Source organism: Streptomyces sp. NPDC001980, assembly GCF_040296885.1.
Lineage (GTDB): Bacteria > Actinomycetota > Actinomycetes > Streptomycetales > Streptomycetaceae > Streptomyces.
On record NZ_JBEOYD010000028.1, the window covers coordinates 1 to 55510 of the forward strand.

The window sequence follows — 55510 nt, forward strand, 5'->3', positions numbered from 1 at the left end:
GAGTAACCGCTGCGGTACACCAGGCCCTTGACGGCGGAGTTGTCGGAGGGCTTGAGCGTCGCCGTCGTGCCGTCGGCGATCAGGCTCTTGGTGACCGTGCCGAAGTCGCCGTTCAGGACGGCGTTGCTGCTGTCGCTGATGGCCTTCGGGTAGCCGGAACCGATGTCGAGGGAGTCGATGGAGAACCCGAACGGGTCGGTGGAGTCCACGCTGTTGTTGGTCATCAGGTCGTTGAGGATCTCGACCGCGTCGTAGCCGTCGCTGTTGCGGTCGGCGCCGGTGTGGTCGGAGATCATGAACAGCCCGCCACCGGCCTTCACGAAGTTCATGATCGCCGTCTTCTCGGCGGTGGTGAACTTGGTGTTGGGCTCGGGCAGCACCAGCGCGTCGAACTTCGACAGGTCGGTCGTCGACGAACCCCCGTACGTGAGGGCGCTCGTCGCGGTCTTCAGGCTGTAGTCACCGGTCTTCTGCAGGGCGATGCCCCACGAGGACAGCGCGCCGGTCCAGTCCTTGTCGGAGGACGGGGAGGAGTCCTGGGAGAGCGGATCGGGCTTGCTGGTGGAGATGATCCAGTCCGCGTTGCCGGCCTCCTCGGCGTGGCCGTCGTCGAACAGGACGCGGTAGGTGGTGGCCGCGTGGGCGGGGGTCGCGGCACCGGTGGCCTGGACGGCGGCAGCGGCGGTGAGCAGGCCGAGCACGGCCAGGGCCGTGGTGAGTTTGCGGCGCGGGATGGCGAAGCCGGGCATCTGTCATTCCTCCATCGGTGGGGGGTGCGAGAGGGATGGCGGTGCGGGTGGTGCGTCACGAGTCGTTCTGCGCGTCGTTCTGCGCGCGTAGAGAGAAATGCGGTTCTGTGGGGCCGAACGTGTTCTGCGCGCGTAGAGTCCGAAGTTGATCGTTCACCTACGGACAGCTGGACGGTACCGGCGGGGCGCGGTGCGCCGACAGGGGCCCGGCGACTTCACATGATTTTCTTACCTGTACATGACAATCCCCTCCCTGTCGGTGGTGGCCGCGGTGGCTCGAAACCGCTGGTCTAGGCTGTCGCCGGACATCGCATCGCACGGGGGGGCACGAACATGGCAGACACGCGCCGGCAACTGCGCTCGGGCACGGTCGTCCTCGGTGGCATGGGCCTGCTGGCCGCCGCCCTGACCGCCTGCTCCTCCGACCCCGACAAGCGCTGCGTCGACCGTGACAGCTACACCGCGGCCAAGGGCTACCAGGTCGTCTCCGACAAGAACTGCTCCTCCACCAAGTCCGCCGTCGACGCGGGCTACTACTACGGCGGCAAGAAGAAGGGCGGCTGGGTCAGCGGCGGTTCCTTCACCAAGCCGCGCAGCGGTTCGGGCGGCTCCTCCGGCAGTGGCCACAGCGTCAAGCGGGGCGGCTTCGGCAGCGGCCACGGCAGCTCCGGCGGCTGACCGCGCCGTGGAACGCCGTACGGCCGAACCCCGCCCCGACTGGCAGCGGACCGTCGAGGAACAGGGGTTGATCTACCCCCTCACCCGCCACCCCGACGGCACCCTGCGCCCGTACTGGGACGAGAGCGCCTACTACGCCTTCACCCTCGACGAGGTGGAGACGCTGGAGGAGGCCGTCGAGGAGCTGCACGTGATGTGCCTGGCGGCGGCGGACCGCATCGTCACGGAGAACCGTTTCGCCGACCTCGGGATCACCGACCCGCGCGTCGTGGCGGCCGTCACCGAGTCCTGGCACCGCCGCGCCGAACTCCCCTCCCTCTACGGCCGCTTCGACCTCCGCTACGACGGCACGGGCCCGGCGAAGCTCCTGGAGTACAACGCCGACACCCCCACCTCCCTGGTGGAGGCCGCGTCGGCGCAGTGGTTCTGGATGGAGGACCGCTTCCCGGGCGCCGACCAGTGGAACAGCCTCCACGAACGCCTGGTCGCCGCCTGGCGGAAACAGGCCCCCCTCCTCCCGCCCGGCGCCCCGCTGCACTTCGCCCACTCCAGTGCCGACGAACTCGGCGAGGACCTCATGACGGTCGCCTACCTCAAGGAGACGGCGGAACAGGCGGGCCTCGCCACCGACTGGATCTCCATGGAGGAGATCGGCTGGGACACCCTCACCGGCCGCTTCGTCGACAACCGGCTCCGGTTCATCCGGGCCTGCTTCAAGCTCTACCCGTGGGAGTGGCTCACCACCGACGCCTTCGCCGGTCACGTCCTCGACACCCTGGACAACGGCGGCGGCACCGGCACGACCATGTGGGTGGAGCCGGCCTGGAAGATGCTGCTCAGCAACAAGGCCCTGCTGGCGATCCTCTGGGAGCTGTACCCCGGCCACCCGAACCTCCTCCCGGCCTACGTCGACGGACCGAGAGAGCTCGCGACCGGCCGCGGATACGTCAGCAAGCCGCTGCTGGGCCGGGAGGGCGCGGGTGTCCTCGTCCACGCCCCGGGCGCCGAACCCGTCGCACGCGAAGAGCCCTGCTGCTACCAGGAGCTGGCCCCACTGCCCGACTTCGACGGCAACCACGTGGTGCTGGGCGCCTGGGTGGTGGGCGAGGAGGCGGCGGGCCTGGGCATCCGCGAGTCACAGGGCTTGGTGACGGACGACTACGCCCGCTTCTTGCCGCATGTGATCCTGCCGGCCTAGGGGCGCTGGGGGTACCCCCGGCCGAAGGCTGGGGGAGGAACTGCGCGACCAACCCCCACCGGCCCGCAGCCGACTACGCACCGGTCCGCCCCCCTACGCGCTCAGCACCCCCCACAACTGCTCCACCCCCCACTCCAGATCCTCCTCCGCCACCACCAGGGGCGGAGCCACCCGCACCGTCACCCCGTGCGTCTCCTTCACCAGCACCCCCCGCTCCATCAGCCGCTCCGCCACCGCCCGCCCCGACCCCACCCCCGGATCCACGTCCACCCCCGCCCACAGCCCCCGCCCCCGTACGGCCGTCACCCGTCCGCTCCCGGTCATCTCCGCCAGGCGCCGGTGCAGCAGTTCCCCCAGCTCGGCGGCCCGCTCCTGGAACTCCCCGGTCCGCAGCATCGCGATCACCTCAAGAGCCACCGCGCAGGCCAGCGGATTGCCCCCGAAGGTCGACCCGTGCTCCCCGGGCCGGAACACCCCGAGCACCTCGGCGTTCGCCACCACCGCCGACACCGGCAGCACCCCGCCGCCCAGCGCCTTCCCGAGGACGTACACATCCGGTACGACCCCCTCGTGCTCGCACGCGAACGTGCGCCCGGTCCGCCCCAGCCCCGACTGGATCTCGTCCGCGACGAACAGCACTCCCCGTTCCCGGGTCAGCTCCCGCACCCCGGCCAGATAGCCCTCCGGCGGCACGACGACCCCCGACTCGCCCTGGATCGGCTCCAGCAGCACCGCGACCGTGTTCTCGGTCACCGCGCCCCGCATCGCGGTCAGGTCGCCGTACGGCACGATCTCGAACCCCGGGGTGTACGGCCCGTAGTCCGCCCGTGCCTCCGGATCCGTGGAGAAGCTGATCACGGTCGTCGTACGGCCGTGGAAGTTCCCGCCCGCCACCACGACCTTCGCCATCTCGGCCGGCACGCCCTTGACCCGGTAACCCCACTTCCGGGCGGTCTTCACCGCCGTCTCCACGGCCTCCACGCCCGTGTTCATCGGCAGCACCATCTCCATCCCGCACAGCTCGGCCAGCTGGGTGCAGAACGCGGCGAACCGGTCGTGGTGGAACGCCCTCGACGTCAGCGTCACCCGCTCCAGTTGGGCCTTCGCCGCCGCGACCAGGCGCGGATGGCCGTGCCCGAAGTTCAGCGCCGAGTATCCGGCCAGGAAGTCCAGGTACCGGCGCCCCTCGACGTCCGTCATCCAGGCCCCGTCGGCCGTCGCGATCACCACCGGCAGCGGGTCGTAGTTGTGCGCGCTGTGCGCGTCGGCGGCGGCGACGAGGGCTTCCGTAGTGGTCACGGCGACTCCAGGGAACGCGGCGGGATTGCCCCCTTTCCTACCCTCTGCCCCTGCCCGACTGGTGGACGCCACGGCCCTCGGGCCCGGCGTGCCCGGTAATGTGATCCGCGGGCCGTGACTGGCGCGCTGGGATGGGACCGACCATCGGGGAGCGGCCCGCGTCGTGACCGAGTGCCGTGCGCCTGGGCCGAACCGTGAATGCCGAACGCCATGTCCGGAGGTCCCGAATGTCCGACAAGTCCGCGCCCCTGTCCACCGAGTCCACCGCGTACCGCGCAGCCCTCGATGTGATCCGCGGGATCGAGCCGCGGGTCGCCGACGCCATCGGCCAGGAGCTCGCCGACCAGCGCGAGATGCTCAAGCTGATCGCCTCCGAGAACTACGCCTCCCCGGCCACCCTGCTCGCGATGGGCAACTGGTTCAGCGACAAGTACGCCGAGGGCACTGTCGGCCGCCGCTTCTACGCCGGCTGCCGCAACGTCGACACGGTCGAGGCGCTCGCCGCCGAGCACGCCCGCGAGCTGTTCGGCGCGCGGCACGCCTACGTCCAGCCGCACTCCGGCATCGACGCCAACCTGGTCGCCTTCTGGGCCGTCCTCGCCGACCGCGTCGAGGTCCCCTTCCTCCAGAAGACCGGCGCCCGCCAGGTCAACGACCTCTCCGAGGCCGACTGGGCCGAGCTGCGCCAGGCCTTCGGCAACCAGCGGATGCTCGGCATGTCCCTGGACGCCGGCGGCCACCTCACCCACGGCTTCCGCCCGAACATCTCCGGCAAGATGTTCGACCAGCGCTCCTACGGCACCGACCCGGCCACCGGCCTGATCGACTACGACGCGCTGCGCGCCCAGGCCCGCGACTTCAAGCCGCTGATCATCGTCGCCGGCTACTCCGCGTACCCCCGGCTGGTGAACTTCCGGATCATGCGGGAGATCGCCGACGAGGTCGGCGCGACCCTCATGGTCGACATGGCCCACTTCGCCGGCCTGGTCGCCGGCAAGGTCCTGACCGGCGACTTCGACCCGGTCCCGCACGCCCAGATCGTGACCACGACCACCCACAAGTCGCTGCGCGGCCCGCGCGGCGGCATGGTCCTGTGCGACGACTCCCTCAAGGACCAGGTCGACCGAGGCTGCCCGATGGTCCTCGGCGGCCCGCTCCCGCACGTCATGGCCGCCAAGGCCGTCGCCCTCGCCGAGGCCCGGCAGCCCTCCTTCCAGGACTACGCCCAGCGCATCGTCGACAACTCGCGCGCGCTGGCCAAGGGCCTGATGCGCCGGGGCGCCACCCTGGTCACCGGCGGCACCGACAACCACCTCAACCTGATCGACGTCGAGACGTCGTACGGCCTCACCGGCCGCCAGGCCGAGTCGGCCCTCCTCGACTCCGGCATCGTCACCAACCGCAACGCGATCCCCGCCGACCCGAACGGTGCCTGGTACACCTCCGGCATCCGCATCGGCACCCCGGCGCTCACCACCCGTGGCCTCGGTACGGCCGAGATGGACGAGGTCGCGGGCCTGATCGACCGCGTCCTGACGGCGACCGAGCCGGGCACGACGAAGTCGGGCGCGCCGAGCAAGGCCTCCCACGTCCTGGACGAGAAGGTGTCGACGGAGATCGCCCAGCGCGCGACGGACCTGGTCGCGGGCTTCCCGCTGTACCCGGAGATCGACCTCGGCTGATCGACACCGGTCAGGGGCAGCGCCCCTGAAAGGGGCGCTGGGGGTACCCCCGGCCGAAGGCTGGGGGAGGAACTGCGCGACCAGCCCCCACGGTCCGCAGTTCCCCACGCACCGAATCCACCCGAGCTCTCTGAGAGAATGGTGAACATGGCCTCAGATCGACCTCGCGTGCTCTCCGGCATCCAGCCCACCGCCGGCTCGTTCCACCTGGGCAACTACCTCGGCGCCGTCCGCCAGTGGGTAGCCCTCCAGGAGACCCACGACGCCTTCTACATGGTCGTCGACCTGCACGCGATCACGGTCCCGCAGGACCCCGCCGACCTGCGCGCCAACACCCGGCTCGCCACCGCCCAGCTGCTCGCGGCCGGCCTGGACCCGGACCGCTGCACCCTCTTCGTGCAGAGCCACGTCCCCGAGCACGCCCAGCTCGCCTGGGTCATGAACTGCCTCACCGGCTTCGGCGAGGCCAGCCGGATGACCCAGTTCAAGGACAAGGCGGCCAAGCAGGGCACGGACCGCGCGAGCGTCGGCCTGTTCACCTACCCCATCCTCCAGGTCGCCGACATCCTGCTCTACCAGGCCCACGAGGTCCCCGTCGGCGAGGACCAGCGCCAGCACGTCGAGCTCACCCGCGACCTCGCCGAGCGCTTCAACGGCCGGTTCGGCGAGACCTTCACCATCCCGAAGCCGTACATCCTCAAGGAGACGGCGAAGATCTACGACCTCCAGGACCCGTCGATCAAGATGAGCAAGTCGGCGTCCACGCCGAAGGGCCTCATCAACCTCCTCGACGACCCGAAGGCGACCGCGAAGAAGGTCAAGAGCGCGGTCACCGACACGGACACCGTGATCCGCTACGACGCCGAGCACAAGCCGGGCGTCTCCAACCTGCTCACCATCTACTCCACCCTCACCGGCAAGTCGATCGCCGATCTTGAGCAGGAGTACGAGGGCAAGATGTACGGCGCGCTCAAGACGGACCTCGCCGACATCATGGTCGACTTCGTCACCCCGTTCCGGGAGCGCACCCAGCAGTACCTGGACGACTCGGAGACCCTCGACTCGATCCTCGCCAAGGGCGCGGAGAAGGCCCGCGCGGTCGCCGCCGAGACCCTGGCCCAGGCCTACGACAGGGTCGGTTTCCTGCCCGCCAAGCACTGAGCGAGACGAAGCGCTGCACATCACTTCGGCCACGGCTGCCCGGGAGGCGGCCGTGGCCGTACAGTCGATAGCCGGACGCCCGGGTACGAACCCGACATGCGTCCGCCCACCACGACCGACGGGAGATGACGTGGGGACCGTAACGATCGGCGTGTCGATCGCGGTCCCGGAGCCTCACGGCAGCCTGCTCCAGGAGCGGCGCGCGGGCTTCGGCGACGCCGCGGCCCACGGCATCCCCACCCACGTCACGCTGTTGCCTCCGGCGGAGATCGCCGAGGGGGAGCTGGCCGCGGTTAAGGCACACCTCAGCGAGGTCGCCGCGGCGGGGCGGCCCTTCCCGATGCGGCTCTGCGGTACGGGTACGTTCCGGCCGCTGTCGCCGGTGGTCTATGTCAGGGTCGTCCAGGGGGCTGAGGACTGTGCCTGGCTCCAGGCACGGGTGCGGGACGAGTCGGGGCCGCTCGCCAGGGAACTGCAGTTCCCGTACCACCCGCATGTGACCGTCGCCCACGGGATCGACGAGGCCGCCATGGACCGGGCGTTCGCCGAACTTGCGGACTACGAGGCCGAGTGGCCTTGTACGGGGTTCGCGTTGTACGAGCAGGGGGCGGACGGGGTGTGGCGGAAGCTGCATGAGTACGCCTTCGGGGGCTCTGTCGTGCCTCCTCAGGTGGGGCATGTGGAGCGGGGGACCATCGCAAGTCGGTAGCCTGCGGGCCGGTGGGGGCTGGTCGCGCAGTTCCTCCCCCAGCCTTCGGCCGGGGGTACCCCCAGCGCCCCTGAAGGGGCGCGTCCCAGTGGCCGGCATTAAATCGGCAACCTCCGGAAGACTGAACGCGGCGCGTGCCGCAGCGCCGACATCACCACCCTCAGAGCCCCCGGCACCCACACCACCTCCGAGCGCCTGCGCAGGCCGATCTCGATCGCCGTGGCCACCGCCTCCGGGGTCGTGGCGAGCGGTGCTTCCTCCAGGCCCCTCGTCATCTTCGTCCGGACGAACCCCGGCCGTACGACCATCACGTGCACGCCCGTCCCGTGCAGCGCGTCGCCGAGGCCCTGGGCGAAGGCGTCCAGGCCCGCCTTGCTGGAGCCGTAGATGAAGTTGGAGCGGCGGGCGCGTTCACCGGCGACCGAGGAGAGGACGACCAGGGAGCCGTGGCCCTGGGACTGCAGGGCCCGTGCGGCGACCAGGCCCGCCGAGACGGCGCCCGTGTAGTTGGTCTGGGCGACGCGTACGGCGTTCACCGGTTCGCGTTCGTCGGTCGCCTGGTCGCCGAGGATGCCGAAGGCGAGCAGGACCAGGTCGACGTCGCCGTTGGCGAAGACCTTGCCGAGGGCCGTCTCGTGGGACTCGGGGTCGAGCGCGTCGAAGGGGACGGTGTGGACGTCGGGGCCGAGGGCGCGCAGCTGTCCGGCGGCCTGTTCGAGGGCGGGGGAGGGGCGGCCCGCCAGCCAGACCGTGCGGGTGCGGCGGGCGATCAGCCGGCGCGCGGTGGCCAGCGCGATCTCCGACGTACCGCCGAGGACGAGCAGGGACTGGGGCATTCCGAAGGCGTCCTTCACTGCAACTCCTGGGGCTAGAGGAGGACTAGAGACCGAGACGGCGGGACAGGTCGGACACGAAGACCCCGCGTGGGTCCAGCTCCGCGCGCAGGGCGCGGAAGTCGGCGAGCCGCGGGTACATCGCGGCGAGCAGGTCGGGACGGAGCCGGGCGTCCTTGGCGAGATAGACGCGGCCGCCGGCGCCCGCGACCTCCTCGTCCAGTTCGTCGAGGAACGTGCCGAGGCCGGGCAGCCCGGCGGGGAGGTCGAGGGCGAGGGTCCAGCCGGGCACCGGGAAGGAGAGCCAACCGGGGTCGGCCTCGCCGAAGCGCTTGAGGACGGCCAGGAAGGACGGGCAGCGGCGCTCGGAGATGCGGGCGACGATCCGGCGCAGGGCGGCCTCCTGGCCGTGTCCGACGACGAACTGGTACTGGACGAAGCCGGCCCGGCCGTAGACGCGGTTCCAGTGCGGGACGCCGTCCAGGGGGTGGAAGAACGCGGAGATGGGCTGGAGTTGGCCGACCCGGGCGCGGGGGGCCTTGCGGTACCAGAGTTCGTTGAAGAGGCCGACGGTGGTGCGGCCCAGGAGGCCGTCGGGGACGTAGGCGGGGGCGGGTGGCAGCTCGCGGGGGCGGAAGGCCAGCGGGGCGCGCCCGGCGCGGGTGTTCCCGGCGAGTGCCTCCCTGGGCGCGTGGTCGCCGCGGGTGAGCACCGCGCGCCCGGTCGCCGCCCCGCGCGCGAGCAGGTCGATCCAGGCGACCGAGTAGCGGTAGCGGTGGTCGGTCCCGGTCAGGCGGGCCATCAGGTCGTCGAGGTCGGCGGCGCGTTCGGTGTCGACGGACATGTACGACGTCTCGACGGGGAGGAGGCGGACGGTCGCCGTGAGGATCACTCCGGTCAGACCCATGCCGCCGGCCGTCGCGTCGAACAGCGGCGTGCCGCGGCTCACCGTGCGGACCTGGCCGTCCGCGGTGAGGAGTTCGAAGGACAGCACGTGACGGGAGAACGATCCCGAGACATGGTGGTTCTTGCCGTGGATGTCGGCGCCGATCGCGCCGCCCACCGTCACCTGGCGGGTCCCGGGGGTCACCGGGACGAACCAGCCGAGCGGCAGCAGCACCTCCATCAGGCGGTGCAACGAGACCCCGGCGTCGCACAGCACGGTGCCGCCGTCGGCGTCGATGGCGTGGACGCGGTCCAGGCCCGTCATGTCGAGCACGGCGCCGCCGGCGTTCTGCGCCGCGTCGCCGTAGGCCCGCCCGAGGCCCCGCGCGATACCGCCGCGCGCCCCGCAGTTCCGGATCGCGTCCGCCGCCTCCTGATAGGTCCGGGGGCGGATCAGGCGGGCGGCGGTGGGGGCGGTGCGGCCCCAGCCGGTCACGGGGACGGTGGTCTCCGGTGCGGCGGGGCCTGCGGGCCCTTCAGGCGATCCAGGCATGAGGACGACCGTATCGCTGCCGTATGGGTGTTATGCGAGCTATGGAGGATTGGTTACGGAAGATCACCCGACTCCTCGAAACGGGTGATTATCCGAATGTCGCTCAATATGGTCGTAGCTTTGGCGGGGTGAAGGTGAACAGTGAGTCCAATGGACGACATGGACCACCGGATCCTCTCCGCGCTGCACGCCTGCGGTGCCGATCCACGCGTCGCGTCGGCCGCGCGTGGTCTCTCCCTCGCCGGTGAGCACGGCGCGCTCTGGCTCGCTGCGGGCCTCGCCGGGGCCGCCGTGGACGGCGCGCGGCGCGGCGCCTGGGTGCGTGGCACGGCGCTCGTCGCGGTCGCGCACCTCGGCAGCATGGGCGTCAAACGGGTCGTGCGGCGGGCGCGTCCCGCGCATGTCCGGCCCCGGATGCGCACCGCGGGCGGCCACTCCTTCCCCAGCTCGCACGCCACCTCCGCGGCGGCGGCCGCCGTCGCCTTCGGGGCGCTCGGGGTGCCCGCCGTCGCGCCCCTCGCGGCCGCGATGTGCCTGTCCCGGCTGGTCGTCGGCGTGCACTTCCCGACGGACGTGGCGGCGGGCGCGGCCCTCGGGGCGCTCACGGCCCGCGCCGGGGCGCGCTGGATGAGCGGGGGCACGGCGTGACCGAGACCGCGCACGCCGCCGCGAAGGGGGTCGCCGAAACGACTCTGCGCGAACAGCGCGCCCACCCCTCCCGGGGCCACGCACCGGCACCCGCGCGTGTCACCCCCGGCGGCCTCCTCATGGGCCTGCTGCGGACCACCCGCCCCAAGCAGTGGGTCAAGAACACCCTCGTCGTCGCCGCCCCGGCCGCCGCAGGCCGGCTCTTCTCGGTGCCCGCGCTCGGCCGCCTCGCCCTGACCTTCGCCCTCTTCACGGCCTGCGCCGCCGCCGTCTACCTGATCAACGACGCCCGGGACGCCGAGGCCGACCGTGCCCACCCCGTCAAGTGCCGCCGCCCGGTGGCCGCAGGCCAGGTCCCGGTCCCCGTCGCCTACGCCGTCGGCGGCCTCCTGGCCGTCCTCGCACCCCTGCTCGCGGCCCGGCTGACCCCGCCGCTCGTCCCCGTCCTGCTGACCGCCTACCTGGGCATGCAACTGGCGTACTGCGTCGTCCTGAAGCACGTCCTGGTCGTCGACCTCGTCGTCGTCACCACCGGCTTCCTGATGCGGGCGATGATCGGCGGGGTCGCCCTCGGCATCCCGCTGTCCCGCTGGTTCCTGATCACCACCGGATTCGGCGCGCTCTTCATGGTGTCGGCCAAGCGCTACTCCGAGGCCGTGCAGATGGCCGAGAAGGCCGGCGCCACGCGCGCGCTGCTCACCGAGTACACCACCGGCTACCTCCGCTTCGTCTGGCAGCTGGCCGCCGGCGTCGCCGTCCTCGCCTACTGCCTGTGGGCGCTGGAGGGCCACGACGGGCCCGCCGCCGGCCTGCTGCCCTGGCGCCAGCTGTCCATGGTCGCCTTCATCCTGGCGATCCTCCGGTACGCCGTCTTCGCCGACCGCGGCACCGCCGGCGAACCCGAGGACGTCGTCCTGCGCGACCGCGCCCTCGCCCTGATCGGCCTGGCCTGGCTGGCCATGTACGGCCTCGCGGTGGCCCACTGGTGACCGCGCCCGCGCGCGAGCTGATCGGCTTCGCGACCGCCGGCCTGCTCGCCTACGCCGCGGACCTCGGTCTCTTCAGCCTGCTGCGCGGCCCGGCCGCCCTCGACCCGCTCACCGCCAAGTCCCTGTCGTTCGTGGCGGGCTGCACGGTCGCCTACCTCGGCAACGCCTGCGGCACCTACCGTCACGCCCGCGCAACCGGTGCGCGCCCCTACGCCGTCTTCGTCGCCGTGAACCTCGCCGGCGCCCTCGTCCAGCTGCTCTGTCTCGCCGTCAGCCACTACGGACTCGGCCTCACCTCGCAGCGCGCCGACACCGTCTCCGGCGCGGTCGTCGGCATGGCGCTGGCCACGATTCTGCGCTTCTGGGGTACCCGCACATTGGTGTTCCGCGGAGGGGGCAGAGTCGGATCATGGACTGGCTGAGAAGACTCCCCGTCGTCGGCCCCCTCGTGGGCTGGCTCATGACGACGCACGTGTGGCGGTCGTACGAGCGGCTCGACCGGGTGAAGTGGTCCCGGCTGGCCGCCGCCATGACCTTCATCAGCTTCATCTCGCTCTTCCCGCTGCTGACCGTGGGCGCCGCGATCGGGGCCGCCACGCTGAGCGAGTCGCAGCAGCAGGACCTGCAGAAGAAGATCGCCGACCAGGTGCCCGGCATCTCCGACCAGCTGGACATCCACTCCCTGGTCCAGAACGCCGGCACGGTCGGTCTCATCGCCGGTGCCGTCCTGCTTTTCACCGGCATCAACTGGGTCGGCCAGATGCGGGACTGCCTGCGCGCGGTGTGGCAGCTGCCCGACAAGGACCAGAACCCGATCCTCGCCAAGGCCAAGGACGGCGTCATCCTGATCGGCTTCGGCGGCGCCGTCCTCGTCACGCTCGCCGTCTCCACCATCGCCTCGGCGGCGGTCGGCTGGACGGCCCGGCAGCTCGGCATCGCCGAACACAGCTGGGGGAGCCTCCTGCTCCGTACCGCCGCCTTCGTCGTCGCCGTCACCGCCGACTTCCTGCTCCTGCTCTACGTCCTCACCCTGCTGCCCGGCGTCGAACCGCCGCGCCGCCGCCTGCTGGTCGCGGCCCTGATCGGCGCGGTCGGCTTCGAACTCCTCAAGCTGCTGCTCAGCGGCTACATCCAGGGCGTCGCGGGAAAGAGCATGTACGGCGCGTTCGGCGTCCCGGTGGCCCTGCTGCTGTGGATCAACTTCACGGCCAGGATCGTCCTGTACTGCGCCGCCTGGACGGCGGAGGAGACCACCGCCGAGTTCAGGGGCGAGTCCGCCGGCGCACCAGATCCGGCAGCGGCCAACGGCGGTTGACCAGGAACGCTGCGCCCACCAGCAGCACCACCGCCCCGCCCGCGATCCCCAGCGCCACCCCGACCCCGCCGGAGCCGTCGGCGGAGGCCGCGGCCACCGGCTTCGAGCTCGCGCCGTCGTCCTTGCCGACGGCGGTGGCCCGCGGCGAGGCACTGGAGCCCACGGCCCCCTTGGGCGGCACCAGCTCACCCACCGGAGTCACCTTGCCGGCCGCCTGGAAACCCCAGTCGAACAGCTGGGCGGTCTCCTTGTAGACCTCGTTGTGCTCCTTGTTCTCCGGGTTCATCACGGTGACCAGCAGCACCCGGCCGTTCCGCTCGGCGACCCCGGTGAAGGTGGCGCCCGCGTTGGTGGTGTTGCCGTTCTTCACCCCCGCGATGCCCTGGTACACCGGGACGTCGGTGTCGCCGCTCAGCAGCCGGTTGGTGTTCTGGATCTCGAAGGACCCACGGACCGACTTGCCCTTCGCGTTCTTCGCCGTGTCGCCGGGGAAACTGGCCCGTACGGTCGAGCAGTACTCCCGGAAGTCCTTCTTCTGCAGCCCGGAACGCGCGAACAGCGACAGGTCGTACGCCGACGACACCTGCCCCGGCTGGTCGTACCCGTCCGGCGTCACCACGTGGGTGTCCAGCGCCTGCAGCTCGTCCGCGTGGTCCTGCATGTCCTCGACCGTCCGGTCGACCCCGCCGTTCATCGCGGACAGCACGTGCACGGCGTCGTTCCCGGAGCGCAGGAACACCCCGAGCCAGAGGTCGTGGACCGTGTAGGTCTGGCCCTCCTTTATCCCGACCATGCTGGAACCGGCGCCGATGCCCGCGAGGTCGGCCGGCACCACCGTGTGCGGGGTCGACTTCGGGAACCGGGGCAGCACGGTGTCCGCGAACAGCATCTTCAGGGTGCTCGCCGGGGGCAGCCGCCAGTGCGCGTTGTGCGCGGCGAGCACCTCGCCCGACTCGGCGTCGGAGACGATCCAGGACCGCCCCGTGATGTCCTTCGGCAGCACCGGCACCCCGGCAGCCAGGTTCACCTGGGTACCGGGCTGCCCCAGCCGGGTACCGCCCACCGTCGACATGTTCGCCGGGGGAGTGGCCGACGGAGTCGTCGACGGGGTCGGCGCGGCGAACGCGGCCGGCACGGTGGACGACAGCGACAGCAGGGCGGCGGAGGCGACCAGCAGCGCGCGGCTGGCCTTCGGCTTCGGAGCGGGCACGGACGAGAACGTACCTGCCACGGAGGGCGAAGTCCCGTCACCGACTCCACCCCGGAATCGGAACCGGACAGCGGACGGAGATACTGAGTCCATGAAGCTCAGCCGTCCGGTCTCCTGGTTCCTGCTCGCGTTCGGGGTGTGGAGCTGGTTCATCTGGATCACTTTCGTCAAAAACCTCGTCAAGGACGGCAGCGGTCTCGCCTTCGACAACGGGCATCCCACGGCGTACTTCTGGATCCACCTGACGCTGGCCGTCGTGTCCTTCGTATTGGGGACGGTCATCGGGGTCATCGGGTTGCGCGGAGTCCGCGCACTGCGCCGTACGTCATAGAGCCGCACGTCCCGGAAACAGCACGGGACAGGACACACCAGGGCGACCGTCGTCCTCGGGCACAGTGCGCACGCGTGCGGCCGGACCGGTGCCGTCGTCCCGGCTCGGAGTGTGTGCAGGGTCCTACGTACGGGAGCGCAGGAGGTCCGCCGCCCGCTCGGCGACCGCGTACACGGTGGCGTTGGTGTTGGCGGAGATGCTCGCGGGCATGACCGAGGCGTCGGCCACGCGCAGGCCGCCCACGCCGCGCACGCGCAGCGCCGGGTCGACGACGGCCGCCTCGTCGGTGCCGGTCCGGCACGTTCCGGCGTAGTGGCTGTAGCTGCGCAGGTTCCTTCGCAGGTAGGCCGCCAGTTGCTCGTCGTCCCGGACGGCGGGGCCCGGCAGTGCCTCCTCGCCCCGCCAGTCGGCCAGGGCCGGGGCGTCCCCGATCTCGCGGGCCGTGCGCAGACCGCTGACCATGGCGTCGAGATCACGGCGGTCGCTGTAGTACCGGGGATCGAGCAGCGGGGGCGCACCGGGTGTGCCGGTGGCCAGGCGCACCGTGCCACGGCTGAACGGCATCATCAGGCCGACCATGAGGGTGTACCCCTGTCCCATGCCGGGACCGGGCAGGCTGTCCTCGCGCAGGGGGACATCCACGAACTGGATGTGCAGGTCGGGTCCGGCGACCTGCGGCCCGCTGCGGATGAGCCCCTGGACCTCGCCGTGGTTGTTCACCGCCGGCGGGACCGGACGCGCCGCCCGGTAGACGATCCCGGACAACGGGTGGTCCCAGAGGCCGGCGCCGACACCGGGAAGGTCCACCACCGGGTCGATGCCGACCCGCGCGAGGTGGTCCCGCGGGCCGATCCCGGACAGCATCAGCACCTGTGGGCTGCCCACCGCTCCGGCGCTCAGCACGACCTCCCCGGCGCAGTGCGCGACGACCGTCCCGCCGTCGGCGACGTACTCCACGCCGGTGCAGCGGTCGCCGTCCAGGAGCACCCGGTGCACGAGGGCGCCGGTCACGACGTGGAGGTTCGGCCGGTCCAGCACCGGCCGCAGGTAGGCCGCCGCGGCGTCCTGCCGTCGGCCGTCGACGATGTTCAGATCACCCCACCCGAACCCTTCCGCCAGGCCGCAGGCGATGTCCCGTACCTCGGTGTGCCCGGCCTGCACCGCCGCGGCCAGGCCCGCCTCGGCCAGTGGGTGGCGTTCGGCCGCGGGTGCCACCCGCAGGGGACCGTCCATGCCCCGTACGGCGGGGTCGCGCCCCGGGACGCCCGTCAGGTTCTCGCTGCGCTTGAAGTACGGCAGCAGGTCGTCGTAGCCCCAGCCGGTCGCGCCGGCCGCGGCCCAGGCGTCGTAACCGGAGCGGTGGCCGCGCAGGAAGTTCATGGCGTTGATCGACGACGAGCCGCCCAGCCCGCGGCCGCGCGGCCACGGCACCGCGAGACCGGCCGTGGTCTGCGGCACCGTGGTGTCGGCCCAGTCCGCCGCCGTCCCCAGCAACGTGGGCCAGGCGGGCGGTACCGCCATGGCTTCCAACGGCTCGCGGCCGCCTGCCTCCAGCAGCAGCACCCGTGCACCGCTTTCCTCCGACAGACGTGCGGCGAGGACGCAACCCGCTGTTCCGGCTCCCACGACGATGTAGTCGAACTCGGACGCAGATCCCACCGGTCGGCCTTCCTCTCGGGTCTCGCGGTGCCGTGGCCGGCGAGGCGACGGCCGGCCGGACAGCCGGTCACAGCAGGTGTTCGATCCTGATGGGCAGTTCACGGACGCGGTGGCCGGTAGCGTGGAAGACGGCGTTGGCGATGGCGGCGGCGGCGCCGACCGTGCCGATCTCCCCGATCCCCTTGACTCCCAGCGGGTTGACCACCGTGTCCTGGACGTCCACGAACTCGATGTCGATGTCGGGGGCGTCCGCGTTCACCGGCACGAGGTAGTCGCCGAAACCGGTGTTGGCCCAGCGGCCGTCGCGGGCGTCGACGAGGGTCCCCTCCAGCAGGGCATGGCTGAGACCCCACAGCATGCCGCCCATGGCCTGGCTGCGGGCGGTCTTGGCGTTGAGCACCCGGCCGGGGGCGAACGCCCCGGTCATGCGCCGCACCCGGACGACCCCGAGGTCGGGGTCGACGGCGACCTCCGCGAACTGGGCGCCGAAGGTGGCGAGCCCGTGCGGCACGTCGGGCGGCGGCGGGTTCCAGCTGCCGAGCGCGTCGAAGTCCGTCATGAAGTGGCGGCGCATGAACTCGCCGTAGGTCTCCCCGACGTCGGGCCGCTCGCGCAGCCGCATCCGCCCGCCGTGCACGACGACGGCCGTCGGGTCCGCGCCGTGCAGCGGCGAACCGGGGTCCGAGAGGGCCTGGCCGACCAGCTCGTCGCGCAGCGCGGCGACGGCGGTGAGGACGGCGGCGCTGATCATGCCGGAGCCCGCCGAGCCGACCGCGGCCGCGATGTTGGGCAGGTCGGTGTCGCCGTACTCGAAGCGGACGCGGTCGAGCGGCACCCCCAGACCGTCGGCGGCGACCTGGGTCGCCACGGTGGCGACTCCGGTGCCGAATTCCTGGGTCGCGGCCTGCACCACGGCCGTGCCGTCCGCGTAGAGGCGGGCACGGGCCCGCTGCGGTTGCATGGGGAAGGTCACCGGGTATGCGGCGGTGGCCATGCCGGTGCCGATCAGCCAGTTCCCGTCGCGTCGCGCGCGCGGCCGCGGATCGCGCCCCTGCCAGCCGAAGCGCCGCGCTCCACGCCGGTAGCACTCCACGGCACCGTCGCTGGACCACGGGTTGCCGCCGGCCGGATCCACCTCGGCGTGGTTGCGCAGCCGCAGTTCGAGCGGGTCCAGGCCGAGCTCGTGGGCGAGCTCGTCCATCATGCATTCCAGCGCGAACATCCCGGAGATCTCGCCGGGGCCGCGGGTGAAGGTGGGCGTCATGGTGTTGCCGCGGACGAGCCGGTAGACGCCCTCGTAGTTCGGGCAGGCGTACACCCGCCCGGCCATGCCGAGCGAGGGCTCCGCCCAGTCGTCGAAGGGCGAGGTGAGCGACAGCTTGTGATGGCGCAGCGCGGTCAGGCGGCCCTCGTCGGTGGCGCCGATCTCGATGTGCTGCTCCTGCTCCTCGCGGTGCCCGCAGGAGGTGAACATCTGCTCCCGGGTCAGCGCCAGCTTGACCGGGCGCCCCACCCGTCGCGCGGCCATGGCGGCCAGTGTGACGTGCGGCCACGCCGCTGCCTTGCAGCCGAACCCGCCACCGACGAAACGGGTGAGGACCCGCACCTGGGACCGGGGGATGCCCAGCTGCCGGGCGACTGTGGTCTGGGTGGCCACGACGCCCTGGGTGGTGTCGTGGAGGGTGAGCCGGTCGCCGTCCCACACGGCGGTGGTGGCCGACGGCTCGATCGGATTGTGGTGGTTGGCGGCCAGGCGGAACGTCGCGGAGAGCCGGGTGGAGGCGGCGGCGAGACCGGCGCCGACGTCCCCGCGCACACTGCGCCCGGGGAGGAGGCCGGCGAAGATCGCCTCCGGTTCGTAGGCCTCGTCGCGGCCCTGGTCCAGGGTGGTGGTCGACGCACCGCGCTCGTAGTCGACGTGCACGAGACGGGACGCGTACTGGGCGCGCTCCAGGGAGTCCGCGACCACCAGGGCCACCGGCTGGCCGTAGTAGTGCACGGTGTCGTCCTGCATGGGGAAGAAGCTCTGGCCGGCGGCGTCGTGGCCGAAGAGCGAGAGTCCCAGACGTGCCTCCGTCGCCAGTTTCGGCAGGTTGCGGTGGGTGAGCACGGTGAGCACGCCCGGGGCGCGCTCCGCCTCCGCGGTGTCGATGCGGGTGATGCGCCCGCCGGCCGTGCGGGCGCCGACGAGGGCGGCGTACGCGGTGCCCGGCAGGGTGATCTCGGCCGAGTAGCGGGCCGCGCCGGTGACCTTGGCGGGTCCGTCGACCCGGTCGACGGGCCGCCCGACGGCGGGGGCCGGTGCGGTGGTCATGGTGCGTCGTCCCTCGCGACGGCCGTCTCCAGCGCGCGGACCATGGTGCGCCGGGCCAGTTCGGCCTTGAAGGCGTTGAGGGGGCGGGGCCGGGCGCCGGTGAGCTCCTCGGCGGCGGCCCGGGCGAAGACGTCGTGCCGTGCCGCCCGTCCCGTCAGGAATGCCTCCGCCCGGCGCGCCCGCCACGGCTTGGTGGCCACGCCGCCGAGCGCGAGGCGGACCTCGCCGATCACGCCCTCGCGGACGTCGACGGCGACGGCCACCGAGGCGAGTGCGAATTCGTAGGACGCGCGGTCCCGGACCTTCAGGTAGAGCGAGCGCCGCGCCATCGGCGTGGCGGGCACGTCGATCGCCGTGATCAGCTCGCCGTGCTCGACCGGGTGCTCGCGGTGCGGTGTGTCCCCCGGCAGCAGGAAGAAGTCGTCGACGGGAACGGCGCGGGTACCGCCGTCGGCGCGCTGGGTGCGCACCACGGCGTCCAGCGCGACCAGCGCGACCGCCGCGTCCGAGGGATGCGTGGCGATGCAGTGCTCGCTGGTGCCCAGGATCGCGTGGTTCCGGTTGACGCCCTCCAGCGCGGCGCACCCGCTGCCCGGCAGGCGCTTGTTGCACGCGGACCCGGAGTCGCGGAAGTACGGGCAGCGCACCTTCTGCATCAGGTTGCCGCCCATCGACGCCATGTTCCGCAACTGGGCCGACGCCCCCAGCAGCAGGGCCTGGGACAGCACCGGGAAGCGGGCCACGACCGCCGGATCCTCGGCGACGTCGCTCATCCGGGCCAGCGCCCCGATGCGGAGACCGCCCCCGGACAGCTCGTCGATGCCGTCCAGCGGCAGGCGGTTGATGTCCACCAGCCGGTTCGGCCACACGACGTCCAGGCGCAGCAGGTCGACCTCCGTGGTGCCCCCTGCCAGGAAGGAGCTGCCGGGGTCGCAGGCGACGGCGGTGATCGCGCCGCGTACGTCGGTCGGCCGGGCGTAGGCGACGGACCGCACGTCACTCGCCCCCCGCCCGGTCGCGCACGTCCCGGACGGCCGCGCGGATGTTGGGATAGGCCGCGCAACGGCACAGGTTGCCGCTCATCCACTCGGCGATCTCGGCATCGGACCCGGCGTGCCCCTCCTCGATCAGCGCGACGGCGGACATGATCTGGCCCGGCGTGCAGTACCCGCACTGGAAGGCGTCGTGCTCGCAGAACGCTCGCTGCATCGGATGCAGCTCCGCGCCCTCCGCCAGCCCCTCGATGGTGGTCACCTCACGGCCCTCACAGGTGATCGCCAGCGTCAGGCAGGCCAGCACTCTGCGACCGTCGACCCACACCGTGCAGGCACCGCAGGTCCCCTGGTCGCAGCCCTTCTTCGAGCCCGCTAGACCGAGGTGTTCACGCAGCGCGTCCAGCAGGCTCACGCGCGGCTCCAGGGCCACCTCGTGGTCCGTCCCATTCACCGAGAGGCGCACGCGCACCGCATCCGGGCCACGTGTCCCCACGGTGGGAGCCGTCGCGACGGATGACGGCCCATGCCGATCGGGCACCGTCTTCTCCTCGCACCAGAAGTCCTTGGTTCGAGCGTTGTCCGCGCTCCGGGCCGCCGCAACCGGAGGCGGCGGAGACCGCCCCGTCACTCCCTGTGGAAGAGCTGTGAAATCCGGCGGAAACGTGCCCTCGGTAAGTTCTTCCTCATCTAGTCAGATCACTCTTCCCCCACACGAAACACCTGTGATTAGGTGAGCCGCGTCACTTAGGGGAGTGGCATTTGGGGAGGGCCTGGGTAGGGCCTGGAACGGACCCGTGCTGGTCCTGGGGAGGGCACCGACCATGCGATCTGTTCGCATGCGGATTCTCGTGACACTCGTCGTCCTGGCGGTCGTGGGGATCGGCGGCTGGCAGCTGCTGCCGTCGCAGGAGAACAAGAACAAGACGATCACCGTCGGCACGACCGACGCGGTCACCTCGCTCGATCCGGCCGGCGCCTACGACGCCGGTTCCTGGGCGTTGTTCAACAACGTCTTCCAGACCCTGCTCACCTTCGAGCCCGGCGGTGTCCAGCCGGTCCCGGACGCGGTGCAGAGCTGTGACTTCACGGACTCGGGCCTCGAGACGTACCGGTGCGTGGTGCGCGACGGGATCACCTTCCCGAGCGGCCGGGCGATGACCGCCGAGGACGTGAAGTACTCCTTCGACCGGGTCAAGAAGATCAACTCGGATGTCGGCCCGGCCTCCCTGCTCTCGACGCTCAAGTCGGTGACCGCCTCCGGCAAGACCGTCACCTTCCACCTGTCGTCCCCGGACGCCACGTTCCCGTTCAAGGTGGCCACCGGCGCCGGCGCGATCGTCGACAAGGACAAGTACCCGGCGGACAAGCTGCGCACCGACTACTCGGTGGACGGCACCGGCCCGTACACCCTGACGTCGTACACGAAGGACAAGCAGGCGACCCTGCGGCCCAACGGCAACTACAAGGGCGAGCTGAGCGGCACCGGCCGCCCCGTCGAGCTGCGCTACTACGCCGACTCGGCCAAGCTCGCCACCGCGTACAAGGCCAAGCAGATCGACGTGGCGACCCGGACGCTGCCGCCCACCATGGTCTCCAAGCTCTCGCCGAGCGACCCCGACCAGCGGGTCCTGGAGTCCGACAGCTCCGAGACCCGCAACCTGTACCTGAACACCCGTAAGAACTCGCCCCTGCACGACGTGCTGGTCCGCCGGGCCGTCGCCTGGCTGGTCAACCGCGAGGACCTGGCCGCGACCGTGTACGACGGCACGGTGCAGCCGCTGTACTCGCTGATCCCGAGCGGCCTCACCGGCCACACCACGTCCTTCTTCGACACCTACCCCACCCAGAGCGTCGCCAAGGCGAAGGCGCTCCTGGAGCAGGCCGGCGTCAGCACGCCCGTCCAGTTCACCTTCGGCTACGGCATCGGCCACGGCGCGGGAGCCGAGGAGGCCGCCGCGCTGAAGAAGCAGCTGGAGGCGGGCGGCCTGTTCAAGGTCGACGTCAAGGGCTACGAGTGGACCGACTTCCAGAAGTCGTGGGCCGAGGGGAAGATGGACGCCTGGGCGGTCGGCTGGGTCGCCGACTATCCCGACCCGGACACCTTCGGCGCCGCCCTCGTCGGCAGCGACTCCGTGATGAGCACCGGCTACAGCAACAAGGCCGTCGACGACCTGCTCCAGAAGAGCCAGCAGTACGCCGACCGCAGCCGGGCCGAGCAGGACTTCCGCACCGTTCAGGCGGACGTGGCGAACGACGTCCCGCTGATCCCGCTGTGGCAGCGCACGGACTACGTCCTCAGCAGCGAGGACGTGGGCGGAGCCCAGTATCTCAACGACAGCTCGGGCGTCTTCCGCCTGTGGAGTCTGAACTGGATCTGACGGGCGGACACCCGGCGCAGCACCATGTGACGCAGGTGCGTGTGGGGTGAGGAGCAGACGTGCTGAGACGCAACGCCTTCCGGTTGCCCCGGCACCCGGCGTCCGTCGGCCTGGCCCGGCACCGGGTCCGGGACCACCTGGCCGCGTGGGGCCACGGCCCGGACACCCCGGCGGTCGACGACGCCCTGCTCCTCGTCTCCGAACTGGCCACCAACGTCGTCCGCCACGGACCCCTGCTGGAGCAGGAGTTCGAGGTCGCGGTGACGGCCCTGGCCGACGGCTCCTGCCTGATAGAGGTCTCGGACGAGGGCCGCGCGGAGCCCCGCCTGCGGATCGTGCGGGAGGACGACGAGACGGGCCGGGGCCTGCACCTGGTGGAGACGATCGCGGCGGCGTGGGGGGTGTGGAGCAGAGGAGCCCACGGTAAGACCGTCTGGGCGCTGATCTTGGCCAACCCCTAGCTCTTGACTGACCCGTCGTGGAGCGCCCCGTAGGGGGCGCGGGGCTGTTTCGATCTGCGGCTGCCGCCGCGCGGGCGCGACCAGCCACATCGGACCCGCACCCGAAACTCATACCGATCGCAACGTAACCGTCACAGCCAGCCCCTCCCCAGGCGACGTCCGCACACACACCTCACCCCCGTGCGCCTCCACCACCCCCTGCACGATCGCCATCCCCAGCCCGCTCCCCTCCGCACTCCCCACCCGGAAGAACCGGTCGAAGATCCGCCCCGCGTCCTCCTCCCCGAGCCCCGGCCCCTCGTCGGCCACGCACACCCGCACCACCCCGTCCGCCCGCTCCACCCCCAACCGCACGGCCGCCTCCACCGGCGTATGGATCCGCACGTTGGCCATCAGGTTCCCCAGCACCTGCCGCAGCCCCGACTCGTCCGCCCGCACCAGCACCGCCCCGTCGGCGCTGACGGCCACCGGCCGCCCCGGCTGCTGCGCCCGCAGGTCCTCCGCCGCGTCCCGCACCAGCCGGCTCACGTCGACGTTCCGGAACCGGATCTCCGGCCGCTGGTCCAGTCGGGCGAGCAGCAGCAGTTCGTCCACGAGCCGGCCCATCCGGTCCACTTCGCCGTGCATCCGGTCCCAGGCCCGCCGCCGTTCCCCGGGCTCGCTCAGCATCCCCTTGTCGTACAGCTGGAGGTAGCCGCGGATGGCGGCGAGCGGGGTGCGCAGTTCGTGCGAGGCGTCGGCGACGAACCGGCGCAGCTGGGCCGCGCTGCGCTCGCGGGTCCGGTACGCCGTCTCCACCTGGTGCAGCATGGCGTTGAGGGCCAGCCGCAGCTGCTCGACCTCCTCCGTCGGATGCTGGCTGGAGGGCACCCGCCGGGTCAGGTCGCCCTCGGCGATCGCCGACGACGTCTCCACCATGTCCTCCAGCGGCAGCAGCCGTTGCCGCACGCTGTACATGGTCAGGCAGCACAGCAGCGCGAGCAGCAGCGTGCCGACCGCGAAGTCGAGCTTGAGCGCCTTGGCTATGCCCTTGTGCAGCAGCTCGGTCGAGGTGGCCAGCAGGATGTAGGAGCCGTCGGCGAGCCGGGTCGCGGTCACCCGGTAGGACGCGCCGTGCACGTCGACGTCGCGCGGGTCGGGCGCGGCGGCGAGGGCGTGCGGGTCGGACACGGCGGCGGCGAGGGAGCGCTGGGCCTCGGTCGGCTTCATGTCGAAGAGGGAGATCGCGTCGCCCTTGGTGTCGATGACCGTGAAGATCGAGTCCGGTGTCGGGTCGGACTCGGCGGGGGTGACCCGGTCGCGGATCACGCTGAGCGCGCCCAGCGAGTCGACCTGCCGCAGGGTCAGTCCCGAACTCCCCAGTGACGTCCGCATCTTGAGCAGTTCGGAGTCCACCTGGTCCAGCAGGTACAGCCGCATGCCCATGATGCTCACAACGGCCGCCACCACGATGCCGACACTGAGCAGCCCGACGTTGGCCAGGGTGAGCTTGCCGCGCAGCGAGTGCAGTCCGTGCCGGTGCCGGCGCTTGCCGAGGCTCATGTCAGGCCGTACCCGACGCCCCGCCGGGTGGTGATCACCGGCGCGCCCAGGGCGTCGAGCTTGCGCCGCAGATAGCTGATGTAGGTCTCCACGACGGTCGACTCGGACGGTATGTGCTCGTACTGCCAGACGTGCCTGAGCAGTTGCTCCTTCGGCACGATCCGGCCGCCGTTGCGCACCAGGAAGCGCAGCAGCGCGTACTCGGTCGGGGTCAGCTCGACCGTGCGGCCGGCGCGGTGCACCGAGTACGTCGTCTCGTCCAGCTCCAGGTCGCCGTAGCGCAGCGGCGGGCGCTGCTGGATGACGTCCGCCGGGCGGGTGCGGCGCAGCACGGCGCCGATCCGGGCGACGACCTCGTCGATGTTGAACGGCTTGGTGATGTAGTCGTCGCCGTAGCCGAGCGCCCCGACTATCTCGGCGGGCGCGTCCCGCGCGGTGAGGAACACCAGCGCGAGGTCCGGCTGCCGGGCGCGCAGCTCCCGCGCCAGTGCCCGCCCGTCGCCGTCCGGCAGCATCACGTCGAGCAGGGCCGCGTCCGGCCGGGTGCGCTCGGCCAGCGCGAGGGCGTCCCGGACCGTACCGGCCGTCATCACCTCGAACCGGTGGTAGCGCAGGGCGATGGCGAGGACGTCCGCGATGCTCGGCTCGTCCTCCACGATCAGCACGGTGCTGCCTGGAGCCGTCATGCCCCCCAGTATCGGCGCCGCCACCGACAGCCGGGGGCGCGCAGCTTTGGAGTTCCTTGAGAGTCATGCGCGCCCCGTGTCCCGGCGCGTGGCCCGCTGCCGATCCTGTTGCCCAGGACCTGGGGGACCAACCGACCGAAGTGATCGACGACAAGGAGCTGTTGAGCGTGACGGCATTGGCACGGTGGTGCTATCGGCACCGGCTGGTGGTCCTGTTGCTGTGGGTGGGGGCACTCGTCGGCGTGGGCTTCTCGGCCTCGACGGCGGGCACGAACTACGCGAACGTGTTCTCCCTCCCCGACACGGACTCCAAGACGGCGTACGACCTGATGCAGAAGGCCTTCCCGAACACCTCCGGTGACACGGACACGGTGGTGTGGAAGGTCGACAGCGGCTCGGTGACGGACAAGGCGGTCCAGGACCGCGTCCGGCCGGCCCTCGACGAGATCGCCAAGCTGCCCGGCGTGGGCGCGGTCACCAGCCCCTACGCAGGCGCCCGTGGATCGGCGCAGATCAGCAAGGACGGCACGATCGCCTACGCCCAGCTGACCTTCACCAAGCGGGCGAACGAGATCCCCAAGGAGCAGGTGCAGAAGGTCCTCGACACCGCCCAGGACGCCGAACGGTCGGGCCTCCAGGTGGAGTTGGGCGGACAGGCCATCCAGCGCGTCCAGGAGCCGCCGCAGGGCCTCTCCGAGATGGTCGGCATCATCGCGGCGGCCGTCGTGCTGTTCCTGGCCTTCGGCTCGTTCTTCGCCATGACCCTGCCCATCGCGATCGCCGTGTTCGGCGTCGGCATGGGCCTGTTCTCCACCCAGCTGCTCAGCCACACCACCGACATCCCCGACATCGCGCCGCTGCTCGCCTCCCTGATCGGCCTCGGCGTCGGCATCGACTACGCCCTGTTCATCGTCACCCGGCACCGGCGCGGCATCCTGCGCGGCATGGACCCGGAGGAGTCGGCGGTCACCGCCCTGAACACCTCCGGCCGGGCGGTGCTGTTCGCGGGCGGCACGGTCTGCATCGCGCTGGCCGGCATGCTGGTCACGCGGCTGCGCTTCCTGGACGGCGTGGTCATCGGCACCTCGCTCACGGTCGTGCTCAGCGTCCTCGCGGCCACCACCCTCCTCCCGGCCCTGCTCGGCTTCCTCGGCCCGCGCGTCCTCAGCCGCCGCCAGCGCCGCCGGCTGGCCGCGGAGGGCCCGGAGCCGGAGCGGGCGAGCGGGCTGGCGGCCCGCTGGTCGGCGAACGTGCAGAAGCGCCCGCGCCGCATCGCCGCGCTCGCGGTGGTCGTCATGGCCGTCCTGGCCATCCCGGTCCTCTCGCTCCGCCTCGGCGCCACCGACCAGGGCAACGACGACGCGTCCACGACCACCAGGAAGGCCTACGACCTGCTCGCCGAGGGCTTCGGCCCCGGCTTCAACGGCCCCCTCCAGGTGGTCAGCGTCGGCGGCGACACGGCGAAGCTGGTCCAGGGCCTGCAGTCGACCCCGGGCGTCGCCCAGGTGGCCGAGCTGCCCCCGTCGCAGGGCGTCACGGTCATCCAGGTGGTCCCGACCACCTCCCCGCAGTCCAAGGAGACGGACGACCTCATCGACACCCTCCGCGACCAGGTGATCCCGAAGGCCGGCGCGGAGGCGCACGTGGGCGGCGTGACGGCGGTCTCCAAGGACTTCGCCTCCGTCACCGGCGACCGCCTGCCCCTCTTCATCGCGACGATCATCACCCTGGGCTTCCTGCTGCTCCTGGTCGCCTTCCGCTCCCTGGTCGTCCCGCTGACGGCCGCCCTGATGAACCTGATCGCGGCGGCGGCCTCCTTCGGCGTCCTGGTGGCGGTCTTCCAGTGGGGCTGGGGCCTGGACCTGCTGGGCCTCGGCAAGGAGGGCCCGATCAACGCGTTCCTCCCGGTCATCATGCTCTCCCTGCTCTTCGGCCTCTCCATGGACTACCAGGTGTTCCTGGTGAGCCGGATGCACGAGGAGTGGGTGCACACGAAGGACAACGCGCGGGCGGTCCGGGTCGGCCTCGCGGAGACCAGCCGCGTGATCAATTCGGCGGCCCTCATCATGGTCTGCGTCTTCCTGGCCTTCGTCCTGAGCGGCGACTCGGGCGCGGCGATGGCGGGCGTGGGCCTCGCGGCCGCGGTCGCCCTGGACGCCTTCATCCTCCGTACGGCCCTGGTCCCGGCGGCGATGCACCTGCTGGGCAACTCCAACTGGTGGCTGCCCACCTGGCTCGACAAGCGGCTCCCGCACCTGGCGGTGGAACCCCAGGAGACGGCGGCGGCTCCGGAGCCGACCGAGCCCACCGGCCCGGCCACGGCGATCCACGGCTTCGTCCGCACGGCGGACGGTGATCCGGTGGAGGAGGCGTCCGTGACCCTCATGTCCAAGGGCGGGCGCCAACTGGACCGCGTGACGTCCCTGGCGGACGGCTCCTACATCGTGTCGGTCCCGGCGCCGGGGGCGTACCTGCTGGCGGTCACGTCGGCGTCGTACGGCTCGAAGGCCCGGCATGTGACGGTGGTGGAGGGGCCGGTGGTCTACGACGTGGAGCTCACGGGGGACGAGGTGGACGCGGTCAATTAGCCTTTGAGGATTTCGTCGACGTCGAGGCTGACCTCGGTGCCGATGGATTCGGGCAGGGAGACGACCTCGCCGGGGGCGTGTACGCGGTGGTCCGTGTACTCGTCCCCGACGGGGGCGGTGAGGACGTGCAGCCTGCGCTGCTCCCGGTCGACGATGACGTAGACGGGGATCGTGGCTGCGGCATACGCCGAGACCTTGATGAGGAGATCGGTTGTCCTGTAGCTGGAGGTGACTTCCAGGACAAGCCGGAAGCAGGCAGGGGCATAGCAGTTGTTCTCGACGAGATGGTCGTCGATGTCGGCGTCCACGATCACGAGGTCGGGGATCGCGTAGTCTTCTGCGCCCGTCGGCAACCAGAGACCGACATTCTGGAGGACGTCCGTGTCCGTACCGTGCAGTCCGCCCGCAGCGAAGCGGACCAAGAGGTTGGTGAGGGCACAGGCGTGGGAGGCGTCACGGAGCGGAGAAATCAGGAGCTGACCGTGGATGACTTCGGCGCGCCAGCCCGGTAGGCGCTCCATGATCTCGTTGGCAACGGCAGTGAGCGTCATGGCTTTGGGAGACACGGTCACATCGTTGGGCGTCGGGCAGCTGACATGTGCTGCATAGGGGAGTCTTCACCCGAAAGCGATCACTCCCCCTTCGCCCGGCCCCCCGGATCCGGCAGCACCCGCGTCATCCCCGGCAGGAAGTCCGTGAACAGCTCGTGCACCTCAAGGACCAGCGGCCGCAGCACCCGGAACCGCGCGAGTGACACACCGCGAGCCGTCAGCCGCGCGCCCCGCTCGGCGAGCCGATAGCTCCGCTCCCGCCCCTCGGTCCGGTCGAAGATCCAGTACAGGACCAGCCCCATCTGCGAGAGCCACATCAACTCGGGCAGCACATCGCGCAGTTCGGGGGCGACCTTCGTCTTCGCGCCCGCCAGTACCTCGCGGTGCACGCTGATCGCCTCCACGCGCGCGTGCTCGCTCTCCGGGGAGAAGGGGCTGAGCGGGCTGTCGGGGTCGGCGGCGTTCTTGAAGAAGTGGACCGCGAACTCGTGGTACGGCCGGGCGATGTCCAGCCACACCTTGAGCACGCCCGCGAGCCGCGCCTCCAGGTCGGTCTCCTTGTCCAGGACCTCGCGGACCGCCACCCGGTGCTCGGCGGCGAGCTGGTCGTAGAAGCCCTGGATGAGGTGTTCCTTGCCGGCGAAGTAGTAGTAGGCGTTGCCGACGGAGACCCCGGCCTCCGTGGCGATGGCCCGCATCGTGGTCTTCTCGTAGCCCCGCTCCCGGAACAGGCGCATCGCCGTCTCCAGGATCAGCGCGCGGGTCTGCTCGGACTTGCTCTGGGCACCGGCCTCGACGGGACCGTCGTTCTTCGCGGACACGGACAGAGCCTAACCAGTGGTGCAGACGCCGCTGTCACAGCCCGGAGGGTCGTAGATCCACCCGACACCGGGTTCGTAGAGCCATCCGTCCTCCCGCCGGAAGGGCTGCCCGGTTCCCTGCCCGCCCCGCCACCAAGAGGCGGCGAGCACCGCGCCCCGCGCCAGCCGGGCCCCGGCCGGTGTACTCAGCCGGTGGGCGAGCGGCCGCTGCTCCCGCAGCGCCCAGAGCACGACGATCAACGCGGCGGTGTCCCGGTAGACCTGCCCCGCGTCGCCGACGACGGTGACCTCGTCGAAGGTGGCCGAGTGGTCCAGGTCGGGGAACCGGGCGCGGGCCTCCGCCGATCCGGCGGGAATCAGGGTGAGCGGCACCAGCTGCGGCTGGCGCCCGAGCCAGTCGCGCAGGTGGGTGCAGAGGGTGCACTCGGCGTCGTAGAGGACGGTGAGCCCGTGGACCGGGACGCGCACGGCGCCCCGGTCGTCGGTTGCGGTCACGGCGGTCACGCCCCGGCCGCCGGAGCGGTCCAGCCCTGCGGCGGGACCGGCGGGAGCTGTTCCTTCTCCATGATCCCGCGGCGCCTGATCCGGTTGAGCACGTAGACGTTGCCGAGGTGCATCACGCCGAGCACCAGCAGCACGACCCCGAGCTTGGCGGACAGCGCCTCGAAGATGCCCCGGGTGTCCTCGACCGTGTCGCTGGTGTGCAGGTAGAGCGCGACGAAGCCGAGGTTGACGAGGTAGAAGCCGACCACCAGTAGGTGGTTGACGGCGTCGGCGAGCTGCTCGTTCCCGTGCAGGACGTCGGAGAGGAAGATCCGCCCGTTGTGGCTGAGCGTGCGGGCCACCCAGATGGTCAGACCGATGCTGACCAGCAGGTAGATGACGTAGGTGATGACCGTGCGGTCCATGCCCCACCCCTTCTTGAACGCGTTCAAAACGCTGACAGGGATGACTGTAGACCTGCTTTTGAACATGTTCAACTCAGCCGCGGAGTAACCCCCTTCACCCCCGCCGCGCCAGCTCCGGCCGCTTGCTGTAGTCCGTGAAGCCGAGGATGTTCCCCCAGGGGTCGGCGACCTCCACGGTCCAGCCGGTGGCCACGGAGAACGGCTCGTCGAGCACGGCGATCCCCGCCGCCTTGAACCGCCCGGCCGCGGCCCGCGCGTCCGGCACCTCCAGCCACACGCGCGGCGACGCCCACACCGCCGGCCGGTGCCCAAGACCCTCCTCGGCCCGCAGCAGGATCCCGGGTGTCTCGCCGCCGACCTTCAGCAGGGCGATCCCGCCCTCGTCGAACCGGAACCCCACGGTGAACCCGGCCCGCTCGTAGAAGGCGACGGCGTCCGCGAGCCTCCCGACGGGCATCACCACGTTGTCGAACCCGAGCAGTTCGTACGACTCGTCATCTGACATGCGATCAGATTAAGAGTGGAGATGACGGTTGCCGGGCGGGCTGACCGTCGGGTCACTCAATGGGCCGAGAAGGGGCCCGTCACGTCGGTACGCTGAGCCGTCGTCGGTGCCGGGCGAGCGAGGGGGCGGGAATGGCTCCGGGAGCAGAGGCCTTCCACGGCGAGGCGCGGGCGGCTTTCGCCGAGGCCGCGCGGCGGCTGGGTCTTGACGGGCCGGGCGGCGGGGAAGGGGACCGGCATCTCGCGGTCGCGACCTACTCCGGCTCGGGAGTGACCTACAAGGCGGTCCTCGGTCTGTGGCAGGGCGACGTCGAGATCCACGTCTGCCGCAGGACCGCACTGACCGAGTGCAAGGTCGGCATCGAGGGGCTGGCCGTCTCGGCAGGCGTCGTGGACCGCCGCGGCCGGGTCTCCTTCGGAGCCCGCAGCCTCCGCCAGCTCCGCAGGTCCCTGGCCGGCCAGGTCCGCTACGTCGAACTCGTCCACCCGCTGGTCTCCGGCGACCCGGACGCGGCGCTGTCGCTGATGCGCGCGGCGGGCGCCCGGGAGTGGCGCAGACCGGCCGTGAACTGACTCCGGGCCCCACGACAGCCGTCTCCCGCCCACGCCCCATACTGAACACCGCTCAGGGGCGTATGGGGAGGGCGGGCAACGTGCGACGGGTGCTGTCGGTGCACTTCGCGCCGTGCGCGCTGTTCGTCGCCGGGGTGCTGGCGCTGGTACGGGCGGGGAGTTTTTCGGGGCGGAGCGCGTGGCGGGTGCTGGGGCATCAGCGGCCCGAGGCCCTGGTCACGGCAGCTTTCACCGTCGTCGTCGGCGCCGCGTTGCTGGGCCTGCTGCTCCAGCCGTTCCAGGTGCGTGCGGTGCGTGTCCTGGAGGGGTACTGGGACCGGTGGACGCCGACCGCCCACCTCGCGGAAGCACTCGTCCGGCTGCAGCGCAGACGCTGGCACGCGCTGCGCAGCCGGGCTCACCCGGACGACACGCGGGGCGGGACCGTGACACAACGGGTGAGCGGGGACGCCCGACGACGTCTCGCCGTCCGTCCACCGGTCGAGGTGCTGTTGCCCACGGAGCTCGGAAACGCCCTGCGCGCGGGCGAGTTGAGCGCCGGTGAGCGCTACGGCCTGACCACGCTCTCCTCCTGGCCCCGGATCTACCCCCAGGTGTCCGACCGCCTTGCGGAGACACTCCGCTCCGCCCGCGACGCCCTCGACACCGCGGTCAACCTGTGCTGGTCCTTCCTGGCGCTCACTCTGGCGGGCGTGCCGGCGCTGTACGACGAGCCGTCCGTGTGGTGGTGGTGCGGTGCGGGCCTCGCGCTGGCCGCGGTGGCCTACAAGGGCGCGGTGACCGCGGCCCAGTCGTACGCCGGTCTGATGCGGGTCACATACGACCTGCACCGCTTCGACCTGCTGACCGCCCTCCACCACCCGCTGCCACCGGATCGCGACGCGGAGGACGACACCTTCTACCGGCTCTCCGAGTTCCTGTCCGGAACACGGGCGACGGACCTGCCGTACGACCACGGAAGGGGTGACGCGCAGTAGGGCAGGGGGCTGCGGGTCATGCGGCAGGCAGCCACAGGCCGTCCAGTTTCAGCTCCTCCTTCAGCTTCCTCAGACGGTCCACCCAGTCGTCCACGTCCTGGGCCTTCGTGCAGTGGGTCAACAGCCATGACGGGTAGGCACTGAAGCGGCACGGTCCTCGGGTGCCGTCTCCGGATTCGACTTCGTTGTGCTTCGTGTCGTACTTCCCCGGGTCCAGGTACTTCAGGAGGTCCGCGGGGTCGCCGGCCACTGCCGCGTCGTACGCCTCCCGGACCGTGGGCTTGTGCAGCAACGGAACGTCGAGCCCGACCGCTTGCCAGGGCAGCCTGACGCGACAGCCCGGGCAGGGCTCGCCCACGATCGGATGGCCGGGGAGTACTGCTTCATCGAGCATGGTTCCTCCGGGTCGGGGACTAGTACTTCTTCCAGAAGGCGGCCCAGGCGCCGTCCGCGAGCGAACAGACGAGGACGACGGCGGCAGCCGTCCACCGCCATGCCGCCTGCTTGCCGCAGTCCGGCGGCGCGAGCGAGGCGGCGATACCCAGACCGAGGAGAACGGTGCCGAGGTCGTAGGCCGCCACCGCGTGACGGTTCTCCTGCTGCCAGCGCGCCTGGGCGTTTGCGAACATCTCGTCGACGTAGGCGTCGGACGGCAGACCGCCTTCCCCCTTGGCGAGATCGTCGACCAGGTCCTGGCGCGGGTACAGGAACGTACGCGCGTTGTAGGCGAGCTGCATGCTGAAGATGAGCGTCAGCGCGGTGATCACCAGCAGCAGAAGCGTCGGCCCCGGCCAGCGGAACTCGTCGTCCGCGCCGCCCACCACACCGGCAAGTGAGAGCGCCGCTGCCGTGAGCAGCGGGGCCGCCACGAAGTGGGCTTCCTTGGTCGCCGCTCCGATGCCCAGCGGCAGAGGTTTCAGGGCACTGCGTCGCTCGTCCGACGGCTCTTCAGTCATCCGTCCCCCAACCGGCCCGGCCAGACGTCGTGTTGGCAGTGTGCGGGCGGAATATTCCATTCAGAAGTGGGCGGGACATGCCAAAACAGGCCGTGGTGTGACAGGTACGCCGAAGGCCCCGTTCCTCGGGAGAACGGGGCCTTCGGCGGCGTGGCGGAGCGGAGCTCAGAAGCGGCGCGTGATCAGCGCTCGCTTGACCTCCTGGATCGCCTTGGTGACCTCGATGCCGCGCGGGCAGGCGTCCGTGCAGTTGAAGGTCGTGCGGCAGCGCCAGACGCCGTCGCGGTCGTTCAGGATCTCCAGGCGCTGCTCGGCCGCCTCGTCACGGCTGTCGAAGATGAAGCGGTGCGCGTTGACGATGGCGGCCGGGCCGAAGTACTGGCCGTCGTTCCAGAAGACCGGGCAGGACGACGTGCAGGCCGCGCAGAGGATGCACTTCGTGGTGTCGTCGAAGCGCTCGCGGTCCTCGGCCGACTGGAGACGCTCGCGCGTGGGCTCGTTCGTCTCCTTCGTGATGAGGAAGGGCATGACGTCCCGGTACGCCTGGAAGAACGGCTCCATGTCCACGACCAGGTCCTTCAGGACCGTCAGGCCCTTGATGGGCTCGACCGTGATCGGCTTCTCGGGGTTGATGTCCTTGATCAGCGTCTTGCAGGCGAGGCGGTTCTTGCCGTTGATCCGCATCGCGTCCGAGCCGCAGATGCCGTGGGCGCAGGAGCGGCGGAAGGTCAGCGTGCCGTCGACGTCCCACTTGATCTTGTGGAGGCCGTCGAGGACGCGCTCCTTCGGGTCGATCTCCAGCTGGAAGTCTTCCCAGACCGCGTCCGCGGAGACCTCCGGGTTGAAGCGGCGGACCCGGAAGGTGACCGTGATGAGGTGGTCCGAGGCCGCGGCCTCCGCCTCCACCTTGTCCAGAACGGGGGTTGCCATCAGTACTTACGCTCCATCGGCTGGTAGCGGGTCTGGACGACCGGCTTGTAATCGAGACGGATGGACTCGGCGCCGTCGTCGCCCACCTCGCGGTACGCCATGGTGTGGCGCATGAAGTTGACGTCGTCGCGGTTGGGGTAGTCCTCGCGGTAGTGACCGCCGCGGGACTCCTTGCGGGCGAGTGCGGAGACCGCCATGACCTCGGCGAGGTCGAGCAGGTTGCCGAGCTCGATGGCCTCCAGCAGGTCCGTGTTGAACCGCTTGCCCTTGTCCTGGATCGAGACGTTCTTGTAGCGCTCGCGCAGCTCCGCGATCTTCTCGACCGCCGTCTTGATCGTCTGCTCGGTGCGGAACACCATGACGTTGGCGTCCATGGTCTCCTGCAGCTCCTTGCGGAGCGTGCCGACCCGCTCGTTGCCCGTCGAGGAGCGCAGCTGCTCGATCTGGGAGACGACGAACTCGGCCGGGTTCTCCGGGAGTTCGACGAAGCCGACGGTGTGCGCGTACTCGGCGGCCGCGATGCCCGCCCGGCGGCCGAACACGTTGATGTCGAGGAGCGAGTTGGTGCCGAGGCGGTTGGCGCCGTGGACGGAGACGCAGGCGACCTCGCCGGCCGCGTACAGGCCCGGGACGACGGTGGTGTTGTCCGAGAGGACCTCACCCTGGACGTTGGTCGGGATGCCGCCCATGGCGTAGTGCGCGGTGGGCTGGATCGGGATCGGGTCCGTGTACGGCTCGATGCCCAGGTAGGTGCGCGCGAACTCGGTGATGTCCGGGAGCTTCGCGTCCAGCTGCTCCGGCGGGAGGTGGGTGAGGTCGAGGTAGACGTGGTCGCCCTCGGGACCGCAGCCGCGGCCCTCACGGATCTCCGTGTAGATGGAGCGGGACACGACGTCACGGGACGCGAGGTCCTTCATGACCGGCGCGTACTTCTCCATGAAGCGCTCGCCGTCCTTGTTGCGGAGGATGCCGCCCTCACCGCGGGCGCCCTCCGTCAGCAGGATGCCCATGCGCCAGATGCCGGTCGGGTGGAACTGGAAGAACTCCATGTCCTCCAGCGGCAGGCCGCGACGGTAGACCGCCGCCTGGCCGTCGCCCGTCAGCGTGTGCGCGTTCGACGTCACCCGGAAGAACTTGCCGGTGCCGCCGGAGGCGTAGATGACGGCCTTCGCCTGGAAGATGTGGATCTCGCCGGTGGCCAGCTCGTAGGCGACCACACCGGACGACTTCTTGACGCCGTCGACCTCGGTCATCAGCTGGTCGAGGACGTAGAACTCGTTGAAGAACTCCACGCCCTCCTTGACGCAGTTCTGGTACAGCGTCTGGAGGATCATGTGGCCGGTGCGGTCGGCCGCGTAGCAGGACCGGCGGACCGGGGCCTCGCCGTGGTTGCGGGAGTGACCGCCGAACCGGCGCTGGTCGATCGTCCCGTTGGGCGTCCGGTTGAACGGCAGGCCCATCTTCTCCAGGTCGAGGACGGCGTCGATGGCCTCCTTCGCCAGGATCTCGGCGGCGTCCTGGTCGACCAGGTAGTCACCGCCCTTGACCGTGTCGAAGGTGTGCCACTCCCAGTTGTCCTCCTCCACGTTGGCCAGCGCGGCGGCCATGCCGCCCTGCGCGGCGCCCGTGTGGGAGCGGGTGGGGTAGAGCTTGGTCAGGACCGCGGTGCGGCTGCGCTTCGTGGACTCGATGGCCGCGCGCATGCCCGCGCCACCGGCGCCGACGATGACGGTGTCGTACTTGTGGATCTTCATGATTCTCGCAGCCCCGTGCCTAGCGGATGTTCGGGTCGAAGGTGAAGATCACCAGCGAGCCCAGCAGGATGGTGAACACCGTGGCCGTGTAGAGCAGGCCCTTGAGCCACAGCCGGGTGTTCGCGCGCTCCGCGTAGTCGTTGATGATCGTGCGCAGGCCGTTCGCGCCGTGCAGCATCGCGAGCCAGAGCATCAGCAGGTCCCAGACCTGCCAGAAGGGGCTCGCCCAGCGGCCGGCCACGAACGCGAAGCCGATCTTCGACACGCCGCCGTCGAGCACCAGCTGGATCAGCAGGTGGCCGAGGACCAGGACGACCAGCACGACGCCGGACAGGCGCATGAACAGCCAGGCGGCCATCTCGAAGTTGCCGCGGGTGGAGCGCGGGGTCTTCTTGGTGCGCTTGCGCGGGGCCTCGATGAGGGGGGCCGGGTTGTCGACATTGAAGAGGGGCGCGCCCTCGACGGGACCGACGCCGGCGGTGGTTTCAGTGGTCGACATCTGCGTCAGCTCCCGAACAGGACACGAGCGGCGTGGCCGAGAACGGGGTAAATGGCCCCGGCCATCAGGACGACCCAGACACCGACGACCGTCCAGAGCATCTGCTTCTGGTAGCGCGGGCCCTTCGACCAGAAGTCGACGGCGATCACGCGCAGGCCGTTGAGGGCGTGGAAGAGGATGGCGGCCACCAGGCCGTACTCCAGCAGTGCGACGATCGGCGTCTTGTACGTGGCTACGACCTTGTCGTAGTCCTCGGGGGAGACGCGGACGAGAGCGGTGTCCAGCACGTGAACGAACAGGAAGAAGAAAATGAGGACGCCGGTGACTCGGTGAGCCACCCAGGACCACATTCCTTCCCGGCCGCGGTACAGCGTTCCAGCCGGCACGGAAGTCCCTCCGGGAGCGGGGTATCGGGGCCGCGCCGGCTTGTGGGTGTCGGTCGGGCCCGGCCGGGTACGGTCCACCGGCCCCCAGCATCGTAGCGAGGCGCTGCGGCTGGGCTTACGCCGGGCCTACCGGTGTGATCAAAGTGGCACGCGGATGGGTTAGCCGGGCGGCATCCGGGGTGGGTTGTTCGGTTATTTGCCGGGTGCGGCGCCGTTCGGGCTGGTCGCGCCCCGCGGCGGAGCCGCTGATGGGCACTGCCCCGCGCCCCTGAGCAGGGACACGAGCCGTCCGCTTGCAAGGCGGCGAAGTTCCTCGGCCGCGATGACCCGTTCCTCCTCCGGATCGTTTGCCAAACGTGACCGGATGCCTTCCAGGACGCGGTCCAGGGATTCGGCGGGCGGCGTGTCGCCCAGGTGGATGACGAAGACGTGCCCGAACCTGGCCTCGTAGGCCGCGTGTGCCGCCGTCAGTGCCGTGTGGGCCGCCGAGTACGTGTCCTCGGGCAGCTCCGGGAGGCACTCGCCCGCCAGGGCCTCCGACAGGTCCCCCGGGGACAGGTCGTACGCCGCCTCGTCCGCCGCGGCCAGGAGGGACTCCACGTCGGGGTAGGGACGGTGGTCGGCGATGCGGCGGGACCAGCGCAGGCTGTGCAGGCAGTGCAGGAGCAGCGCGCCGGCCTCGTCGTCGGGGGCGGCGTTGAAGGCGTCCAGCGGGGTGGGGAGATGGGGCAGGCGGTGGGCGGGCAGCGTGGGTCCTCGCGTCACATGCGGTGTGGCCGGGGTGGCAGGGTCTGCCGTGAGATATGTGTCGTCGACGTTATCGAGGACGTTCACGGCGTGTCCGTTGGTTGCCTGAATTTCACCCGAACGGGAGAGTTTCAGATTGCGTCGGTGACGGCCGTGCGGTGGGTGCGTCGTAAGTTGTAGCCGTGAGCCAGCACAGGCGCAGGTCGTCGACACGGCAGTTCGCGCGGAGGCGGGCGGTGATGGTCGCCGCGGCCTTCGCGGGGACCGTCGCGCTCGGCACGGGCATCGGCGTATGGGCCTCCTCCGGCGGCGACGGCGGGAACACCGCCGGGGCGGCCCGGCAGCCCTCCGGAAGCGACCGGGCGACCTCGTCCGGGGCGCGCTCCGGGGCGGCGACCCCCACGCCCACCCGCAGCTACCCCCTCTCCCAGGCCCCCCGCACCATCCCCGCCGTCCGCTCCCACACCGCCGCCCGCGGCCCCGGCTGGCGCCCGCGGCAGGGCGGCCGGGTCGTGGTGAGCGACCCGGCACTGGCCGACGAGGGGCGGCTGACCGCGGGCGAACTGGGGCTGTCGTACGCCGGAGAGAAGGGTGCGAACGACGACGTCCGGCCGGGCGACCTGCGGCTCGACCTCGGCGGCAGCGGGGACCCGGAGTCGTACACCATGACCGTGCGCGACGGGTCGGTCCGGATCAGCGGGCCCGGGGACGCGGGCGTCTTCTACGGCACCCGGACCCTCAAGCAGGAGGTGCACGGCGGCGGTACGGCCCCGGAGGGGGTGGTGCGGGACCAGCCGGCCAAGCCGCAGCGCGGGTTCATGCTGGACATCGCGCGCAAGCCGTTCACCGCGGGCTGGATAGAGTCCCGGATACGAGAACTCGGCGACCTGAAGTTCAACGAGCTCGGGCTGCACTTCTCCGACGACCAGGGCTTCCGGATCGAGTCCGACACCCACCCCGAGATCGTCTCCCGGGACCACCTGACCAAGGCTCAGGTGAAGGAGATCGTCGCGCTCGCCGCCGCCCGGCACATCCAGGTCGTACCGGAGATCGACTCGCCGGGACACCTCGGCGCCGTCCTCGCCGCCCACCCGGAGCTGCAGCTGCGCAACGCGCAGGGCGTCGCCACCCGGGGCGCCGTCGACATCTCCAAGGACGCCTCGTCGAAGCTCGTCGACGATCTGCTCGACGAGTACGCCGACCTGTTCCCGGGCTCCTACTGGAACCTCGGCGGCGACGAGTACCAGGCCCTCACCGTCGCCGACCCGCAGGCCTCCTACCCGCAGCTCGCGGCCGCCGCCCGGGAGAAGTACGGCTCCGGCGCCACCGTCGCCGACCTCACCACCGGCTGGCTCAACGCCCGCGCCGACACCGTCCGCGCCCACGAACGCACCATGCGCGCCTGGAACGACGGCTTCCTCCGGGGTACCTCCGTGCAGCCCGCCGACGACCTCCAGGTCGCCTACTGGACCGGCAAGGAGAACGGCGCCCGGCAGCCCGTGGAGTACCTGAGGGCGGGCCGCAAGGTCCTCAACTACAACGACGAGTACCTGTACTACGTCCTCGGGCAGCCCAACACCTTCGTCTATCCGACCGGTCAGCGCATCTACGAGCAGTGGATCCCGCGCATGCTGCGCGGCACCTCGGCCGTGGCCGCGCGGTACGAACCCCAGGTCCTCGGCGGCTCCTTCGCCGTCTGGTGCGACCTCGCGGGCTCCCAGACCCAGGACCAGGTGGCGGCCGGCATCCGGATGCCGCTGCGGGCCACCGTGCAGAAACTCTGGGACCCGGGCACCCCGACCATGTCCTGGACGGACTTCAAGGCCCTCGCGAACAGACTGGGCTGACCCGGAGACCCGGAAGGGACGCGGCAATTCCCGGAAGGGACGCGGCAACAGCGGTAATAGGTAATACGGGTGGACGTACGGCGGTGACGGGCCGTATGTTCCGCATTCCGCGCGCGGGCCAGGGGAGGGTTCCGTGCACTGCCGCGTCCCGGGGGACCCGTCTTGATCTGCGCCCGCTGCCACCACTTCGCCGCCGCGCCCGGCGCCACCCTGTGTCATCGCTGCCTCGGCGACTCGCCCGAGCCGGCCCCGGCCTTCGGCAGCACGCCGGGGCTGTGGCTGCGCTCGCCGGTGGGCCTCGGCTGGGCCGCCGCCGTCCTGCTCGGGGCCGTCGTCGCCGCCGACCTGTTCGCCGTCTGGGCGGACTTCCTGCAGTACGACGCCACGGGAGCCCTGGCCGACGGCCAGACCAGTGCCGCCGCGTTCCGCCGGGCCGACCGCGCCGACGAGCTGCTGGGCGTCGCCGCCGGGGCCCAGGCCGTCTCGCTGGTCGCCTGCGTGATCGTCTACCTGTGCTGGTTCCAGCGGGTGCGGGCCAATGCCCAGGTCTTCGACCCGCTCGGGCACCGCAAGTCCCCGGGCTGGGCGATCGGCGGCTGGTTCGTGCCGGTCGTGAACCTCTGGTACCCGCGCCGGATCACCCTCGACATCTGGGACGCCAGCAGCCCCTGGGGCACGACCCGTTCGCACGCGCTGATCAACACCTGGTGGGCGCTGTGGCTGGCCTCGCTGTTCGCCGACCGCGCCGAGACGACCGGCTACGGCGACGACGCCGAGGGCGCCGCCCAGGTCCACGACGGCGCCCTGCGGATGATCCTCTCGGACTCCCTCGACATCGCCGCCGCCGTCCTCGCGATCGTCCTCGTCCTGCGGCTGACCCGCATGCAGCACGAGAAGGCGATGGCGGGCACCGCTCCGGCCGGGCTCTGACCCTCGGCCCCACGGCCGCGCGCCGCCGGTCCCGCCCCTGACGTGCCGTTGGCCGAAAAGCCTTTCTTCGGACTCCTTCGGATCCTGGGTGCCCTGTCCGTGTGACACTGCCGTACCGTCGCACGCAGTTAGGGAAAGTACGAGCTCCGTGCAAGTGGGGCCTTGGTATGTACCGTTTCTGGGAGGCGTGGGATGAGCCTGGTGGAGCTGATCGCTCAGGCCGATGAACGCGGACTGGCCGCCAGCGGGTTGGCCTGTTTGGATCGGTGCGTGCCGCTGCTGGGCGGGGACGACCTGGTGCTGCGGCCGCTGTGGGCGAGCCTCGCCGACGGCTCCGACTGGAGTGCGGGACTGGAGAAGGCGCGCGGCTCGCTCGGCGCCGGCGAGGAGACCGGCGGGGCGGCGGGCGGCCAGGGCGACGAGGCCGAGGCGCTCGCCCGCCGGATGCTCGACGCCGCGCCCGTGTCGCAGGAGGCCGCAGGCGTCCGCCTGTGGGCCGACGCCTGTTCCGTCGCCTCGCTGCAGATCCACCGGCTCCTCGACCCCGCCGAGGACGCGGCGCCCTCGGTCGACACCCGCCGCGAGGGCGGCACCGAGGGCATGTCCCCGCTGGTCGCCGCCGAACTGCGCCGCCAGGTCACGGTGCTGGAGCTGCTCGCGGGGCACGGCGCGGCCGGGCTGCGCCGCGCGCTGGACGTCTCCACCGAGGGCCGCCGGGTGCTGCGCGCGGTGGTGTCGCGGCGGGCCCGCGGGCGCGGGTGAACCAATGGTGAGGGCGGTGCGCGGGTCCTGCGCCGGTTGCGGGAACAGCCCCGGATCCGGGTGACGAAACCGCCGCCGGCCTCGCTCTTCCCTGTGTGACCTATGTGACCGGTGCGACAGCCCACCACGTGACACCCCGCCACGGGACCGCGCAGCAGCAGACCAGGCCGCACGCCGCCGCCAGACCGGCCCGGTGGGCGGCGGACGCGGTGGCGATGATGCGCGAAGGCGCCCGGGTCCGGCTCGACTACTCCGCGCAGAGCCTGTGGCGGGTCGACCGGGTGATCGAGGAGATACGCCGGGAGGGCGCGCCCTACGACGCCGTGCGGGAGACCCTGCGCGGTCTCGGGGCCTACGCCGGTGAGGTGATCGCCCGTCACACCGGCGCCGAGTGGTGGGCGTCCGGCGGCGAGCACTGGATCCGCACCCCCGACGGCCGGCTCTGGGACCCGATCGACGAGGCCCGGCGCTGCTACGGCGGCCACGGCTCGCTGCGACTGCTGTGCCGGGACGCCCTGGTGTAGCGGGAGGGCCTGGGGCGGCGGGACGCCCTGGGGTGGCGGGAGGGCCTGGGGTGGCGCGAAGCTCGGCAAAAACACCGTAATAAGAGACGCGGGCGTTCCCAACGGGCAGGTGGGGGAGCACGATTGGCCCATGGCCGACAACCGACGCTGGTGGGCCCTGGTCGTCATCGCGCTGGCCCAGCTGATGGTCGTGCTCGACATGACCATCGTCAACATCGCGCTCCCCTCCGCCCAGGTCGCTCTGCACATGTCCGACGGCAACCGGCAATGGGTGATCACCGCCTACACCCTCGCCTTCGGCGGACTGCTGCTGCTCGGCGGCCGGATCGCCGACCTCGCCGGACGCAGGGTGGCGTTCATGACCGGCCTGGTCGGCTTCGCGGCCGCCTCCGCGCTCGGCGGGGCCGCGGTCGACCAGGGGATGCTGTTCGGGGCGCGGGCCCTGCAGGGCGTGTTCGCCGCGCTGCTCGCGCCGGCCGCGCTGTCGCTGCTCGCGACGACGTTCACCGATCCGAAGGACCGCGGGAAGGCGTTCGGCATCTTCGGCGCCATCATCGGCGCGGGCGCCGCGGTCGGGCTGCTCGCGGGCGGCTTCCTCACCCAGTACCTGGACTGGCGCTGGTGCCTGTACGTCAATGTGCCGATCGCCCTGGTCGCGTTCGCCGGCGCCTTGGCCCTGCTGCCCGCCGGCGGCCGCCATCCCGACGCCCGCCTCGACGTCCCCGGCGCGCTGCTCGGCTCGGCCGGCATGCTCGCCCTGGTCTACGGCTTCTCCGAGGCGGAGTCCCGGAGCTGGACCGACGGTCTGGTCCTGACGCTCCTGATCGGCGGGGTCGCGCTGCTCGGCCTCTTCGGGTTCTGGCAGACCCGCGCCCGGGTCCCGCTGCTCCCGATGACCGTCGTACGGGACCGGCAGCGCGTCGGCGCGTTCCTCACCGTGCTGCTGGTGACCGTCGGCATGTTCGGCGTCTTCCTCTTCCTGACGTACTACATGCAACGCGTCCTCGGCTACTCGCCCGTGAAGACCGGCGTCGCCTATCTCCCCATCACCGTCGGCATGGTCACCGGCTCCACCCAGATCGCCGCCCGGCTGCTGCACCGCGTCCCGCCCCGGGTACTGATCGTGCCCGGGCTGCTGCTGGCGGCCGGGGCGCTGGCGCTGATAGCCCAGGTCGGGGTCGAACCGGCGTACGCCTCGCACATCCTGCCCGGCATGCTGATGCTCGGCCTCGGCATGGGTACGGCGATGATGACCTCCCTCTCCCTGGCCACCGGCAACGTCGCCCCGCGTGACTCGGGCGCGGCCTCGGCCACCTTCAACACCGCCCAGCAGGTGGGCGGTTCGATCGGCACGGCCCTCCTCAACACCATCGCCGCGAGCGTCACCACCCGGTACGCCACCGCGCACGCCGCGAGCATCCCGGACCGGACGCTGCTGGCGGCGAAGGCCGCGGTGCACGGCTTCAACGTGGCCACCTGGTGGGCGATGGCCGCGCTGCTGCTGGGCGCCCTGATCGCCGGCGTGGTCGTGAACGCGGACCGGGCCCCCACCCCGCAGGCCGCGCCGGAGCGGACCCCGGAACCGGTGGACTCGGCCACCTGAGCCGCTGAACATGATGGGCGACCCGGGCACCCGCACGCCGTCTCCAGCGCCTACGGGCCACGGCTTCTCTCGCACACGTCTGCCCGAGTCCGTAGCCGGCGATCGGCCGGGACGGCGTACGTCTCCGGGGGCAGGGGGAGGGACCACGGAGACGGCCGGGGCCGCCACCCCCCACAGGAGAGGCCCCGGCCGTCGCGCGGCACGGGCCGCGCGGCGGCCCGTACTCTGTTCAGCGCCATGAGTGCGTTTTCTGTCACACCCCAGGGCGTCACGAGTTAGTTGCACTTTGTACGGACGTGGACGGCGAGCGGTTTCAGGTCGTAACGTGCCTTTCGCGTCGAGCGCGAATGCATGATCACTGCAACGATCGGCGGCTGCGCCACAGCCGCGACCGACCACTGACTGAGGAACACACGGGTGCTGGGGGACGACGCGGAGTTGACCGCCGCGGTACGTGCTGCACAGGACGGGGACGAGACCGCGTTCCGCATCGTCTATCGCGCGGTGCAGCCCCGCCTGCTCGGATACGTCCGCACGCTGGTCGGCGATCCGGACGCCGAGGACGTGGCCTCCGAGGCCTGGCTGCAGATCGCCCGCGACCTCGGCCGGTTCAGCGGCGACGCGGACCGGTTCCGCGGCTGGGCCGCCCGGATCGCCCGCAACCGCGCCCTCGACCACATACGGATGCGCGGCCGCCGCCCCGCGATCGGCGGCGACGAGACGGAACTGACCGGCCGGGCCGCCGAATCGGACACGGCCGGCGAGGCCATCGAGGCGCTGACCACCGACTCCGCTCTCTCCCTCATCGCCCGGCTGCCGCAGGACCAGGCCGAGGCGGTCGTCCTCAGGGTCGTCATGGGCCTCGACGCCAAGACCGCCGCCGAGACCCTCGGCAAGCGCGCCGGTGCGGTGCGGACGGCAGCCCACCGGGGGTTGAAGAAGCTCGCGGAGCTGCTCGGCGCCGACCCCGAGGCGGCAGACGTCCTCGACGCGCTCCCGCCCCAGCGGGAACCGAATGATCATGCGGTGACATCCGCGAGTGTGACGCATACGCGTTCGCGGACGCAGAAGGACATGTGATGGCCGACGAGCACTACACGTGGCTGAACCGGGTGACGGCGGAACGTCTGCTGCGCGGTGAGTCGCTCGAAGCTGTCGACGCCTCCGCCCGTGACCAGGCAGAACGCCTCGCCGACACGCTCGGCGCGCTCTCCGCGCGGGCCACGCCGGCCGCCGCCGAACTCCCCGGTGAGGAAGCCGCGCTGGCTGCCTTCCGCAAAGCGCGCGAATCGGCCGAGGACGCACGGACCGCCGAGGCCGGACGCACCGGTGCCGCAGCGCGGCCGGGCAGGGGCGGGCGGTACGCCGACGCGGGCCTCTTCCGCATCGGCGCCGGCTCCCGGCCGGCCCGGGTCCCGGGCTGGGCCCGCCCCGCACGGCTCGGCCTCGCCGCCGCGCTGACCGCCGGCATGCTCGGCGGGGTCGCGGTGGCCGCCGGCACCGGGGTGCTGCCGACGCCGTTCGACGACAACCACCCCGGACCGGCCGCCTCCGTCTCGGCCGCCGGTACCCCGGCACTCCCGCAGGGCTCGCAGTCGCCCGAGTCGCTGCTCGGCGGCGAGACCCGGACGCCCTCCTCCGGTGCCACGTCCGGCGGCGCCGGGCGGCCCTCGCCCGACCCGTCCGGCAAGCCGAAGAAGCGGAACACCGGCTTGCCCGGCGTTCCGGTCGGCGGGTGGAGCGGTGCGCTGACGTCGTGCCGCGCGATCCAGAACGGCAAGTCCCTGGGCGCCGACCGCAGGCGTGCCCTGGAGGGCCTGGCGGGCGGCGCCGGCCGGGTGGACACGTTCTGCAAGGCCGTCCTCGGCACCGGGCTGAACGGCAAGGACGGCGTCTCCCGCGACGGCAAGGGCGGCGACAACGGCCAGGGCGGCCAGAACGACGGCCAGGGCGACGGTCAGGGCGACAACAACGGCCCGGGCGGCGACGACGAGGGCCGGCCGGGCAGAGGCACCGGCGACGGCAAGGCCGGCGGCAAGGGCAACGACCACCGTCAGGACGGCGTGGCCACACCCTCCCCGACCGCCTTCGCGCCCCTGCGGCCCAACCAGCCCGGCACCTCGCCGGACCCCACGTACAGCGCACTTTGACCTTTACACACCGCTGTGACCTGCGTTTTTGAAAGTCCCTGAACTTTTTTCCCGCAGGGTGTGACGTTTTCGGCGGCGGTGGCGCAGTAGAGAGTGAGCCGACTGGTCATCGGCCGTCGCACAGAGCCGGGGTTCCCCCCGTACCCGTGGCTCGTGCATCGGCGCGGGCGGGACACGTTCCCCCGGTCCCGCCCGCGCCCCGCACATCCCCCGTTCACCAGGAGACGACGACCTTGTCGCCGTTCCTCACCTGCGCGAACAGATCGGCGATCGCCGCCTCGTCCCGCACGTTGACGCACCCGTGCGAGCCGCCCGCGTAGCCCCGGGCCGCGAAGTCGTAGGAGTAGTGCACCGCCTGCCCGCCGCTGAAGAACATCGCGTACGGCATCGATGAGTGGTAGAGCGTCGACACGTGGTGGCGGGACTTCCAGTAGACGTGGAACACACCCTCACGGGTCGGGGTGTACTGCGCCCCGAACCGCACCGACATCGTCGACACCGTGCGCCCGTCGATCATCCAGCGCAGCGTCCGGCTGGACTTGCTGATGCACAGCACCCGCCCGGTCAGGCACCGCGGATCGGGCGCGGCGGCCGGCTGACCGCCCATCAGGTACAGCTCCCACTTCCCCGGTGTGTGCGTCATCCGGACCAGCCGCTGCCAGGTCACGGCGTCGGTCTCGCCCGTCCGCGGCAGCCCGCGCTTGCCCTGGAAGCCCTTGACGGCCTGGGCGGTGAGGTCGTCGTAGGTCCCCGTCGGCCCGTCGAACAGCCAGGCGACCTGGCGCAGCCGGGCCTGGAGCTCACGGACACCGGTGCCGGTGTCACCGCGGGTGTACACGATGTGCGGCGGGACGGTCTCGACGGCGGACGGTGCGGGGGTGGGAGTGGAGGGAGCGGGAGCGGCGGGACTGGTGCCGACGGGTGTCGGGCTGTGCGGCAGGTCGATGTGGACGGGCGAGTGCCCCTTGGCGTCCCCGCCGCCCGCCGGCTGCACCGTGCACCCGCACAGCACGGCCAGTACGGCGGCCAGGAACCCCGAGTACCCCGAGACCTTCATGCCGAGGATGCTTCCCCGCGTGACCGCCGCCGAACAAGGGGGCATCGTAGGAACCAACAGACGTACCGGCATATTGGTATATCGGCGTACTGCGGAGGTCACCCGTCATGGCCCGTGAGTCGGAGTCGGGACTGCCCATCGAGCCGGTCTACGGCCCCGGGGACCTGGCGGGCTGGGACCCGGCCGGGAAGCTCGGCGACCCGGGGTCGTACCCCTTCACCCGGGGCGTCTACCCGACGATGTACACCGGCCGTCCCTGGACCATGCGCCAGTACGCCGGGTTCGGTACGGCCGCGGAGTCCAACGCCCGCTACCGGCAGCTGATCGCGCACGGCACCACCGGACTCTCCGTCGCCTTCGACCTGCCCACCCAGATGGGCCACGACTCCGACGCGCCCCTCGCGCACGGCGAGGTCGGCAAGGTGGGGGTGGCGATCGACTCGGTCGACGACATGCGGGTGCTGTTCGGCGGGATCCCGCTGGACCGGGTGTCGACGTCGATGACGATCAACGCACCGGCGGCCGTGCTGTTGCTGCTGTACCAGCTGGTGGCGGAGGAACAGGGCGTACCGGCGGCGGCCCTGACCGGCACGATCCAGAACGACGTCCTGAAGGAGTACATCGCGCGGGGCACGTACATCTTCCCGCCCAAGCCGTCCCTGCGGCTCACCGCCGACATCTTCGGGTACTGCCGGACCGAGATCCCGCGCTGGAACACGATCTCGATCTCCGGGTACCACATGGCCGAGGCGGGGGCGTCCCCCGCGCAGGAGATCGCCTTCACGCTCGCCGACGGGATCGAGTACGTGCGCACGGCGGTCGCGGCCGGCATGGACGTCGACGACTTCGCGCCGCGTCTGTCCTTCTTCTTCGTGGCGCGTACGACGTTGCTGGAGGAGGTCGCCAAGTTCCGTGCGGCGCGCCGGATCTGGGCGCGGCTGATGCGGGAGGAGTTCGGCGCGAAGGACCCCAGGTCGTCGATGCTCCGTTTCCACACCCAGACGGCCGGGGTCCAGCTGACGGCCCAGCAGCCGGAGGTGAACCTGGTGCGGGTGGCGGTCCAGGCCCTGGGCGCGGTCCTCGGCGGCACCCAGTCGCTGCACACCAACTCCTTCGACGAGGCGATCGCACTGCCGACCGACAAGAGCGCGCGTCTGGCGCTGCGCACCCAGCAGGTGCTGGCGTACGAGACCGACGTGACGGCGACGGTCGACCCCTTCGCGGGTTCGTACGCCGTGGAGCGGATGACGGACGACGTGGAGGCGGCGGCCGTCGAGCTGATGCGGCGGGTCGAGGACCTCGGGGGCGCGGTGGCGGCGATCGAGCACGGCTTCCAGAAGGGCGAGATCGAACGGAACGCCTACCGCATCGCGCAGGAGACCGACGCGGGGGAGCGGGTGATGGTCGGCGTCAACCGGTTCCGGCTGGACGAGGAGGAGCCGTACGAGCCGCTGCGTGTCGACCCCGCCATCGAGGCCCGGCAGGCGGAGCGCCTCACCCGGCTGCGCGCCGACCGCGACCGGGCGGCCCTCGCCGCGGCCCTCACCGCCCTCAAGAAGGCCGCCGAGGGCGACGACAACGTCCTGCCCCCGATGAAGGAGGCGCTGCGGGCGCGGGCCACGGTGGGCGAGGTGTGCAACGCGCTGCGGGAGGTGTGGGGGGTGTACGTCCCGACGGACGCGTTCTGACGGACGGCACCCTCAGGCGTTGTCGGACCCGCGTGCGAGACTGCTTCTCATGTTCGGCGTCATCGATCTCCCCACCTATCTGGCAGGACTCGTCCTGATCGTCCTGCTGCCCGGCCCCAACTCCCTCTACGTGCTGTCCGTCGCCGCCCGGCAGGGGATCCGGGCCGGTTACACCGCCGCCGCGGGCGTGTGGTGCGGGGACACCGTGCTGATGACGCTGTCGGCGGCCGGGGTCGCCTCGCTGCTCAAGGCCAACGCCGTGCTGTTCGGGATCGTGAAGTACGCGGGCGCCGGCTATCTCACCTGGCTGGCGATCGGGATGCTGCGGGCGGCCTGGACGATGTGGCGGTCGCGGAAGCAGCAGGCGGCGGAGCAGACGGCACCGGTCGCCGCCGCGACGCAGGAGCGCCCGTACCGCCGCGCCCTGGTGATCAGCCTCTTCAACCCGAAGGCGATCCTGTTCTTCATCGCCTTCTTCGTGCAGTTCGTCGACCCTGGGTACGCCTACCCGGCGCTGTCCTTCGTCGTCCTCGGCGCCTTCGCCCAGCTGGCCAGCTTCCTCTACCTCAGCGCCCTGATATTCAGCGGCACCAAGCTGGCCGACGCGTTCCGCCGCCGCAAGCGGATGTCGGCGACGGCCACTTCGGCGGCGGGGGTGCTGTTCCTCGGGTTCGCGGTGAAGCTGACGCTGGCCAGCGCCTGACCCTGAGCCACCGGGCGGGCCCGGCCGCCGGGGTCACAGGTGTTCGGTCAGCCGCTCGGCGGCCCAGTCGGCCCATTCCGCCGAGGTCGTCGACCCGCGCAGGCCGTATTCGAGGATCAGCCAGCCGCAGATCTGCACCGGGTCGCCGACCCATTCGACGTTGTCCCGCACGGCTTCCAGCGCGGTGAGGCGCTCGCGGTTGATGCGGGCGAAGTTCTCCAGGTAGTCGACGCCCTCCTCGCGGCTGAGCGTCCACAGGAAGAAGACCCGCAGCAGGGCGGCGCTGCGGAAGGCGAAGTCGGTGCCGGGTTCGGTGAGCCAGCCGCGCAGTTCCGCGCGCCCTGCGTCGGTGATGCCGTACTCGCGGCGCTGGCGTGCGCCGGTCCCGGTGACCTCGATCAGCCCCTTCTCGCTGAGCTTCGCCAACTCGCCGTAGACCTGGCTCTTCTGGGCGGGCCACACGGCGGACAGGCCCGACTCGAACCGCTTGAGCAGGTCGTATCCACTGGCGGGCTGCTCGGCCAGGAGGCCGAGGAGTGCGTGGGGCAAGCTCATGGCCTCACCCTACCTTTCCGGAATTCACCCGTCACGACTGGACAGAGCAAGATCGACCGGCCATTCTTGGACCGTCCAACATTGGACTCTCACCTTGTCCGAAGGAGACAACCGGTGAACTACGTCCGCGGGTTCGCGCCCTGGCTGTGTTACGCGGCCCTGAGCCCGGTCGACTGGCGACTGGGCACGAGCGCCGCCGCCCTGGTCGCGCTGTATCTGCTCGCCTGGCAGCTCCGCGCCCGCACGGTCGACCTTCTGGGGGCCGCCACCTGCGGGTTCTTCGTGGTCATGGCCGGTATCGCGCTGGCCGACCCGGGGACCGCACTCCAGCACTGGATCTGCGCCCTGGCCAACGCCACCCTGGCGGCCACGGCCCTGGCCTCCCTGGCCGTCCGTCGCCCGTTCACCCTGGCCTTCGCCCGGGCCGAGGTGCCCAAGGAGTTCTGGGACTCCCCCCGGTTCATCAGGTTCAACATGGTGCTGACCGCCATCTGGGCGGCCGGGTTCGCCCTCGGCGCGCTCGCCTGCGCCGCCGTCGTCGACTACGACCACTCCGCGACCGCGCCGCTCGTCACCGCCCAGGTCCTGGCGTTCGTCCTCCCCTTCGCCGTCGGCGGCCGGTACGCGGCACGGGCCAGGGCCCGCGCCGCGCAGGCCCTGGCGTGACGTCCACAGCTCCGCACACTTCTGCACGGCTCTACACGAGGAAGCAGTCGAACATGCCCGACACCCGCGCGCAGCACACCGCCGGGCCCCAGGACCGGACCGAGGACACCGAGGAGGCACCCGGCCCCGGAGGCCGGCCGGTGAGTCCGGAGCGGCTGATCTACTTCTCGGACGCGGTGGTGGCCATCGCCATCACCCTGCTCGCCCTGGAACTGCCGGTCCCCACCGGGGAGGTCCACGGCAACTCCGGCGTCCTGCACTTCCTGCGCGAGCACCTCGCGGAGTACACCGCGTTCCTGGTCAGCTTCTGGGCCATCGCCATCCACTGGATGATCCACCAGCGGCTGTTCCGGTACGCGACCGGACTCTCGGGCGGTGCCATCCGGTGGAACCTGCTGTGGCTGCTCGCGATCGTCGTCACCCCGTTCACCACGAAGCTGCTGACCAGCGAGGCCGACGCGTTCCAGGTCCAGTTCATCGTGTACGCGGCCAACCAGGTCCTGACCTGCCTGTTCTTCTGGCTGGCCGTCACGGACCTGCGCAGGTCGGGGGTGCTGGACACCGGTGACTCGGCGGCGGCCGTGTCGAACACGATGAGCTGGCTGACGGCGCTGATGCTGTCCTTCCTCATCTCCATACCGGTCGCACTGGTCACCCACTGGGCGTCCGTGTGCTGGGCCCTGCTCCCCGCGATCCGTATCTGCCTGCGCGGCCTCCGGCGAGGGCCCCGCGCCGCGGCCGCCACGTGAGCCGCGCACCGGGGGTTTTCGGCGCCGCGCGCTACACGGCGGCGAAGGCCCCGGTGCGCGCCGCGTACGTCCGCAGTCCCTCGGCCGTCTCGCCCGCCCAGCCCACATAGCCGTCCGGGCGGACCAGGAACACCCCCGGGCCGTACGACTCCGGGGCCGGCACGCCGCCGATCCCGGGCACCGGTTCCGGGGCCAGCAGCGTCCAGTGCGGCCCCCGGAACGCGTCGAACATCCGCACCCCGTCCGCGTTCCGCCCGTCGGGCGCGCGGTCGCCCGCCCGTACCGGTCCCGGATCGGCCCGGGTCTCCTCGGTCAGCGAGGACTCCCGGTAGCCGATGCCCAGCTGGACCGTGGCCTCGCCCCGCCGGACCTCGCCGTGGTGGACGCTCGTCGAGAGGCCCAGCATGGCGGCGGCGTTCGCCCGGCGCTCCTCCTCGTAGGTGTCGAGGAGCGTGTCCGGGGCCCGGCCGGCGAGTACCGCGGCCAGCTTCCAGCCCAGGTTGTAGGCGTCCTGGACGCTGGTGTTCAGGCCCTGGCCGCCGGCCGGGGAGTGGACGTGGGCCGCGTCGCCGGCCAGGAAGACCCGGCCCACCCGGAACCGGTCGGCCAGCGCGGCGCGCGGGCGGAAGTCGGAGGCCCAGCGCACCTCGGTGATGTCCGCCGCGTCGAGGTGGCTGTACGTCGTCACCAGCCGGCGCAGGCCTTCCAGGGACAGGTCGGTCTCCGTGCCCTCGGGCAGCCTGCCGCTCAGCTGGAAGTCGTCGGTGCCGGCCAGCGGGCACAGCGCCACACCGCAGCCGTCGTCGCCGACGAAGATGTGCCAGTGCTCGCGGTCGAGGCCCCGCACCCGCAGGTCGGCCACCAGGAACGGGCTCGGGTCGACCGACTCGCCGGTCATTCCGACGCCCACCGCACGCCGTACGGTCGAACGCCCGCCGTCCGCCGCCACGACATACCGCGCACGAGCCGTCGTACCGTCGGCGAAGCGGGCGGTCACTCCCTCCGCGTCCTGCTCAAGCCCCGTCAGCCCGCGCCCGAACGCGACCCGGCCGCCCAGCTCCCGCAGCCGCGCGTACAGCACCTCCTGCGTGCGCCACTGCGCGACCATCAGCGGTTCCGTGTACGGCGCGCCCTCGTCCGCCGCCACCGTGTCGAACATCGGCTTGGTCCCGAGGGGCTCGCCGTTCTTCCAGAACAGCTGGGGCGGGTAGGGGCCGCCGGCCGCGCGCATCGCGTCGAGCACGCCGAGGTCGTCGTACACCTCCTGCGTCCGGGGCTGGATCCCCTTGCCGCGCGAGCCCGGGAACAGCTTCTCGCCGGACTCCACGACCAGTGCGTCCACCCCGCGCCGGGCGAGGTCGATCCCGAGGGCGAGCCCGGTGGGCCCGGCACCCACGACCAGAACATCCATCGCATCCATCGCATTTCTCCTTAACGCTGTTAAGTGCCGTCGACGACAAGGCTGCCCTTAACGCTGTTAAGCTGTCAAGCGTGAGTACGGAACGACGCGCCCCCCTCGACCGCCGCCGGGTCGCCGACACGGCTCTGCGCCTGCTGAACGAGGTCGGTCTGGAGGGGCTGACCCTGCGGGCCATCGCCAGGGAGCTGGACGTCAAGGCCCCGGCGCTGTACTGGCACTTCAAGGACAAGCAGGCGCTGCTCGACGAGATGGCGACGGAGATGTACCGCCGCATGGTCGCGGTCACGCGGCTCGACCCCGCCGGCACCTGGCAGGACGGGCTGCGCACGGCGAGCGGGGGGCTGCGCACGGCCCTGCTCGGCTACCGCGACGGCGCGAGGGTCTACAGCGGCTCACGCTTCACGGGCATCGACCACGCTCCGGAGCAGGAGACCTACCTGCACGTCATGACGGAGGCCGGCTTCACCCTCGCCCAGGCGGCCCAGGCCGGCATGACGACGAACGCGTACACCATCGGCTTCGTCATCGAGGAACAGGGCGTGGAACCCCTCCCGGGCCAACGCCGGGAGGGCTACGACGTCGACGAACGAGCCCGCATGCTGGCCGACTTCCCCCTCTCGGCGGCAGCGGGCCGAGAACTCTTCACCGACTACGACCGCCAGTTCGAGGAGGGCCTGGAACTGGTCATCACCGGAGTCGCCGCGCGTTACAAGATCACCTGAGGGCCCCGCGCCCCAAAGGGGGCGCGGGGCTGTATTGAGTTTGTGGCTCCGCCGCGTGGGCGCGACCAGCCACGACGGCGCCGCACCCGCCCCACAGCCCCCGCCTCGCGACTACCGCATCGCCCGCCGCAAAGCCCGCGTGAGCACAGGCGGCAGCAGATCCACCGCAACCCTCCGCACCCGGCTCCGCCGACGCGGCACCGAGGCCGCCGACCCCGACATCACCGGCGCCGCAGGCGCTGAAGTCGGCTCAGGCGCCTCCGGCGCGTCGGCATAGCGCGACAGCGGAAACTCCGGCTCCCGCATCCCCTTCGACTTCAGCCGTATGATCCGGTGCCCCGCCGCCTCCTGCATGCTCAGGTGGCAGTCGGTCCGCCCCCGCGCCATCTCGATCAGCTCCTCCTGCACCGCCCCGGGGTCGCCCCACGTGCCGTACAGCTTCTGGGTGCTGATGCATATCGGGTGCAGGTCCCCGTTGAGGACCGCCTCCCAGGTGGCGACGGAGACGCCGGGCGTGTGCTCGGAGCGGAAGTCGTCGAGGACCACGATCCCGTCGGGCAGGAGCAGCTCGCGCGCCGCCGCTATGTCGCCGTGCACATGCTCGTACAGGTGCGACGCGTCGATGTGCACGAACCGGCAGGAGCGCGGCGCGACCTCGGCCGGCACGACCGAGCTGGGCCCCTGGAGCACCCGGGGCAGCTCGTCGTGGAAGGCGAGGTAGTTCTCCTCGAAGAGACGCCGGGTCAGCTTGCCGTACGACTTCGTCGACTCCGCGCGGTTCGCGTCGTCGGGTGCGTCGCCCTCGAAGAGGTCGCAGACCGTGAAGGACTCGCCGGGCTGCAGGTGCCGGCCGGTGAAGATCGCGCTCTTGCCCATGTAGACCCCGACTTCGAGGAGGTCGCCCCGCGTCGAGGAGGCCTCCTGGCGGCTCAGGAACCAGTCGAAGAGCACCTGGTCGAGCACGGGGAACCAGCCGGGGACGTCGTCGAGACGGCGGGGCAGTCGGGTCGTTTCCTGGGTGGTGGACATACGGAAGGAGCACTCCCTCGATACGCGGTACGCGGTACGCAGTGCGGCAGCCTGTGGGAAACCTGCGGACCGCCTGTGCATGGCTGGGCTCCACGGTGCCTGCCCGCCACGCGCCTCCGAAAGCGGCCGAGAGGTGAAAGGCGGGTCAATTTTCCAAAGTGAACGGGAGGTGAATCAAAGGCGAATCAGGGCGCCTTCAGGGCCCTTTTCAGTCTCGGCCCGACCGGTGTCTCCACGAACCGGTGGATCAGCCGGGCCAGCCCGAGCATCCCGAAGACCGTGACCAGCAGCGTCGGCCATGGCGGGATTCCCCACCCTCGGTGCAGCACCCGGATCACGAACCATCCGATGTGTTCGTGGACCAGGTAGAACGGGTAGGTCAGCGCCCCGGCCGTGGTCAGCCAGGGCCAGGCCGCCCAGCGCGTCCAGCCGGCCGCCACCGCCGCGACCGCGGCGAACGCCAGGGTGACGACGAGCATCACGACGTACGGGTTGCGCGGGCTGCCCGGGTGCCACAGTCCCCCGGTGGCCGTGCGCAGCCCGAGGATCCAGGAGAGCGCCACGATGCCCCAGGGCAGCAGCCGGCTGCCGAAGCGGTGGACGAGGTAGAGGGCCAGGCCGCCGATGAAGTACGGGGCGTACTGGGGCATCACGAGCAGCTCGGCCCACGATCCGTCGCCGGCCGCGGTGGACAGTACGGCGGCCAGGGTCCACACCGAGCAGAACAGCACCACTCTGCGGTAGGTGACGCCGGGCAGGACGACGGTCAGCGCGAACAGGGCGTAGAAGCGGACCTCGACCCAGAGCGTCCAGCAGACGCCGAGCACGCGCGGTACGCCCATGGGCTGTTGGAGCATCGTCAGGTTGACCAGGAACTCGTCGGGCCGCACCGCGCGGACGACGGCGGGCAGGACCAGGGACGTGCCGGTGACCAGTACCAGGGCGACCCAGTACGCGGGGTAGAGGCGGGCGACGCGGGAGCGGAAGAAGTCGCCGAGGGAGCGGCCCCAGCTGCTCATGCAGATCACGAAGCCGCTGATGACGAAGAAGAACTCGACGCCGAGGCAGCCGTAGACGGCCGCCCGGGACAGGGTCGGGAAGACGTGCTCGGGGTTCTGGTGCCAGGACGCGGAGACGACTCCGCCGCGTCCCGCGTAGTGGTAGAGGCAGACCATCAGGGCGGCGGCGAGCCGCAGTCCGTCGAGGGCGAGAAGTCGGGTGCGGGGGTGTCCGGGTGGGGCCGGGACGACCGGGGTCTTCGCAGGCGAGGGCGCCAGTGTGGGGGTCGCGAGTGACATGGTCCGGGACGCCTACCCGAGTCCGGGCCGTTAATCATCCGATCTGTTCGCAGAGTCCCCGGGACGTGCGAAGTCCCATACCGTCACCTGGGGGAATCATAGGAAGTGCGCGGTGAACCTGCTAACCATTCTCTTACTCGTAGGGGTTCGTTAACCATATAGTCGTTTTGGCTTCCTAGTTTCTCCATCCATCCCCCTGGTGCGGGTCACCTCACCACACACAGCGATTACACAAGCTTTGCTTGGCAAAATCAGGAGAGCTATGACGAGGGTCCAGAACAGGCGGGCACCTGCGCGCGGAGGGGAGCTGGACGACTGCCTGCACGCCTGCGCTGTGCACAGCGGCAAAGTGGTCGGCAGCCTCGACCGCCGTCGCGCGGAGCTGGCGGAGCAGCTGCGCAAGCTGCTGGTGGTCGTTGCCACGGAAGGCACCACCACGCCCGCGCCCGCCTCGGCCGGCGGTGCGACGGCGCTTCTCAAGCGCGCCGTCAAGGGCGCGGCGAGCCCCTCGGGCGGGATCAACAACGACCTGCTGGACGCTCTCCTCGCGGTCGCCAACAAGGCCCTGGAGTGCGGTTACAACGACGAGCTGAACCTCGCCCTGGTGATCAGCGACACCGTCCTCGCCCAGCGCAAGAACTCCCGCGCCGGCTGGCGGCTGCGCGCCCGCATCCTGGAGGGCCTCGGCGAGGAGGGCGAGGCCGTCGAGGCCTACGAGCGCTACCTGGAACTCACCACCGACGACGGCTTCGGCGTCGCCAACCGGATATCCGGCATGCGCCGCGCCGCCGAACGCGAACGCGAACTGCTCGACCTCCTGAAGCGCCAGGTCCCCGCCGCCACGGACCACGTCCGGGCGCCCTCCACCGCCACCTGGGCCGAGGGCCTCGCCCTGCAGGCCGTCGGCGACTGGCGGGCCGCCGAGCCCCGCCTGGTCGGCGCGCTGCTCGCCCTCGCCGAGGACGAGGCGCCGGTGAACGACCGGCAGGAGCTGCTCAGCCAGTACCTGGACCTGCGCCTCGCCGAGGGCAACGACGCCGGCATCGCCGAGGCCGTCGCGCTCTACTCCGAGCAGCGCCGGATCCGGATGCGCGGCCCGGTCGCCAACCCGACCGTCGACGGCGTGCAGTGGATCAGCCTCGGCGAGTTCCGCAACCAGATCGCCGGCAAGTCGGTCTGCCTGATCGCCAACTCGGGCCGGGTCGGCGCGAGCGGCATCGGCAAGCAGATCGACGACTACGACCTGGTCGTGCGCTTCAACTCGTACAAGATCGACCCGAAGCACACCGGTGAGCGCACCGACATCCACGTCAGCATCCACAAGCACGCCTTCAACTG

The 55510-nt window shown here is 71.2% G+C and carries 55 protein-coding genes, 1 pseudogene and 1 riboswitch (1 of these 57 cut by a window edge); of the genes and pseudogenes, 28 read left to right on the forward strand and 28 right to left on the reverse strand.

Features of this window, described 5'->3' with window-relative positions; translation table 11 throughout:
- Window positions 1-749: pseudogene (locus ABT137_RS33925) on the reverse strand (hydrolase); the annotation flags it as partial.
- Window positions 750-1082: 333 nt separating this feature from the next.
- Between ABT137_RS33925 and ABT137_RS33930 the strand changes: the two are divergent.
- Window positions 1083-1427: a hypothetical protein gene (locus tag ABT137_RS33930; RefSeq protein WP_351714954.1), complete on the forward strand. Its 345-nt coding sequence runs from the start codon at window positions 1083-1085 to the stop codon at window positions 1425-1427.
- 7 nt (window positions 1428-1434) lie between these two features.
- Window positions 1435-2625: a glutathionylspermidine synthase family protein gene (locus ABT137_RS33935; protein ID WP_351714955.1), complete on the forward strand. Its 1191-nt coding sequence runs from the start codon at window positions 1435-1437 to the stop codon at window positions 2623-2625.
- 93 nt (window positions 2626-2718) lie between these two features.
- Here the strand turns inward: ABT137_RS33935 and rocD are convergent, their stop codons facing one another.
- Window positions 2719-3924, reverse strand: coding sequence for an ornithine--oxo-acid transaminase (rocD, locus tag ABT137_RS33940; RefSeq protein ID WP_351714956.1), 1206 nt, complete (start codon window positions 3922-3924; stop codon window positions 2719-2721).
- A gap of 104 nt (window positions 3925-4028) precedes the next feature.
- A riboswitch (ZMP/ZTP riboswitch) is annotated at window positions 4029-4119 on the forward strand.
- A 32-nt stretch (window positions 4120-4151) separates the two neighbouring features.
- On the opposite strand from rocD, the gene ABT137_RS33945 reads away from it, so the two are divergent.
- From ABT137_RS33945 to ABT137_RS33955, 3 genes are all read left to right on the forward strand, one after another.
- A complete protein-coding gene (locus ABT137_RS33945; RefSeq protein ID WP_351714957.1) occupies window positions 4152-5606 on the forward strand; it encodes a glycine hydroxymethyltransferase in 1455 nt (484 codons plus the stop codon).
- Window positions 5607-5753: 147 nt separating this feature from the next.
- Window positions 5754-6767, forward strand: a complete 1014-nt coding sequence (gene trpS / locus ABT137_RS33950; protein ID WP_351714958.1) for a tryptophan--tRNA ligase — start codon at window positions 5754-5756, stop codon at window positions 6765-6767.
- A gap of 130 nt (window positions 6768-6897) precedes the next feature.
- Complete coding sequence (locus ABT137_RS33955) at window positions 6898-7476, forward strand: 2'-5' RNA ligase family protein (RefSeq protein ID WP_351714959.1); 579 nt, start codon at window positions 6898-6900, stop codon at window positions 7474-7476.
- 98 nt (window positions 7477-7574) lie between these two features.
- Here the strand turns inward: ABT137_RS33955 and dprE2 are convergent, their stop codons facing one another.
- A complete protein-coding gene (gene dprE2 / locus ABT137_RS33960; RefSeq protein WP_351714960.1) occupies window positions 7575-8330 on the reverse strand; it encodes a decaprenylphospho-beta-D-erythro-pentofuranosid-2-ulose 2-reductase in 756 nt (251 codons plus the stop codon).
- Window positions 8331-8355: 25 nt separating this feature from the next.
- Window positions 8356-9747 carry a decaprenylphosphoryl-beta-D-ribose oxidase gene (dprE1, locus tag ABT137_RS33965; protein ID WP_351714961.1) on the reverse strand — a complete coding sequence of 464 codons (1392 nt, stop codon included), beginning with the start codon at window positions 9745-9747 and terminating at the stop codon, window positions 8356-8358.
- Between the two features lie 150 nt (window positions 9748-9897).
- On the opposite strand from dprE1, the gene ABT137_RS33970 reads away from it, so the two are divergent.
- The 4 genes from ABT137_RS33970 to ABT137_RS33985 are packed head-to-tail and all read left to right on the forward strand — an operon-like array spanning window position 9898 to window position 12699.
- Window positions 9898-10395 carry a phosphatase PAP2 family protein gene (locus ABT137_RS33970; RefSeq protein WP_351714962.1) on the forward strand — a complete coding sequence of 166 codons (498 nt, stop codon included), beginning with the start codon at window positions 9898-9900 and terminating at the stop codon, window positions 10393-10395.
- Window positions 10392-11384, forward strand: coding sequence for a decaprenyl-phosphate phosphoribosyltransferase (locus ABT137_RS33975; protein WP_502984615.1), 993 nt, complete (start codon window positions 10392-10394; stop codon window positions 11382-11384). The genes ABT137_RS33970 and ABT137_RS33975 overlap by 4 nt, the downstream gene beginning before the upstream one ends.
- The gene (locus tag ABT137_RS33980) at window positions 11381-11806 is read left to right on the forward strand and encodes a GtrA family protein (protein ID WP_351714963.1); all 426 of its coding nucleotides are present in this window, start codon (window positions 11381-11383) and stop codon (window positions 11804-11806) included. Before ABT137_RS33975 ends, ABT137_RS33980 begins: the two co-directional genes overlap by 4 nt.
- On the forward strand, window positions 11794-12699 hold the full coding sequence (locus tag ABT137_RS33985) for a YihY/virulence factor BrkB family protein (protein WP_351714964.1): 906 nt from the start codon (window positions 11794-11796) through the stop codon (window positions 12697-12699). The genes ABT137_RS33980 and ABT137_RS33985 overlap by 13 nt, the downstream gene beginning before the upstream one ends.
- Here the strand turns inward: ABT137_RS33985 and ABT137_RS33990 are convergent.
- Window positions 12647-13909, reverse strand: a complete 1263-nt coding sequence (locus ABT137_RS33990) for a D-alanyl-D-alanine carboxypeptidase family protein (RefSeq protein ID WP_351714966.1) — start codon at window positions 13907-13909, stop codon at window positions 12647-12649. The genes ABT137_RS33985 and ABT137_RS33990 overlap by 53 nt on opposite strands.
- 91 nt (window positions 13910-14000) lie before the next feature.
- Here ABT137_RS33990 and ABT137_RS33995 point away from each other — a divergent pair, with 91 nt between their 5' ends.
- Window positions 14001-14240, forward strand: a complete 240-nt coding sequence (locus tag ABT137_RS33995; RefSeq protein WP_093508084.1) for an SCO4848 family membrane protein — start codon at window positions 14001-14003, stop codon at window positions 14238-14240.
- A 123-nt stretch (window positions 14241-14363) separates the two neighbouring features.
- Here the strand turns inward: ABT137_RS33995 and ABT137_RS34000 are convergent, their stop codons facing one another.
- The 4 genes from ABT137_RS34000 to ABT137_RS34015 all read right to left on the reverse strand — a co-directional run bounded on the left by ABT137_RS34000 (window position 14364) and on the right by ABT137_RS34015 (window position 19701).
- Complete coding sequence (locus ABT137_RS34000; protein WP_351714967.1) at window positions 14364-15899, reverse strand: GMC family oxidoreductase; 1536 nt, start codon at window positions 15897-15899, stop codon at window positions 14364-14366.
- Between the two features lie 67 nt (window positions 15900-15966).
- Entirely contained in the window at window positions 15967-18213 is a 2247-nt protein-coding gene (locus ABT137_RS34005; RefSeq protein WP_351714969.1) for a xanthine dehydrogenase family protein molybdopterin-binding subunit, read from the reverse strand.
- Window positions 18210-19208, reverse strand: a complete 999-nt coding sequence (locus tag ABT137_RS34010; protein WP_351714970.1) for an FAD binding domain-containing protein — start codon at window positions 19206-19208, stop codon at window positions 18210-18212. Before ABT137_RS34010 ends, ABT137_RS34005 begins: the two co-directional genes overlap by 4 nt.
- 1 nt (window position 19209) lies before the next feature.
- A complete protein-coding gene (locus ABT137_RS34015) occupies window positions 19210-19701 on the reverse strand; it encodes a (2Fe-2S)-binding protein (protein ID WP_351714971.1) in 492 nt (163 codons plus the stop codon).
- Window positions 19702-20029: 328 nt separating this feature from the next.
- Here ABT137_RS34015 and ABT137_RS34020 point away from each other — a divergent pair, with 328 nt between their 5' ends.
- Both ABT137_RS34020 and ABT137_RS34025 read left to right on the forward strand, forming a co-directional pair.
- Window positions 20030-21586 (forward strand): ABC transporter substrate-binding protein, encoded by a 1557-nt coding sequence (locus ABT137_RS34020; RefSeq protein WP_351714972.1) that lies wholly within the window; start codon window positions 20030-20032, stop codon window positions 21584-21586.
- A 59-nt stretch (window positions 21587-21645) separates the two neighbouring features.
- Complete coding sequence (locus ABT137_RS34025; RefSeq protein WP_351714973.1) at window positions 21646-22047, forward strand: ATP-binding protein; 402 nt, start codon at window positions 21646-21648, stop codon at window positions 22045-22047.
- A 108-nt stretch (window positions 22048-22155) separates the two neighbouring features.
- Here ABT137_RS34025 and ABT137_RS34030 read toward each other — a convergent pair whose 3' ends face one another.
- On the reverse strand, window positions 22156-23589 hold the full coding sequence (locus ABT137_RS34030) for a sensor histidine kinase (RefSeq protein ID WP_351714974.1): 1434 nt from the start codon (window positions 23587-23589) through the stop codon (window positions 22156-22158).
- The gene (locus tag ABT137_RS34035) at window positions 23586-24275 is read right to left on the reverse strand and encodes a response regulator transcription factor (protein ID WP_351485385.1); all 690 of its coding nucleotides are present in this window, start codon (window positions 24273-24275) and stop codon (window positions 23586-23588) included. Before ABT137_RS34035 ends, ABT137_RS34030 begins: the two co-directional genes overlap by 4 nt.
- A 176-nt stretch (window positions 24276-24451) precedes the next feature.
- Between ABT137_RS34035 and ABT137_RS34040 the strand changes: the two genes are divergently transcribed.
- On the forward strand, window positions 24452-26863 hold the full coding sequence (locus tag ABT137_RS34040; protein ID WP_351715079.1) for an MMPL family transporter: 2412 nt from the start codon (window positions 24452-24454) through the stop codon (window positions 26861-26863).
- On the opposite strand, the gene ABT137_RS34045 is transcribed toward ABT137_RS34040, so the two are convergent.
- The 5 genes from ABT137_RS34045 to ABT137_RS34065 form a co-directional block, all read right to left on the reverse strand.
- Window positions 26860-27414, reverse strand: a complete 555-nt coding sequence (locus ABT137_RS34045) for a Uma2 family endonuclease (RefSeq protein ID WP_351715080.1) — start codon at window positions 27412-27414, stop codon at window positions 26860-26862. The genes ABT137_RS34040 and ABT137_RS34045 overlap by 4 nt on opposite strands.
- A gap of 80 nt (window positions 27415-27494) precedes the next feature.
- Window positions 27495-28235 (reverse strand): TetR/AcrR family transcriptional regulator, encoded by a 741-nt coding sequence (locus ABT137_RS34050; RefSeq protein WP_351714975.1) that lies wholly within the window; start codon window positions 28233-28235, stop codon window positions 27495-27497.
- A gap of 9 nt (window positions 28236-28244) precedes the next feature.
- Window positions 28245-28739: a thiol-disulfide oxidoreductase DCC family protein gene (locus ABT137_RS34055; RefSeq protein WP_351714976.1), complete on the reverse strand. Its 495-nt coding sequence runs from the start codon at window positions 28737-28739 to the stop codon at window positions 28245-28247.
- Window positions 28736-29143 carry a hypothetical protein gene (locus ABT137_RS34060; protein ID WP_351714977.1) on the reverse strand — a complete coding sequence of 136 codons (408 nt, stop codon included), beginning with the start codon at window positions 29141-29143 and terminating at the stop codon, window positions 28736-28738. The genes ABT137_RS34055 and ABT137_RS34060 overlap by 4 nt, the downstream gene beginning before the upstream one ends.
- Window positions 29144-29237: 94 nt before the next feature.
- A complete protein-coding gene (locus ABT137_RS34065; RefSeq protein ID WP_351714978.1) occupies window positions 29238-29648 on the reverse strand; it encodes a VOC family protein in 411 nt (136 codons plus the stop codon).
- Window positions 29649-29779: 131 nt separating this feature from the next.
- Here ABT137_RS34065 and ABT137_RS34070 point away from each other — a divergent pair, with 131 nt between their 5' ends.
- Both ABT137_RS34070 and ABT137_RS34075 read left to right on the forward strand, forming a co-directional pair.
- Window positions 29780-30220, forward strand: a complete 441-nt coding sequence (locus tag ABT137_RS34070; protein WP_351714979.1) for a hypothetical protein — start codon at window positions 29780-29782, stop codon at window positions 30218-30220.
- 80 nt (window positions 30221-30300) lie between these two features.
- Entirely contained in the window at window positions 30301-31197 is an 897-nt protein-coding gene (locus tag ABT137_RS34075; protein ID WP_351714980.1) for a hypothetical protein, read from the forward strand.
- A gap of 16 nt (window positions 31198-31213) precedes the next feature.
- Here ABT137_RS34075 and ABT137_RS34080 read toward each other — a convergent pair whose 3' ends face one another.
- The 7 genes from ABT137_RS34080 to ABT137_RS34110 form a co-directional block, all read right to left on the reverse strand.
- Window positions 31214-31591, reverse strand: coding sequence for a hypothetical protein (locus ABT137_RS34080; RefSeq protein ID WP_351714981.1), 378 nt, complete (start codon window positions 31589-31591; stop codon window positions 31214-31216).
- Between the two features lie 19 nt (window positions 31592-31610).
- A complete protein-coding gene (locus ABT137_RS34085) occupies window positions 31611-32153 on the reverse strand; it encodes a hypothetical protein (RefSeq protein WP_351714982.1) in 543 nt (180 codons plus the stop codon).
- Between the two features lie 165 nt (window positions 32154-32318).
- Window positions 32319-33083, reverse strand: a complete 765-nt coding sequence (locus ABT137_RS34090; RefSeq protein WP_089099272.1) for a succinate dehydrogenase iron-sulfur subunit — start codon at window positions 33081-33083, stop codon at window positions 32319-32321.
- The gene (gene sdhA / locus ABT137_RS34095) at window positions 33083-34837 is read right to left on the reverse strand and encodes a succinate dehydrogenase flavoprotein subunit (RefSeq protein ID WP_351714983.1); all 1755 of its coding nucleotides are present in this window, start codon (window positions 34835-34837) and stop codon (window positions 33083-33085) included. The genes ABT137_RS34090 and sdhA overlap by 1 nt, the downstream gene beginning before the upstream one ends.
- Window positions 34838-34856: 19 nt before the next feature.
- Window positions 34857-35336, reverse strand: a complete 480-nt coding sequence (locus ABT137_RS34100; RefSeq protein ID WP_351714984.1) for a succinate dehydrogenase hydrophobic membrane anchor subunit — start codon at window positions 35334-35336, stop codon at window positions 34857-34859.
- A gap of 5 nt (window positions 35337-35341) precedes the next feature.
- A complete protein-coding gene (sdhC, locus tag ABT137_RS34105; RefSeq protein WP_043406142.1) occupies window positions 35342-35722 on the reverse strand; it encodes a succinate dehydrogenase, cytochrome b556 subunit in 381 nt (126 codons plus the stop codon).
- A 192-nt stretch (window positions 35723-35914) separates the two neighbouring features.
- Window positions 35915-36487, reverse strand: a complete 573-nt coding sequence (locus ABT137_RS34110) for a 2-oxo-4-hydroxy-4-carboxy-5-ureidoimidazoline decarboxylase (protein ID WP_351715081.1) — start codon at window positions 36485-36487, stop codon at window positions 35915-35917.
- 221 nt (window positions 36488-36708) lie between these two features.
- Between ABT137_RS34110 and ABT137_RS34115 the strand changes: the two genes are divergently transcribed.
- The 7 genes from ABT137_RS34115 to ABT137_RS34145 all read left to right on the forward strand — a co-directional run bounded on the left by ABT137_RS34115 (window position 36709) and on the right by ABT137_RS34145 (window position 44285).
- Window positions 36709-38316 (forward strand): beta-N-acetylhexosaminidase, encoded by a 1608-nt coding sequence (locus tag ABT137_RS34115; protein WP_351715082.1) that lies wholly within the window; start codon window positions 36709-36711, stop codon window positions 38314-38316.
- A 162-nt stretch (window positions 38317-38478) separates the two neighbouring features.
- A complete protein-coding gene (locus tag ABT137_RS34120; protein WP_351714985.1) occupies window positions 38479-39246 on the forward strand; it encodes a DUF4328 domain-containing protein in 768 nt (255 codons plus the stop codon).
- 192 nt (window positions 39247-39438) lie between these two features.
- A complete protein-coding gene (locus ABT137_RS34125; protein ID WP_351714986.1) occupies window positions 39439-40008 on the forward strand; it encodes a hypothetical protein in 570 nt (189 codons plus the stop codon).
- Window positions 40009-40223: 215 nt separating this feature from the next.
- A complete protein-coding gene (locus ABT137_RS34130) occupies window positions 40224-40532 on the forward strand; it encodes a hypothetical protein (RefSeq protein ID WP_502984618.1) in 309 nt (102 codons plus the stop codon).
- A 130-nt stretch (window positions 40533-40662) separates the two neighbouring features.
- Window positions 40663-42135 (forward strand): DHA2 family efflux MFS transporter permease subunit, encoded by a 1473-nt coding sequence (locus ABT137_RS34135; RefSeq protein ID WP_351714988.1) that lies wholly within the window; start codon window positions 40663-40665, stop codon window positions 42133-42135.
- A 417-nt stretch (window positions 42136-42552) separates the two neighbouring features.
- A complete protein-coding gene (locus tag ABT137_RS34140; RefSeq protein WP_351714989.1) occupies window positions 42553-43215 on the forward strand; it encodes an RNA polymerase sigma factor in 663 nt (220 codons plus the stop codon).
- Complete coding sequence (locus ABT137_RS34145; RefSeq protein ID WP_351714990.1) at window positions 43215-44285, forward strand: hypothetical protein; 1071 nt, start codon at window positions 43215-43217, stop codon at window positions 44283-44285. Before ABT137_RS34140 ends, ABT137_RS34145 begins: the two co-directional genes overlap by 1 nt.
- 214 nt (window positions 44286-44499) lie before the next feature.
- Here ABT137_RS34145 and ABT137_RS34150 read toward each other — a convergent pair whose 3' ends face one another.
- Window positions 44500-45342, reverse strand: a complete 843-nt coding sequence (locus ABT137_RS34150; protein WP_351714991.1) for a L,D-transpeptidase family protein — start codon at window positions 45340-45342, stop codon at window positions 44500-44502.
- A gap of 107 nt (window positions 45343-45449) precedes the next feature.
- Here ABT137_RS34150 and ABT137_RS34155 point away from each other — a divergent pair, with 107 nt between their 5' ends.
- Window positions 45450-47030, forward strand: coding sequence for an acyl-CoA mutase large subunit family protein (locus tag ABT137_RS34155; protein ID WP_351714992.1), 1581 nt, complete (start codon window positions 45450-45452; stop codon window positions 47028-47030).
- Between the two features lie 49 nt (window positions 47031-47079).
- Window positions 47080-47733, forward strand: a complete 654-nt coding sequence (gene leuE, locus ABT137_RS34160) for a leucine efflux protein LeuE (RefSeq protein WP_351714993.1) — start codon at window positions 47080-47082, stop codon at window positions 47731-47733.
- A gap of 33 nt (window positions 47734-47766) precedes the next feature.
- Here the strand turns inward: leuE and ABT137_RS34165 are convergent, their stop codons facing one another.
- Window positions 47767-48288 (reverse strand): PadR family transcriptional regulator, encoded by a 522-nt coding sequence (locus ABT137_RS34165; protein ID WP_351714994.1) that lies wholly within the window; start codon window positions 48286-48288, stop codon window positions 47767-47769.
- Between the two features lie 114 nt (window positions 48289-48402).
- Between ABT137_RS34165 and ABT137_RS34170 the strand changes: the two genes are divergently transcribed.
- Both ABT137_RS34170 and ABT137_RS34175 read left to right on the forward strand, forming a co-directional pair.
- Window positions 48403-48954, forward strand: coding sequence for a hypothetical protein (locus ABT137_RS34170; RefSeq protein ID WP_351714995.1), 552 nt, complete (start codon window positions 48403-48405; stop codon window positions 48952-48954).
- Window positions 48955-49007: 53 nt separating this feature from the next.
- Entirely contained in the window at window positions 49008-49703 is a 696-nt protein-coding gene (locus ABT137_RS34175) for a TMEM175 family protein (protein WP_351714996.1), read from the forward strand.
- A 31-nt stretch (window positions 49704-49734) separates the two neighbouring features.
- On the opposite strand, the gene ABT137_RS34180 is transcribed toward ABT137_RS34175, so the two are convergent.
- The gene (locus ABT137_RS34180; protein WP_351714997.1) at window positions 49735-51123 is read right to left on the reverse strand and encodes an FAD-dependent monooxygenase; all 1389 of its coding nucleotides are present in this window, start codon (window positions 51121-51123) and stop codon (window positions 49735-49737) included.
- Between the two features lie 71 nt (window positions 51124-51194).
- Between ABT137_RS34180 and ABT137_RS34185 the strand changes: the two genes are divergently transcribed.
- A complete protein-coding gene (locus ABT137_RS34185) occupies window positions 51195-51845 on the forward strand; it encodes a TetR/AcrR family transcriptional regulator C-terminal domain-containing protein (RefSeq protein ID WP_351714998.1) in 651 nt (216 codons plus the stop codon).
- Between the two features lie 111 nt (window positions 51846-51956).
- Here the strand turns inward: ABT137_RS34185 and ABT137_RS34190 are convergent, their stop codons facing one another.
- Together ABT137_RS34190 and ABT137_RS34195 are read right to left on the reverse strand one after the other, a co-directional pair.
- Window positions 51957-52874: a class I SAM-dependent methyltransferase gene (locus ABT137_RS34190; protein ID WP_351714999.1), complete on the reverse strand. Its 918-nt coding sequence runs from the start codon at window positions 52872-52874 to the stop codon at window positions 51957-51959.
- Window positions 52875-53059: 185 nt separating this feature from the next.
- Window positions 53060-54172 (reverse strand): acyltransferase family protein, encoded by a 1113-nt coding sequence (locus tag ABT137_RS34195; protein WP_351715000.1) that lies wholly within the window; start codon window positions 54170-54172, stop codon window positions 53060-53062.
- A gap of 262 nt (window positions 54173-54434) precedes the next feature.
- Here ABT137_RS34195 and ABT137_RS34200 point away from each other — a divergent pair, with 262 nt between their 5' ends.
- Window positions 54435-55510 carry the 5' portion of a glycosyltransferase family 29 protein gene (locus ABT137_RS34200; RefSeq protein ID WP_351715001.1) on the forward strand. Its footprint extends 385 nt past the window's final position, so 1076 of the gene's 1461 nt are visible here — the first part of the coding sequence; it begins with the start codon at window positions 54435-54437; its stop codon lies beyond the right edge, outside the window.

Coding starts and splice junctions, on each gene's coding strand:
- ABT137_RS34085 (WP_351714982.1), bottom strand. CDS start 32,153: ATGACTGAAGAGCCGTCGGACGAGCGACGCAGTGCCCTGAAACCTCTG.
- ABT137_RS34080 (WP_351714981.1), bottom strand. CDS start 31,591: ATGCTCGATGAAGCAGTACTCCCCGGCCATCCGATCGTGGGCGAGCCC.
- ABT137_RS34180 (WP_351714997.1), bottom strand. CDS start 51,123: ATGGATGCGATGGATGTTCTGGTCGTGGGTGCCGGGCCCACCGGGCTC.
- ABT137_RS34195 (WP_351715000.1), bottom strand. CDS start 54,172: ATGTCACTCGCGACCCCCACACTGGCGCCCTCGCCTGCGAAGACCCCG.
- ABT137_RS34125 (WP_351714986.1), top strand. CDS start 39,439: ATGAGCCTGGTGGAGCTGATCGCTCAGGCCGATGAACGCGGACTGGCC.
- ABT137_RS34100 (WP_351714984.1), bottom strand. CDS start 35,336: ATGTCGACCACTGAAACCACCGCCGGCGTCGGTCCCGTCGAGGGCGCG.
- ABT137_RS34005 (WP_351714969.1), bottom strand. CDS start 18,213: ATGACCACCGCACCGGCCCCCGCCGTCGGGCGGCCCGTCGACCGGGTC.
- ABT137_RS34045 (WP_351715080.1), bottom strand. CDS start 27,414: ATGACGCTCACTGCCGTTGCCAACGAGATCATGGAGCGCCTACCGGGC.
- ABT137_RS34090 (WP_089099272.1), bottom strand. CDS start 33,083: ATGGCAACCCCCGTTCTGGACAAGGTGGAGGCGGAGGCCGCGGCCTCG.
- ABT137_RS34070 (WP_351714979.1), top strand. CDS start 29,780: ATGGCTCCGGGAGCAGAGGCCTTCCACGGCGAGGCGCGGGCGGCTTTC.
- dprE1 (WP_351714961.1), bottom strand. CDS start 9,747: ATGCCTGGATCGCCTGAAGGGCCCGCAGGCCCCGCCGCACCGGAGACC.
- sdhA (WP_351714983.1), bottom strand. CDS start 34,837: ATGAAGATCCACAAGTACGACACCGTCATCGTCGGCGCCGGTGGCGCG.
- ABT137_RS34115 (WP_351715082.1), top strand. CDS start 36,709: ATGGTCGCCGCGGCCTTCGCGGGGACCGTCGCGCTCGGCACGGGCATC.
- ABT137_RS33945 (WP_351714957.1), top strand. CDS start 4,152: ATGTCCGACAAGTCCGCGCCCCTGTCCACCGAGTCCACCGCGTACCGC.
- ABT137_RS34130 (WP_502984618.1), top strand. CDS start 40,224: ATGATGCGCGAAGGCGCCCGGGTCCGGCTCGACTACTCCGCGCAGAGC.
- ABT137_RS33930 (WP_351714954.1), top strand. CDS start 1,083: ATGGCAGACACGCGCCGGCAACTGCGCTCGGGCACGGTCGTCCTCGGT.
- trpS (WP_351714958.1), top strand. CDS start 5,754: ATGGCCTCAGATCGACCTCGCGTGCTCTCCGGCATCCAGCCCACCGCC.
- ABT137_RS34190 (WP_351714999.1), bottom strand. CDS start 52,874: ATGTCCACCACCCAGGAAACGACCCGACTGCCCCGCCGTCTCGACGAC.
- ABT137_RS34155 (WP_351714992.1), top strand. CDS start 45,450: ATGGCCCGTGAGTCGGAGTCGGGACTGCCCATCGAGCCGGTCTACGGC.
- ABT137_RS33985 (WP_351714964.1), top strand. CDS start 11,794: ATGGACTGGCTGAGAAGACTCCCCGTCGTCGGCCCCCTCGTGGGCTGG.
- leuE (WP_351714993.1), top strand. CDS start 47,080: ATGTTCGGCGTCATCGATCTCCCCACCTATCTGGCAGGACTCGTCCTG.
- ABT137_RS34165 (WP_351714994.1), bottom strand. CDS start 48,288: ATGAGCTTGCCCCACGCACTCCTCGGCCTCCTGGCCGAGCAGCCCGCC.
- ABT137_RS33995 (WP_093508084.1), top strand. CDS start 14,001: ATGAAGCTCAGCCGTCCGGTCTCCTGGTTCCTGCTCGCGTTCGGGGTG.
- ABT137_RS33970 (WP_351714962.1), top strand. CDS start 9,898: ATGGACGACATGGACCACCGGATCCTCTCCGCGCTGCACGCCTGCGGT.
- ABT137_RS34150 (WP_351714991.1), bottom strand. CDS start 45,342: ATGAAGGTCTCGGGGTACTCGGGGTTCCTGGCCGCCGTACTGGCCGTG.
- ABT137_RS34175 (WP_351714996.1), top strand. CDS start 49,008: ATGCCCGACACCCGCGCGCAGCACACCGCCGGGCCCCAGGACCGGACC.
- ABT137_RS34135 (WP_351714988.1), top strand. CDS start 40,663: ATGGCCGACAACCGACGCTGGTGGGCCCTGGTCGTCATCGCGCTGGCC.
- ABT137_RS34145 (WP_351714990.1), top strand. CDS start 43,215: ATGGCCGACGAGCACTACACGTGGCTGAACCGGGTGACGGCGGAACGT.
- ABT137_RS34020 (WP_351714972.1), top strand. CDS start 20,030: ATGCGATCTGTTCGCATGCGGATTCTCGTGACACTCGTCGTCCTGGCG.
- ABT137_RS34030 (WP_351714974.1), bottom strand. CDS start 23,589: ATGAGCCTCGGCAAGCGCCGGCACCGGCACGGACTGCACTCGCTGCGC.
- ABT137_RS34060 (WP_351714977.1), bottom strand. CDS start 29,143: ATGGACCGCACGGTCATCACCTACGTCATCTACCTGCTGGTCAGCATC.
- ABT137_RS34065 (WP_351714978.1), bottom strand. CDS start 29,648: ATGTCAGATGACGAGTCGTACGAACTGCTCGGGTTCGACAACGTGGTG.
- ABT137_RS34035 (WP_351485385.1), bottom strand. CDS start 24,275: ATGACGGCTCCAGGCAGCACCGTGCTGATCGTGGAGGACGAGCCGAGC.